This is a genomic window from bacterium, assembly GCA_035549195.1.
Classification (GTDB): domain Bacteria; phylum Oederibacteriota; class Muellerivitia; order Muellerivitales; family Muellerivitaceae; genus DASZRK01.
This window is the reverse complement of sequence record DASZRK010000080.1, coordinates 115,343-172,380: the sequence shown is the minus strand read 5'-3', so window position 1 is coordinate 172,380 and position 57,038 is coordinate 115,343. Positions and strand designations below refer to the sequence as shown.

Here is a 57,038-nt window from a genome sequence, read left to right as displayed (position 1 = left end):
GGGGCCGACCTTTCCCGGCCCGCCCATCACGCCGAGATCGGCAATAACCTGATCCCCTACAACGTGGTCGGCCACCGTCACACATTCGAGGCCGAGCAGGAGTTGGGGGCTTTGACCAAGAAAAAGGTCAGCATCCACTTCACGCCGGTCTATGCGCCGATCGTCCGGGGAATCCTGGACCTTTGCCATGTCTTCCCGACCCGCAAGGTCACCCGCGCCAAGCTCATGGACCTTTACAAGACCTTTTATAAGGATGCCTACTTCGTGCGCCCCTACGACCTGCCCAAGGAGGAAGGCGCTTCCTGGCAATACAAGCCCTATCCTTGGGTGAACAGCACCTCGGGGACGAATTTCAGTTTCATCGGCCTGGACGTGGACGAGAGCCGTGGCCGAATCGTTGTTTTCAGCGTGCTGGATTCCATCGGGAAAGGCGGGGCCCACGTGGGTGTCCAGAACATGAACCTGATGTTCGGCCTGGACGAGACCACCGGCTTGACCCGTCGCGGCCTCCACCCGGTCTGAGCCTAGGCATCACCCCAGTCGATCTTCCCCACATCGGCGAAAAGGAAGCCATCCTTTTCGATGATGGGGACCGGATATAGGCTGGCCCCCCCGCAAGGCCCGCTCTCGCAGCGGCCGGTTTGGGGATGGTAAATCGCCCCATGGTTCTTACAAACCAGCCATTCCCCGTCCGGTGAAAAGAACTCGTTATCGTCGAAATCAAGTCCTACCGTCCAGTGCCGGCAAAGGTTCAGGTAGGCGAGGATTTTCCCGTTCTTGCGGAAAACAAACGCTTCCGTCTCACGATCGGGACGTTGGATGATGAACTTGACGGTCCTTCCCTCTTTTAAGCCCGAGGCCTCAACGATCTTCAGTGGTTTCGGGGTCCCCATCCTTACTCCTCACCGTCCCCGACGGCCCGGACCCTCCCCAGGACGAGAAGAAAGGCCGTCACGACCAGGCAAGTCCAAGGCAACCAGTCCCCATGCCTGGAATAAAAGGTCCCGGCGCCCTTCAGGACCAGGACATCCGAGATGAAGGTCCTGACCTCATCAAGCCGGGTCGATCCAAGGACCTTCCCGAATGGATCCGTGGCCAAACAGATACCCGCGTTCGAACAACGCAGGAGCGGTTTGTGCTGTTCGGCGGATCGGACCACCGCCATGGCCGCATGCTGGTAGGCGGACGCCGTCCTCCCGTACCAAGCATCATTGCTGATGTTGACCAGCGAATCCGCGCCGGTCCGTATGGCCGCCGAGACATCCTCGGGAAAGATCACCTCGTAGCAGATCAAAGGGGTGTAGGTGAACCCCTTCGCCCGGAACAGCTCATAGCGGGCCCCGCGGTCAAAGTTCCCAAGGTCACCGATCACCGGCCCTAAAAAACGGATATATTTCTGGAAAGGGACGAATTCCCCAAAAGGCACCAAATGCCGCTTATGGTAAGCGCCCGAGGGGCGTCCGTCGGGGTCGAAGGCCATGGCGGCGTTATAGCTAAGGGTCTTCGGGTCCCGGGCACCCCGGGCCGCATCCAAGCATCCCACCAAATGGTATGTCCTCGATCCTTTAATGATCCGCTCCACACGCCGTAAAGCATCCGGACTCCAGCTCAGGAAATCGGGGGCGGCCGTTTCCGGCCACAGGACCAGGTCCGGGACTGGATCGCCAAGGCCTTTCACCAACTTCCCGAACCTCTGAAGGGTCGCCGTTTCGTTGGCTTTGCTCCATTTTTCCGCCTGGGGAATACTGGCCTGGAGCATGGCGACCGTACCCTTTTTCTCGAACGCGGAACGGTCGATCTCCAGGCTCCCGTAAACCCAGACCATGCCCAGGACGAAAAAAGGCATCAAGGATCGGGACCATCGGCCCTCCCGTCCTTGAAGGACCGCCGACAAACCTTCTGCGGCCATTGCGTTGAACCACACCATGAGGAAGGTCAAGCCATGAACCCCGAACCAGGCGGTGAAGGTGAGGATGGAAGGATAAGGGGCCTGGCTATAGCCCAATTCACCCCATGAAAACCCACCCCAGGGGTGTGTCCCTCTGAGGTATTCCAAACCCACCCAAAGGACCGGCGGCACCCAGGGTCCCAACGATACCCGCTTCAAGAGCGAGAAAAGGAACCCAAAAACGAGGGGGTAGAGGCTCAAATAGAGCACCAGGGCGAACCAACCCAACCAGCTCAGCCCTTTGGCCGCTTCGATCTGTCCGACCCAGTAAAGAATGCCGCCGAATTGAGCGAACCCGAAAACCCAGCCCAGGAAAGCACCCTGACGGACGGGAACGCCTTCCAACGCCCAAAAGAACGGAACGAGGGCGATCCATCCGAGGAAAGCCGTTTTGGGCAGGAGGGTCAGTTCAAGGTAGTTGGGGAAGGAGAGAATGACGAGCGCCGCACTGGCCAGGCACAGGAAGATGCGCTTGGTAGTTCCCGGAGGAAAGGACATGACGCATTATAACCGCCGCACGGGGAAAGAGCCGGTTTTACTTGGAGGACTTGCGGGGTTTCCCGGTCGATTCGCGGATGATCAGTTCCACATCGAAGCCGCGGTGCAGGTATTCGATCGGCTTCTTGTTGAGATAAGCGTGGGCCAAGGCCACCGAAGCCTTCCCCATTTCAAGCAGGGGTTGGTGGAGGGTCGTCAAGGAAGGATCGGCCAAACGGGCCACATAGGTATCATCGAACCCAATGATCGAAACATCCTCCGGGACCGATTTCCCGCGGTGACGGACAGCCTTGATGACACCGATCGCCATGGTATCGGAGACACAACAGATCGCGGTGACGTCCGGGTTGTTCTCCATCAATTCCTTCGCCACCTGGTAACCGGCATCCATCGTAAAAGCGTCCGGTTTTACATGGGAATAGCCGACGTAATGCTCCTGGAAAGGAATGTTATTATCACGCAACGCGTCCCGGTATCCGGCCAGGCGGTCCTGGCAGATCTTCAAGTGCTCGGGGCCGTTCACGAACCCGATCTTCTTGTGACCCAGGGAGATCAAGTAGTTCACCGCCTTGTAGATCCCTTTCCGGTCCTCCGCGTGAAGGGTCGGTATCTTTTCCAAAAGATGGTTGGGGCCCTCGATGGAAACCGGCTGCAGGATGATGAGTGGCAATTCCTCTTTTTGGAACCTCTCCAGCACCGCATCCTCCATGGGCACCGAAAGGGCGATAACGGCGTCGATCCGTCGTTCCCCCAGGATCCGGTCATAGAAGTCGTTGAAATCCTCCAGGCTGCCGTTGCAGTTGTAGATCTTGAGGTCCACATTGGCGTGGCGGCATTCCATCTCGATCCCCCGGATGATCTCGTTGTAATAGGGAGAATCGAACATGGTCCCGAAGATGCCGATGGTGTTCGTCCGGGACATCACCAGGCTGCGGGCGGCGACATTGGGGTAGTAATTGAACTTCTTGATGGCCGCCATGACCTTTTCCCGCGTGTCGGCGGAGATCCTGGGGTTCTGGTTGATCACCATGGAAACCGTGGTGTGGGAGACCCCGCAATATTTCGCGATCTGTTTAAGGGTCGCCCTCGTCTTGCTTCCATTGATCATAACGATTTCCTGTTCTAACAAAAAATGAGCGGTTGTACCGCTCTAGTTCTTCTTCCCCGTGGTACCGGGGACCTTTTGCGCTGCCGGAGCCGAACTGGAAACCGGTTGGGCCGCCGCCGGGGCCTTTTCCCCGTTCGGCGCAGCCGCCGGAGCGGCCTGTTGTTGGTTCTGTTTCTCGATGATATCCGCGACCGAGCTTTGGCCCTTTTGGGCGGCGGGGAACCTGACCATGAGGATGCAAAGGACCATGAAGATCGAAGCGACAATGATCGTGGTCTTGGTCCAAAAGGTCTTCCCACTGGTCCCCAAAAGGCTTTGACCGGTCCCCGAAAAGAGACCACCCGAGGTCTTGGGTTGCTGGATCAGGACGACCCCGATCAGCACGATGGCATTCAGGACGAAAAGAATATTGATGGCGAGGCTCATGATTCTCCTTCAGGCTTTGAAACCGTTTTTATTTTAATTGAAAGCAACCGGCCTTATCCAACGAAAACTTTGAAACCTGCCGACCGACCATCAAAACCGGACGATCGCTTCGAAGGAATCCACCTTCAGGCTCGCGCCGCCCACCAAAGCGCCATCGATATCTGGCTTTCCCATCAATTGTTTGATGTTCTCCGGCTTCACGCTTCCACCGTATTGGATGCGCATCCCCTCCGCACCCTCGGGGCCGAATTTCCCGGTCAGCCATTTCCGGATAAAAGCATGGACCTCTTGGGCCTGCTCCGGGGTCGCGGTCTTCCCGGTCCCGATGGCCCAAACGGGCTCATAAGCGATGACAATGGAGGGGAGGTCTCCCAATCCGATCCCGGTGAAGCACCCGGTCAGTTGGGTCTCGATCACCTTCTCCGTACGGCCCCCTTCCCGCTCGGCCAGGGTCTCGCCGACACAAACGATGGCCCGCAACCCGGTCTTGAGGACGTTCTTCAACTTAGCGTTGATCCTGGAATCGGTATCGTTGTCATATTGGCGCCTCTCCGAATGGCCCAGGATGACGTATTTCACGCCTTCCGCCTTTAACATGGCGGGGCTCACGTTGCCGGTAAAGGCCCCCTCGTGCTCCCAATGGGCATCCTGGCACCCCACCTGGATATTGGAGAATCGCAAGGCGTCCAAGACCGGGCACAGCGCCAAGAAGGTCGGGCAGACCAGGACCTCCCGGTCCTTCACATCCTTCAATTTTTCCTTGAGTGCCGCGACGAAATCGACGGATTCCTTGACGTTCTTGTACATCTTCCAATTACCGGCAATGATCGGCGTACGTGGCATGGTTCGATCCTTTTCTGGTCGGTCACTTCTTGTCGGTCAAGGCGACGATCCCCGGCAACTCCTTCCCTTCCATGAACTCCAGGGAAGCCCCGCCCCCCGTGGAGATGTGGGACATCTTGGCGGCCAAGCCTGCTTGGGTCACCGCCGCCACCGAATCGCCCCCTCCCACGATGGTCGTTGCGCCCCTCTCGGAAGCCTCCGCCATCAGCTTGGCGATCGCGTAGGTCCCCTTGGCGAAGGGCTCCATCTCAAAGACCCCGACGGGACCGTTCCAAAAGATGGTCTTGGCGCCACGGATGAAGTGGGCATATTTCTCCACGGTCGCGGGTCCGATGTCCATTCCCTCCCATTCGGGCAGGATCCCACCTCGGGGAACGACCTTGACGTTCGCTTTCGCGTCGAACTTGTCGGCGATGACATGGTCGATCGGAAGAAGGATAGGCACGTCCGTATCAATGGACTGGATCATCAGCTGCTTGGTGAGGTCCATCTTGTCGTTTTCGCAAAGGGACTTCCCGATCTCGAACTTCCGGGCCTTCAGGAAGGTATAGGACATCCCGCCGCCGATGATCAGGACATCCACGATCTTCATCAGGCTCTGGATGACATCGATCTTGGTGGAGACCTTCGAACCGCCCACAATGGCAACAAAGGGTGTTGCCGGGTTCGACAGGGCCCCGCCCAGGTACTGGATCTCCTTCATCATGAGGAACCCTGCGGCCGCTTGGGGGACCCGATGGGCCACCCCTTCGGTGGAGGCGTGGGCACGGTGGGCCGTGCCGAAAGCGTCGTTGACATAAATGTCGGCCAGGGCCGCCAGTTTTTTGGCGAAGTCCGGATCGTTCTTCTCTTCTTCCTTGTAGAAGCGGACGTTCTCCAAGAGGGCCACTTCCCCGTTCTTGAGGGCCCCCAGTTCCTTTTCGACATCGGGCCCCACGCAATCCTTCAGGGCCCGCACGGGCTTCTTCAACAATTCGCTTAGCCGGTCCGCCACGGGTTTCAACCGGAGCTTTTCATCGACCCCCTTGGGCCTCCCCAAATGGGAACAAAGGATCACCTTGGCGCCCTTATCCGAAAGGAACTGGATCGTCTTCAGGGATTCCCGGATCCGGGTATCGTCCGTGATCTTGAGGTGCTCATCCAGGGGAACGTTGAAGTCCACGCGGACCAAGACCCGTTTTCCGGAAGGGTTCAGATCCTCGACGGTCAGTTTGTTGTAGGCCATTCCCTTCTCCTTTGACGGGGCTAAAAAAGACAAGGGCGGCCTTAAGCCGCCCTTGTTCGAACCGCGATCTTCGTCCGGCTTCCGGTCAGCCCTTGGAAGCCATGTACTCGATGAGGTCCACCACACGGTTGGAATATCCCCATTCGTTGTCGTACCAGGACAGGACCTTCACCATGTTCCCGATGGCATAGGTCGAAAGGGAGTCCACGATGGAGGAGTGGGGGTTCCCCTTGAAGTCCGCGGACACCAGGGGTTCGTCGGTGACATCCAGGTACTTGTCCAGCTTGGCGCTCTTGGCCGCCTCCCGGAGGGCACCGTTCACCTCGTCCTTGGTCGCGGGCTTGGCCAATTCGGCCACCAGATCCACCACCGAGACAACGGGGGTGGGGACACGGATGGACAGGCCGTCCAACTTGCCCTTGAGTTCCGGCAATACCAACCCGATGGCCTTGGCGGCACCGGTCGTGGTCGGGATCATATTGAGGCTGGCGGCCCGGGCACGGCGCAGGTCCTTGTGGGGGAAATCCAGGGTGACCTGGTCGTTGGTGAAGCTATGGATGGTGGTCATCATGCCCTTCACGATGCCGAACTTGTCGTGCAACACCTTGGCGAAGGGGGCCAGGCAGTTGGTCGTGCAAGAGGCGTTGGAGACCACATGGTGGTTCTTGGGATCGTATTTGTCCTCATTGACGCCCAGGACGATGGTCAGGTCCTCTCCGGTCGCAGGGGCCGAAATGATGACCTTCTTCACGGTTTCCTTCAAATGAGCGACGGCCTTGGCCTTGTCGGTGAAATGGCCCGTGGATTCCACGACGAACTCGGCTCCAACGCTCCCCCAAGGGATCTGGGCCGGATCGCGCTGGGCGAAGACCTTGATCTCCTTGCCGTTGACGATCACGGAATTCTCGCCCGCCTTGACATCGGCATGAAGGTTGCCCAGCACCGAATCGTATTTCAAAAGGTGGGCCAGGGTCTTGGCGTCCGTCAGGTCGTTCACGGCAACGATATCGATGTTCTTGTTCCCCATTGCGGCGCGGTAAACATTGCGCCCGATGCGGCCAAATCCGTTGATGCCGACCTTGATTGCCATGCTTTTTCCTCCAAAAAGGGGGTTTTAAAGAGCGGTTAAACTAGCACAGGGGTCTAGGGGGGTCAAGGGCGCTTTGGCCCGGAGGGGATCACGGTAAAAGATCCTTCGGTGTCCTTCCCCAAACGACCGCGCCGGTCCAGGAAGTTCCTGAACGTTTGAGGACTTTGGCGCATTCTTCCAAGGTCGCGCCGGTGGTCAACACGTCGTCCACCAACATCACCCTTTCCAAAAGCGGTGATCCCGTCGTGAGGGAGAAGGCCCCCTTGGGATTGGCCAGTCGCTCCGTTTGCCCCAGGGACATTTGAGGAGGAGTCGAGCGGACCTTGCCCAAGGTCCTCTGGACCGGCAAACCCCAAAGGGATCCAAGGGCAAGGGCCAATGCCAGGACCGGGTTGTAGCCCTTTTCCCGTTCCTTGACCTGGCTCATGGGAACGGGCACCAAGGCATCGACTCCAGGCCGGGGGATCGTTTCAACCATCTTCAGGGCCATGGTCTTCGCCAGGTTCTCCAACCCCTCGAATTTGAAGACATGATGAGCGACCCTGAGGGCCCCCCGATAGGGCCCCAAGGACCTCACCCCATCCAAGGAGCAAAGGCCGTCGGTACAATCCGTGCAAAAGATGTCCACAGCCCCTTCAAATGCGCCGGAAGGCAAGGAAGCACCGCACTTGGAACAAAAGGGGCCCACATAGGGGCGGATCGAGTCCCAGCAGTTTTGGCACAGGACATTCGAAAGACCTTGCCGGAAGGGATCCCCGCAATTTTGACAACACTTGGGGAAAAGCAGATCGACCCCGGACCTCCAAAGGGTTTCGAGGTACCGGACGGGGACGGTCGGCCCCACTATTTGATGACCGCCACTTTACTGAATTCCTGGTGACCGGGCGATTCGGTCGTGATCAGGTAAACGCCCGAAGCCACCAAGGCCCCGAACCGGTTGTGGGCATCCCAACTGGCCCAATAGATCCCCGGTGAATAGTCGGCGTCGACCAGCTGCGTGATATAGGTCCCGCCCAAGTTATAGACCTTGATGGTCACATGGCCTTGGTTCGACACCACGAAACGGATGTTCACGACCTGTTCGTTGGAGGCCCCGAAGGGACGGATGGCGTTCCGGTCCAGCGCGGTATTCGGCGTGATCGAATGGGCGACCACAGGATCGTAGGACGTCGTATGGACCCATCCCTCGGTCACCGCCTGGGCCAGTGGGACCGGCAGGTCAGGGGGCGCATCGAAGGCCTGGACCAGGTAGGTATTGGTGCTGCCGTTCACCAGGGGTACCTCGTCAAAATAGGTGACCGTGGACGCCGGGACCCCGTTCACCAGGGTCACGGGAAGGGTCGCCAACACTTGATAGACCCCTCCCCCATCGGTCGAGCGGGAAAGGGTATAGCCACCCAAGGGATACATGGATGCAGGGTCGTAGTTGGGCGCTTGATCGGCTCCTTTCCAGCTCAGGCTGTTCCCGATCAGCGTTTGGAGGTTCGTGGTGTTCTGGGAAAGGCTCACCGACCGGTCGTTCACGACTGGCGGTTTGGCCGGCAAAGCCAGGGCCGTGGCGCAAGAGGTCGAAGTGTTGCCCCCCGCATCCACGGAATAAAGGCGATAGACGTAAAATTCCTTGTCCGCCACATCACTGTCCACGTAATTGGTCCCGGTCAGTCCCGAGCGGACCGTTTGGAAATCGCCGTCCGGCGCCGTCCCCAGCTTCTTTTGGAGGGTATAGGTGATGGTGTTGACCCCCTGATAGTTCCAGCGCAGTTGGACCAACCGGTCCCCGGAGACGGCCGTGAGGATGGAGACCGGTTGAAGGGCTGCGAATTGGGTCACCACATTGGAGAATCCGCCGAGGATGCCGTTGGTCGAACTGCCTGCCACCTTATAAAGGTAGGTCGAACCGTTCGTCACCGTATCGACATAACCGGTATTGGTCAGGGGTTCCACCAGCGGCGCCAATACATTGAATTGCGGGGTCGGGCTTGGCAAGGCACGATAGATGCTGTAACCGCTCACAGGGCTTCCCGGCGGTGGCGTCAAAACGGTCCAGACCAAAAAATTCTTATCGGCCAAAGGTGTCACGGCCAACACCGGCGGATCGACGGCCAAGGCGGTCCCTGGGGCGCTGGGAACACCGGCCCCTGAAGCATTCTGGCCGTTCATTTGATAAACATAAGCCGCCCCCGGCGTGACGTCCGGATCGACGAAGGTCTGTCCGCCCCCCACCACGGTAGCAATGAAGGTCGGGGTGGTGGTCGGATAGACCGACCGGTAGATATCCCAGGATGTGACAGGCGCATCCCCCGCCGGAGCATCCCAATCCAGGGTCATCCCGGCGGAACCGCCATTGGCCGAAAAGACAGGTTTTGCCGGCCAAAGGGTCACGGCCAAGGCGGCCGAAATGGAAGGTTCCGAACCAAATCCCGATCCATTATTGGCCACGACCTGGTATCGGTTGATGAAACCCGGTATTGGATCGGGATCCTCGAAGTAGGAATTCGGCGACGGAACATTACCGATCAGGGACGGGGTCCCGGTCACCGTAACTTGACGGTAAATATCGTAACCATGGACACCACCTCCATAAGTGAGGCCCGAGATCCAAACAGCCGGAGTGGGGTCCGGGGTCACGGTCGGGGGTGGGGTCCATTCGATGGTCGGGGTCATCGCAGGAGGAACCAGGACCGAAATGGGTTGGGAAAGGTTCCCGGACCCCGATGGGTTCAAGGCGGCCACTTGATAGACCGAAAGATCACCGGCCGATTCGGAAAAGACCAGGGAAAGGGGGGGGCTCGGGGTAACGGTCATCGTCGGGGTGCCATTGCGATAGACCACATAGGACAGGACATTCTCTCCGGCCGGGTTCGGGGACCATCCGAGACCGGTTTGGGCGACCATGGATTGGACCGTGACCCCGGAAGGAGGATTAGGCCAGACCTGAACATTCGCATATGGGTCAGGCGTGAGGTCTGGAAGGAGAGGACTTTCCGCCCCATTTGGTCCCGATGCCACGACCCGGTAATAATAGGTCACACCGGCCGTCGCCACCGGGGGCACATCCTCATATCCCGGAACGGGATAGGGCACCGTTGCGACCGATGTAAAACCTGAAGTCGAAGCCAAGGATCGATAGATCCGGTAACCCGTGATGCCAGGAGTCACGCTGGGCGGAGGCAAGGAATTCCAGGTCAGGGAAACGGCCTGGGTGCCCACCGGCACGACGGCCGAGACCGTATAGTTCCCCACCGGTAGGCCCGCCAGGGTCGCCGGGGCCGATGTCGAGATGGCGTTCTGCGCCACAACGAAGAAAACGTTCGGCACCCAGGGACTAGGCGTGGGCGCGAAGGTCGGCGTGGAGGATGGGTTCGTCAGGATCGCCACCGGCGTGACCGAGGATCCCGGCGCCCAATCGTTCCCGTAGATCCGGTAAGCCGTCACTGCATCCGCCCCCGGGTTGAGGAGCCAGGAATATCGAATGGACTGGTCCGACCCCGCGAAAGGCAGGACGGACGGGGCCACGGGAGGGTTCACCGACCCACCCAGGGTCACCGCGTTGGAAGCCGTCAAGAGATCGGAAAGGTTGCCTTGGGGATCCACCAGACCCAACTGATAGACCACCGTGCTCCCTTGGGAGAAATTGGAAACCACATCCGACGTTGAATTCTGGCCATAGGGCACCGTAGCGACCAGTACGGGCGTCGCCGTCGGGCTCACGGTCCCGGTCGGTGTCTGGGTCAAGACCACCGTTCGAACGCTCCGATAAAGGGCATAGTGGTCGGGAGTCCCATAAAAACCAGGGTTCCCGCTGTTCCAGGTCAGGTCGAAGGCATTGTTCCCGGAAGAGGCCTGGGCCACTTGAAGATTGGTCGGTGGCGTCGGGGCCAGTTGGAAATAGGGCGGAGAGGGGATCCCGATGGATCCCCCTTGGCCTCCCCCATCCACGGGCTGGACCCAGTACCCGGTGTGGTCCTGCAACGAACTATCCACGACCGGGGTCAGGGTCCAGGAGGCCGAGGGACTGAAGGCCACTGTCGCGAATGCCGTGGGGGTGGGTGTTTGGGTCGCCCCCGGCGTCGGATTGACCGTCGGCGGCCCCCAAGGTCCTTTATAGATCCGGTACCCCGCCACGCCCAGGTTGCCCGCCAAGGCCGGTGCCCATGAAACGGTCACTGCCGTACCTGATAGGCTCGGGGTCACCGTGACGCTTCCCCCTGTGGCCGGGATCAAGTATTGGGTCACCGGATCGGAACTGGTGGTTCCATTGGGATTGACCGCTTGGACGCCATAGACCACCCCGAACTTGGATTCTTGGACCGTATTGTCCAAATAGGTCACCGTCGGGGTCCCAGGGGCATAAACGACCGTGGCGATGGGCGTCCCATCGCGCACCACCTGATAAGCGCTCACCTGCTCCGAGGCAAGGGAGCCGTTCCAAAGGATGTTCATCCCGAAAGGTGACAATGAAATGGACGCGTTGACGGTCACCGGGCCCGGTAATCCCATCGATACCGGGACGCCCGGATCCGTGGAGAAGGGCGGGAAGGCGCTGCGGTTCCCGGCCACGTCGAAGGCCATCACGTAATAGTAATAGGCGATCGCCGCCGAAGGGTCGGCCCCCGCATCCCCGAAGGAATTGGCACTGGTGGTCCCGATCGGGGTCGCGATGACGGTCATGGTGGCCATTGGGATGGCCGTAACCGTCCTTGTTCCTGTCGGGGTCGGCGTCTGGGTCGTCAAACCAAAGCGGAAGACTTGGTAATAAGAGACCGGGAAACTGGCATCCGGGACCTTCCAGGCCAGATCCAGGGCACGGTTATGGATGTTCTTGACCGTGACCGGATAGATCGCGCTGGGCACGGAATAAGGATAGGCCAGGACCGTGGCCGGCGACCCTTCCCCATTTCCGTCCACTCCTGCCACTTGATAGAGGTAGACCCTCCCATTGGTGACTTGGGAATCGGTCAAGACAGGGGTTCCCGGACTTGGAATGGCGCTCATCAGGACCGTTCCCACCGCCACCGGGGTTGCGGTCGGGAACGGAGTGCCCGTTGGCGTTTGGGTATCCTGGAGTTGGCGGTAGACCACATACCCGGTGACAGCGGGGGTGGCGGCCGAGTCCGGGGCCCAGTCGAGGTCCACCCGTCCAGCGACGGGCGTACCGCTGGTCAAGGCCGAAGGGGTCGGTGGCGCGGCATGGAGCCACCCGGCCCCGTAGGAGACCAAAAAGAAAGCGAAAACGCCGAGAGTACGGAAGCCGTGATCATTCATGGGTCAGAAACGTGCCTCCGCGGAGATGGTCCCCTGCCATAAGGAATAGTCCTTCGTGTGGTCAGGGGTGCTGTTCGACAGTTGATAGGTCGTATCGTAGAAATACTCGTTCACCAAGCCAATGCCCACCCTCAGATTCTTGAGGGCATTGTAGTTGAGGTCGATCGTCCCCCGGTAACGCTGGGTCTGCCTTTGGTTGTAGACATAGGCCGATTGGTTGTTCACGAAATCCATGAGCAAGGTGGCCCTGAATTCGATGGCGTCCTGCAATTTGAGCTTCCAGTGGGTGAAGGGCACGTGGATCTCCAGGTTCGGGGCGAATTTCTGGGTATATTCGATGGAGCCCTGGTCCTCCAATTGGGTCGTCAGGGTGTTCGTGGTGGAGAGCCCGAATTGGGTCCCCGTCGTCCTTTGGAACCGGATGTTCCCTTGGGCCTTTTGGTCGATGTCGTAGGGCAGCGTCAAACCATAGGTTTCGCTTTGGGTCTGGTTCGAGATGTTCGCCGAGGTGACCTTGTCCGGCGGCAGCGAACTGTCGTATTGGGTGCTGTCCGAATGGGTGTATTGCAGCTGGGCCGAATCCAGGCTGAACTCGATGTAAGGGATGGTGGCGATCTTCCGGTTATAGACCGTGGTCAGTCCATAGGTATCCCCCACTTGCTTGACCGGATTGGTGCCTTGGGCCAGGAGGCTCAATTGATCGGTCCAAGTGCCCGTGGGCCGGAAATCCCAGACATCGAAAAGCCGGAAGCTCCCATTCAATTGATGGGCGACGGAGCGGGTCCCGTTCAAGGCGATGTCGAATGCGGGCGTGGTCAGCCACTGCTCCTCGAAGGTCAGCGTTCTTTGCCGGTTGAAGGCCGGGATCGAGGCCGTTCCGCTCTCGGTCCGTCCCGCGAAAATGGTCAGGTTCATTTTCTGGAAGGGATCCCACCAAGTCCCCGGGGTCAGGTTCAATGAGTAATTCAGGTTGTTGGCGTTGTTGAACCGCCGGCCGTCGGAGAAGGACACGTAATCGTATTGGTTGCTGCCCGAATAGTCCACGGACGGGATGGCGCCGGGAATGCCCCGATAGACCAGCCCGGCCTTGGGCTGGTAGCGTTCCTGGAAGTTCGTGAATTGAGGGACGGCCGACGCCAAGGACACGGGCACACCCGGGGCATTGGTGTTGCCCACCGCATCGGTCAAGGAATAGGTGAACCCCGGCGTGAAGACCAGGTTCTTCACCAGCTCCGTGGTATTGGTCCAGCCATAGGTCTGGGTCCGCGTGTGCCGTTCATAGGGGGCGTAAATGGGGTTGTCGAAGGTTTGGGTATCCTTGGTGATCGAATAGGATCCCGTGAACTGGTTGGCGCCCCAGGGGATGAAAAAGAGGTCGGGCGGGGCATCGTAGGTCGCATTGGCCGTCCCGATCAATTGCCCCTTGTGGACATTGCCTAGCACCCCCGGTTGGGACAGGTAATAGGGCTGGTAGATGTCGTCCTCCAGATTGGAACTTCCCGACAACCGGAAGGTCGTGATCCTTCCCCAGCCAGGCCCCAGGTCCTTACTGTAGGACAGGCTTCCCGTCGCCGTATCGATCCTCGAATTGGGCAGGGTCAGGAAATATGGGTTGTTCGCCAAGGCCTCCTCGGTGAAAAGGTCCTGCCGGGTGACGGAGAACTGCTGGACGATGGGTTGGGAAAAGACCGAGACCCCGCTGGAGGCGTAGTCCATCCCGACCTGACGCGAATGCTGGAAGTGGGTCGTGGTCTGGTCGATCTGGGTGAACCCCGAATCCACTTCACGATAGCGGGCGTTCACCGTGGCGAAATTATCCCCCAGGGTCAGGGCGGCATTGGCCCTTCGGGCGACGCCGGCACGGACATTGGCGCGGACCCCGCGCAGGTTGTTGATCCACAGGGTCCCGATGTTCGAATTGGGCCCGTTGGGGGAGATGACCCCGAAACTGATCTGGGTAATGCGGTTCAAGAAGGGATTCCCCACCTGTTTCCGGTTCCCTTGGGAGCCGTCCAAGGGAAATCCGACCGACCCCCAGGAGTAAAGGCTCGACTTGCTCGCCTCGTTCAATTGAACGTTGTATTGGAAGTAGTTCTGTTGATCGTTCCCCAAACGGACGAAAAGCACCTCTCCCGGCTGATAGGACCGGATCTGAAGATCGAAATGGAGTTCCTCGAAATCGGTCAGGTCCAGGCCTTGGCTATAGGTCCGGCTGGCGTAATAAATGGGCAGTCCCGAAAGGTCCCCTGGGGGCTCCATATCGGTGGAAGAAAGGTTATAGGTCAGTTTCAAGGCCTTCTCCTTGAATTCGATCGCGCTCGAATCCTGTCCCGCTTGGATGTTCACGAACCGCAAAGTTGGGACGTAGCTCTTGTCCTGGTCCTGGCTGATGGAAGTGACGTCGAATTTCGAGGTGTTCACCGTGACCCCTTGGTTCACATTGGCCGTCGGATCGACCTGGAGCTGCCAGAGATTGTGGGCGAATCCCAGGTTTTCCACGTAAACATCCCCGCTGGCCGGCGAAGCCGTGGCGCCCGCCATCCAAAAACGGATGGCCCGGATGATGCTCGGGTTCGGTAAGCCGACCGTATTGAAGAAATAATTGAAATCCGCCGTGGATTGCATTCCCGGTGCCGCGGAGTAGTTGATCGGGATCTTGATCTGTTTCCAGCCCGACCAATTGGCCTGGATACCATACTCATAATAATTGTCGCTCGATTCGAGGACGTTGTCCGCGTTCATGTCTTGCGTAACGTAATTGGTCCCCGTCCCAATGCTGACCCCTTCTTGGGTCGTGGTTTCTCCCGGCTGTGTGATGACCGTCACGGCTGGATTCGAGTAATAAAAGGATGGGATGCCAAATGTGACTGAGGCCGTCTTGGAAGTCCCCAGATTTGGATCGGCATTCGGCACGCTGGTCAAATTCCCGTTTGTATTCTCGCTGACGATCCCGAAATCGATCATGATCCACTTGGGGTTCCCATCGTTATAGACCCAGGCCTGGAGGAAAGCGGCGTTTGAAAGATCCGTTCCGTTCACCGAAAGGACCTGGCGAAGCCCACCCCAACGTTGGTTGGTCAAGCCTGAATAGGGGAATTGGAGGACCGAAACGAAGTCATTTGGGTTGTTGGTGGTGGCATAGACGTGGCCCCCATAACCCGGCACATCACCGAAACTTTGGCCCGAATTGTCCTTTTGGCCGATCGTCTGGAAGATCACCGAATGGGAATTCGGGGCCCCGTTGTTGTAAAAGCGGATCCGGTTGTTCGAGGCATTCGATCCGGCACCGTATTGGACGCTCCCCAAAAAACCGACCGCTTGGGGCGGTGACGAAACAAGCCACGAGGTCGAGTTGGTGGAGGCGTTGGTGGCATTGTCAATCCCTTCCATGTTGTCGATCAACGCCACCCCTTGTTCCCCTTCAGCGTTGTAGGTATCCGGATTGAAATAGCTCTGAGCCACCTCGGCCGAGAGCTTCAAGGAAAAGGGCGGCTTCCAATTTTCGAGCCCGGGGATGATCCCGAAGATGCTTTGTAGTTCGTCCGGGGTCATGTCGTAGCGGGCATCCGCATCGAACAGTGAAAGTGAATTCGGAGTCGAACCGATCTGCGGAACGTCCTGCGGTTGTTGGGCATCGCTTTCCAAAAAGGTGGACCCCAAGAAGAAGTGGTCCGTCAGGTCATATTCGGCCCGGGCCCCGATGATGTTGTTCTGGTTGAAGGCCCCGAAGGGCGAATATTCATAACTGACCACCACTTGGCTGTCAGGCCGCAGGATGCTCTTATCCGGGAAGTCCAGGAACCCGGAGGTGTAGTCGAAGAAATAATCCACGTCCCGGCGGAGACGTCGGCCGTCGAGGTAAACGGATTCGCTCCCCCGGATGATGTTAAAGCGCCCTAATTGGAAGAAATTCAATTGGGTCTTGTAGCGAATATGCAGCGAATAGAGGCTCGTCGGGGGGACGGTTTGGCTGTAGACATCGGACGGGTTCGCCGCCGAATTGGCCCCTCCGAAAAGGTCCAGGTTGGCGAAGGGCCGTTCCGGCCACAGGAACGAGGAAGGGGCGCTTGGAGCGAGGGCGGTGATGAAATTGGCGTTCAGGACGGTCAAGACGTTCAGGTCCAGGTCCACGTTGTAGACCCAGGGATTGGCCGCGCCGACCTGGGAAACCCCCTGGCCCGTTTGCAGGATGTTATTACTTCCCTGGGAGATGACCTGGAAAAGGAAATCCGGATCCTGGTCCGGCGGAACGATCTTATCCCGGCCCAGGTCGTAATAATTCGGGAGATAAAGTGGGCTCATGGCGATGGCATTGGGCGATGAGATCCCGGTCCCGTTATTGTTGTCCTTGATCATGTGGGCCGCATTGGAGATATTCCCATCGTCCGGCACCTTCAATCCCGATGTGAAATCCAATGTCTGTGATGCTCCCGAACCCGTCAAAGCGATCACCTGACCTGTCCGGGACGTATAACCCACCGCGATCTGGGCGGAAAAAGAAAGGGCGCGGGTGAAGGTGATGACCCCCGTGTTGTAATCGATGGTGTAGTCACGGCCCGGGAGCCAGTGCTCATAGGCATTGTTTGGACCCCCAAAGTTGGGCCCGATCGGATTGATCGTACCGATCCCGCTATTCACCCAGATCTGCTCACTGTTGGGGGCCGGCAAGGCACCGTTGACCGTTTGACCGGTGGTCGGATCGACGTAAGCGGTGTAGGCGCGCGTGATGAGGAAGTAGCGGAGCGGGATATAGGTGATGTCCGGGATGACCTTGTCCACCTGAAGGGAGTTCCCTTTGAACACCTTCGTCTCGGCGATGCCCTTCGTCTGGGCGAAAAAACCCGTAAAACGGAATTGGTCGAACTTCAGTTTGGTCTGGAGCCCGAACAGCTGTTTGCTGAAACCGGCGAATTCGGTATTGGGAAGCAGCAACTGCAAGTCGCCGAAGGCCACTTCCTGGACCGGGCTGTCTTCGTCCCCATGGTATTTGATCGAGATATCCTGTTTGCTTGTATCCACGCCCCCGGCCCGGTTGACGTCGCTGTAGTCCACGTTCACGTCGACGTTCTTTCCAACCTTACCTTGGAGCTGAACCACCAATTCCTGGTTGATCAGGGTGGTATCCACCTCATTGGGGATGCCGTTGACGACGTCCCGGTTGAAATGTTGGAAAGAGAACTGGGCGTCGATCTTCTTGTAACCCTGGATGGACAATTGGGTATCGGCCGGAAGTTGAAGATTGACGAGGTTCCGTTCCGGGATGGTCAGGGTCTTCTCCTCCTCCCCCTCCTCGGCCCCCAAGGTCACCGGAGCGGAGGTTCCCGCGGCGAAGGCCAGTCCCGCGGCCGATGCGTTCACTTCGTCCGACATGGGGCCCTGGCGTCCCAGGGCATCCGTGGCGGCCACCACATAGAAATAATCGTTGCCGTTCTTGGGGGGCGTGGGACTTTCCGTTTCCCCGTCCAGGAAAGAATTCAAAAGGACCGGCGATGGGTTCAGGGCCTTGTAACCGAAACCCGGGAGGAGGGATCGATAGACGGTATAGAAGGAAACGGGGGAAGAAGCGGACGCCTTGTCCCATGTCAGATGGACGCCATCCGGTAGCACTTCGACCTTAAGTCCCGTAGGCGCCAGGGGTGGCCGGGCGGGAAGAACGGCCGGGCGGCCGTTGCCTTGGGCCTCCGAGGTCGTGGACGCGTTGGGAACGGCCGTAGGCGTCTTGGAGGTCCCTACGACCGCATCGAGGATCCGGATCTCTTCATCGGGACTCACGGTCAGGTCGGGCGTCGGGGTCGGCTCGGCCCCAAGCCGTGAAAAGAAGGAGAGGACAAGCATCCAGGAAAGGAACGCCAAAAAGGGTTTAAGGGTGGATAGGTGTCGTTTCATGGTTCTCTCGAATGGCCATCGGAAGGCCCCGGTTCATTCCAATCCCAGGATCTTCCGAAGCTCCTCCAATCGTTCCCGACTGACCGGGAGCTTCGTCTTCAATGGATCCGAAAGGACCGCCAGGTACTTACGGTCCCCTTCATGTTCCAGTTCCTTCAAAAAATCCAGGTTAACAATGGCGCTCCGGTGAATGCGGAGGAACTTCTTGTCATCTAGGCGTTTTTCCAGCATATCCAGGCTGTCATCGGCCAGGAGTTCCTGGCCTTCGACCAACAGGATGGCGTAATGGTCCCGCGCCACGACCGCCGAGATGCTGGATGGGTCGAAGACCCGGTACTTGGAGCCCGTCTTGACCGCCATGCGTTGGGGGTTCTGTCCCTTCTCCCATTTTTCCAGCAACCCTTGCAACTGATCCAAGGATCGCGGCGATTTGCGTTTGCGGACCTTTTCCACCGCTTCCTTGAGGCGCTCGGGTGAGACAGGTTTGACCAGGTAATCGGTGGCCGAAAGCTCGAAAGCCTTCAGGGCATGTTCACTGTAAGCCGTCACGAAGACCACCGCCGGACCGTCACCGCCCCAGGTCTTGGCGACCTCCAACCCGTTCAGCTCGGGCATCTCGATGTCCAGGAAGACGACCTCGGGCTGTAGTTTCTCCGCCATCTGCAGGGCCTCCACCCCATTGGAAGCCTCCCCTACGACCTTCAGGTCCTTCAATTCGCCCAACATCCTTGACAAGCGTCCCCGGGCCGGGGCTTCATCATCAACGATCAGGACCCGCATGTCGGCCTCCCTCATGGGTGTTTTCATCGTAGACCAAAGGCAAGCGCAGCTCGACCTCTGTCCCGGCCGGATCCCGGGATCCGATCCTCAGGCTTCCTGCTTCCCCATACTCGAGCGCCAATCGTTTGCGCCCGTTCTCCAAGGCGGTCCCGGACCCTGCGTAAGGCGACTTACCGAGACCCACCCCGTCATCCTCCACCCGGATGACCAAACCACCCGCCTCTTTCCCACAGGAGAGCCAGATCTGCCCCCCTTTGGCCTTGGAGGACAGACCGTGCTTCACGGCATTCTCGACCAAGGGTTGGAGGATCAACACCGGGACCAAGGGAGCGGCCAGCTCCAATTCCTTTTCGACCCGGAAGGTCACCTTCAGCCGCTTGCCGAACCGGGCTTGTTCGATCTCCAGGTAGTCGCGGCAGAAATCCAGCTCCTGGCGGAGCGGATGCCGGGTTTTCCGTCCGGCGGCCAGGACCCCTTGAAGGAGCCCCGAGAGCTTGACCACCATCTTCTCGGCCTTCTTCGGGTCCTGGGAGATCAATGCCGCCACCGTGTTGAGGGTATTGAAAAGGAAATGGGGGTTCATTTGGTCCTGCAGCCGTGTCAGGAGGGCACGCAAGCGCTCTTTCTCCAGGGCTTCCGCCCTTAACAAATGGTGTTGGGCCGTATCCCGCAGGTCCAGCCAGGACTTGAAGACGAAGCAGACCAAAAGAAGGGTCCAGACCCAAAAGATCTCTTGGCCGTAATATTCCCATTTGAACTGGGGGACGATCGGGTCCCCTTCATAGAAAAAATTGATACCCGCGACCATGATCCGAAGCGCCAGATAAAGTCCGGGAGGCGCCAGGAACGCCAAAAGAAGGAGGAACCAACCCGTCCCGTGGCGCGGAGGGGTCCGGGCCACCCTTTTCGCCCATGCCCTTTCCAGGACCAGATAGAACCAGGCGACCACCAATCCAAGGGAACAAACAAAGGTGGCCTCCAGAAAGTTCCAGCCCCACCTAAAAAGGATCGAGGCCCAAGAATGTCCCCCAAAGAATGCGGAGACCGCGAAGGTCCAAAGGGGGTTCAACGCCAAAAGCAGCTTGAGGCTTGACAAAAGAAAGGAACGATCGAAATCGATGACGAACAGATCTTTCCAGGTCCGGTTCGACGGGACCCGGCCGACCGGCTTTTCGGTCAGGACACCGGGGACCGGTGCCATCGGAATGGTCTTTTTCGAGGTTTGGATCATGCCACTTCCGTTCGTTCCGGGCCCCACAGTGGGTTCCGGCTGGTTCACCACCTAAAGAATAGACCAACCGCTTGAACGGGGTCGGCACCATGCCCCGAACCGCCGAAAAGCGCGCCCAAAGGGGCGTTTGGCCTATGTTATACTGCGTTTTCGAGGGGCCAAACCCTTCTTCGTCCGGGAAAACGCACAAGCCCGAACCCAAACCGATCCAAAGGCCCGGGATTGAAAACGATCCACGCTTACGTCCTCAAGGAGATGTTCCCATCCTTCCTCCTGAGCGTCTCCCTCCTGACCCTTCTGTTCATGGTCAACAAGGTCTTCCTGTATTTGGACCTGGTCCTCAGCAATAAGGTCTCCCTGGGCCAGACCCTATTCCTCTATTTGAGCCTCCTTCCCTTCATCCTTTCCCTGACCATTCCCATGGCCATGATGGTCGGGACCCTGCTTTCCTTCGGACGTTTAAGTTCCGACATGGAGGTCACGGCCTTCAAAAGCGGCGGCGGCCACCTCTTTCACCTTATCGCTCCCATCCTGTTCCTGGGGGTCGGGATGACGGCCCTGATGCTTTTTTTCAACGACCGGATCATGCCGGAGGCGAAGTTCTTCTTCAAGAAGACCGAATTCGACATCGTCCGGAACAAGGCCGATGTGGCCATCCGCGAGAATGTTTTCATCGACCAGTTCGAGGGACATCAATTCATCATCGGACGCAAAGACCCTTCCGGTACCCTTTCGGACATCAAGGTCTTCGATCATTGGGCACCCGGGGCCACGGTCCAGACCACCTTGGCCAGGACCGGTTCGGTCTCCACCGACCAGAAGAATTACCAGGTTTTCTTCGACCTGCGGGACGGCGTCATGTCCTGGGCCAACAGCAATTTCCACACCTACAACCGCCTTTTCTTCGACCGCTACACCATCCGTCTCAAACTAGAAGGGCGGATCCCGGGCAGCAACGACCTGAAGAAGGATTATGAGGAAATGGACCTCCCGGAGATCCGCCGTTCCATCGGAACGGAGACCGATCCCGAACGGATCGACCATCTACGGGCCGAATTCCAGAAAAGGCTCGCCCTGCCCTTCGCCTGCCTGATCCTCCCCTGGTTTTGCGCCCCCTTGGGGTTGTGGCTCCGGTCCAAGGGTTTCATGGGTTTCGTCCTGGGCCTGATCCTCATCTTCCTCTATTACCTGATGTTCATCTTCGGCCAGACCATGAGCAACGAAGGGCGGCTTTCCCCGTTCCTGGGGCTTTGGGGGGCCAACCTGGTCCTGGGAGCGGGCGGCTTCCTGGTCTATTTCCTGGCCGTGACCGAACGCCCCCTCTTCAGGCGGCGGGCCACCGGAAAACAATGAGACTCTTGCCCCGTTACATCCTTTCCGAATTCCTCAAGCCTTTTTTCCTGGCCCTCGGGGGATTTGGGGTCATCTTCCTGCTGGCCCAGGTCTTCCAGGAACTGCAGTTGCTGCGGGACTTCAAACCGCCCTTCGGGACCGCCCTTCTCTATTTTTCCTATTTCCTCCCCGCCTTCCTGGTCCAGGTCATGCCGCTGGCCTGTCTCTTCGGGGTCCTTTTCACCCTCAGCCTCTTCTCCCGCGGCAACGAGCTGATGGCCATGCGATCCGGGGGCGCGAACATCCTTTCGGTGGCCCTTCCCCTCCTTTTCGCGGGAGCCCTCATCGGGACCTTTTCCCTTCTTTTCAATGAAACCATCGTCCCTAAGGCGGAAGAATTGAAGACCCAGGTCCGCGACGTCCGGATCAAGCACCAACCGGAGACATCCTTCAACAAGATCCGCCAGAACCTTTCCTTGGTGGGGGCCGATGGGCGGCTCTACCACATCGGCACCTTCGACGGGGCGCAGAACACCCTGGCCGACTTTTTGATGCTGGAATTCGGGCCGGACGGGCATATCCGGACCCGAGTGGATGCCAAGAGCGGAAGTTACGAGAACGGGGAATGGATCTTCCGGACCGGGACCCAACGCGTTTTCGACGGGAACGACGACGAGATCGGTTCGACCAATTTCGACACGCTCTCCCTGGCCCTACCGGAGGATCCCAGGGACTTCCTGAAGGAACAACGCGAAGCGCAGCAAATGAACTACAAGGAACTTTCCGCTTACATCGGCCGGTTGCGAAAGAACGGCATGGACGTCCATAAGGAGGAGGTCTATCTCTTCTACAAATTCGCCTCGCCCTTCGGTTGCGTCATCCTCGCGCTTTTGGGAGTACCCTGGGGCTGGACCATGCGGAAATACACCGGAGGCGTCCTTTCATTCGCCATTTGTCTGATCGTGGGGCTTGTTTACATCGGGGGGATGGAGATCGGACAACACCTGGGGGAATCGGGGGTCGTCAGCCCCTTCCTTTCGGTCTGGGTGGTCAACCTGATCTTCGCGGCCGCCACGCCCTTGATGCTCCTTTGGAAGAACAAGTAGCGGTTCATCAGACGATCCGGATGAACAGGCCCCTCTGGCGGGCCAGGGCCAATGTCCTCTCCTTCTCCAACAGGAAACACTTCCCGGCCTCGATCACCATCCCGGCCGCCTTGGACCGGGACAAGGCCTGGAGGGTCGCCGGCCCGACCGCGGGAACATCGAAACGCCAATCCTGATGGGGGCTGGCGACCTTGAAGAGAACGGCCCCTTTTCCGCCCCACCGGCCCGCCCGGCGAATGGCCTCATCGGTCCCTTCAGCGCCTTCCACCGCCACCACCGCCCCCTTCTTGACCAGGAGGGTCTGTCCGATCCCCTCCCGCGCCAAGATGCGGGCCTTGCGAAGGCCCCACTCCAGCGCCTCCGATGCCCCCGGGCGCCCCACCGACTCATTCTCCTTGGCCAAAAGATGCGTCAAGGCCTTACGGGAGTCCATCAGGTCGATCCCGTCTTTCTTTAGCTCTTCCCCGATCCCCTTGAGGATCGTTTCCCCGGACCGGTCCTTTAAACGGGCCAGGAGGTGAATGGCGCGCCAATCCAACCTGGGATCCTTCAAAGCGGAAGAATGTTGGACCTTCCCTAACATGACGGCCCTTCGAACACCCTGCTTTTTAAAAAAGGAGATCAAAGAGCCCAATTGACCGACCGAGATCCAAAGGCACCCGGGGAGCCGTTTTTCCAGAACGGTCGGGGCCGCTCCTTTTATAAGGGCCGCCACGATGCGGTCTTGGGAATGCCGGGGCGAACGGACGAACTCCAGCGGGAGACGGCCCGCTCCTGCGATCAGACCGATGGATGAAGAAATGGACATTTAACGGACGATCCCGCGGGTGGCCAGGGCCAGGAATTCCAGGATCTGGCCGACCTCGGCGGAACCGGGAAGTTCGGTCTTGAGGGCCGCCATGGCTTCCTTGAGGGTCAGGTTCTTTCGAAAAATGATCTTATGCGCCTGTTTCAAGGCCTCGATCGAATCCTTGGAAAAACCGTTCCGTTCCAGCCCGACCTGGTTCACCCCGTAGATCTTCAAGGGCTCATCCCCGGCGATCATATAAGGAACGATATCCTGCACCACCCGGAAACCGCCCCCGATCATGGCGAAACGGCCGATCCGGACGAACTGATGGACCGGGGTCCCGCCACCCACGGTCGCATGGTCCTCGATGACCGCATGGCCGCCCAACATGACCCCGTTGGCCAGTTTCACGTCGTCCTGTATCACGCAGTTGTGGCCTACATGGGCCTGGATCATGATCCAGTTGCGGTTCCCGATGACCGTCTTGGAGCCTTCCCCGGTGCCCGGATTGAGGGTGGCGTATTCGCGGATGATGTTCTCATCCCCGATCTCGAGGAATGTGGTCTCCCCTTGGAACTTCACGTCCTGGGGTTCACTACCGACGACCGCGCCCGTAAAGACGCGGTTCTTTTTTCCCAACCGGGTGTGGCCCACGACGACACAATGGGCCCCGATCTCGGTCCCTTCGCCGATCTCGACATAGGGGCCGATGATGGAATAGGGACCGACCGAGACACCTGGCCCCAGCTTGGCGGCCGGGTCCACGAGTGAGGTCGGATGAATGCCCAAGGGTGCGGGAGCCACCTAGAACACCTTTTCCCGTTCCACGATGGCACAGGTCAATTCGGCCTCAACGGCCACTTTGCCGTCCACCAGGGCCTTCCCATGGATCTTGCCGACCTTGGAGCGGAGAGAAAGCACCTCGATCTCGAAACGGACCTGGTCCCCCGGCAGGACGGGTTTTCGGAACCGGGCGTTATCCACACCCGCTAAATAGAGGATCTTCCCGGCGTTGGAAGGGTCGATCAGGAAACAAACCCCGCCGGCCTGGGCCATGGCCTCGATGACCAGGACACCCGGCATGATGGGATGACCGGGGAAATGCCCCTGGAAGAAAGGTTCGTTCGCGGTGACGTTCTTGATGGCCACGACCCGCTTGTTGAGCTCCAATTCCAGGATCCGGTCCACCAACAGGAATGGATAGCGGTGCGGAAGGATCTTTTGGATCGCTTGGATATCGTACATTTTTTCCTCGCTTGTTTCATTTTGGGGCGTTTTCCCGAATCGCTCCAGGATCGCCTTGGCCAGCTCGACATGGTACCGGTGGCCTCCCTTGCGGACGGTCACCTTGGCCCAAAGGGGCCTGTTGAGGAGGGTCAGGTCCCCCAGCAGGTCCAACGTTTTATGCCGCACGACCTCGTCCTCGAAGCGGGCCGGGCCGTTCAAAAGGCCTTTTTTCCCGAAGACCATGGCGCATTCCAGGCTCCCTCCCTTGATCAGCCCTTGGCGGCGCAGGTGCTCGACCTCTTCCTCGAAGCAAAAGGTACGGGCCGATGCCAGTTCTTCCTGGAAATGGGAGGCTGTTAATTGAAAGGTCCGGTTCTGATCCTCCAAGCCCGGGTAAGGGAAGGAAGTGGTCACATCCAAGTGAAGGCCCTCCGCCGGTTCGGCCTTGGCCAGCACATCTCCCCACTTCAGCTCGATCGTTTCGGTGACCCGGATCGGGGAACAAGCTTGTCCCTGGTCCTGGGTCCCGGCCTTCTCCAGAAGATCGCAAAAGGAGCGTGAACTCCCGTCCATGATGGGCATTTCCTCGCCGTCCATCTCCACTTTCAAGTTGGTGATCCCCAGTCCTTGGACCGCGGCCAGGAAGTGCTCGACGGTGTGGACGATCGCATTCTTCTCGCCCGAAAGGGCGGTCCCGCGGGCCGTACTGGAAACGGCAAAGGGGGTCACGGGTATCTCCACCCCCAGGTCACTGCGGAAGAGCTTGAGCCCTGAGCCGGCGGGCAGGGGGGAAACCTTCACGAGGCATTTTTTCCCCGTGTGGAGGCCCGTTCCCTCGAAGGTAAAAGGACGGCCGATGGTCTTTTGATTGGGAAGGTCAACCGCCATGGGTCTGGTTCCCTTTCAGTCCCTCCAATTCCCTCTCTAGGGAACGGATACGCCGGAGCATCTCGGGCAACTGGCGATAGGCCGCCACATTTTTCATTTCGGCGGTCATGGTATTGTGAGGGGCGCCGAAATAGACGCCCTTTTCCGGGATGTCCTCCATAACCCCCGTGCGCGTCGCCAGGACCACCTGGTCCCCGATCTTGATATGGCCCGCCAAACCGACTTGGCCGCCCATCACCACCTGGTCCCCGACCTGGGTGGAGCCGGAGATACCGGTGAGGGCCGCCATGACCGTATGCTTCCCGATGACCACGTTGTGTCCGATCTGGATCAAGTTATCCAATTTGGTCCCCTGCCCGATCCGGGTGGTTCCCAGGACCGCCCGGTCCACGCAGGTATTGGCGCCCAGTTCGACATCGTCCTCCAGGACCACGTTCCCCACCTGGGGGATCTTGCGGTAGCCGGCCCCCTCCTTGGCGAAACCAAAACCGTCCGATCCCACCACCGCGCCCGGCTGGAGGATGACCCGATGGCCCAGGACGCACCCCTCCCGGACCACCGAGTTGGGATAAAGGCGGCATCCATCCCCGACCACGGACCCTTCGCCGATGAACACACCTGGGAAAAGGACCGAACCGGCCCCGACCCTGGCCTTTTCACCGATGAAAGCACCTGGCATGACCGTCGCCGATGGATGGACCTGGGCCGAAGCACAGATCCAGGAACCGGCTTGGACCCCAGTCGGAAGGGGCGTTTCCGGATGAAAAAAGGCAATGGTGCGGGCCAGGTCCGAATAAGGATTCTTGCTCAACAACAGGGGCTTGGACCATCCAGGAACGGGCTCACCGCAAAGGATGGCCGAAGCCCGGGTCGAAAGGGCGGCCTTGAGGTATTTCGGGTTGGTCACGAAGGTCAAATGGCCTTCGGTCGCCGATTCCAACGGAGCGACCCCCTTCAGGAGGGTTTCCCCATCCCCCTCAAAGGAGGCCCCCAATTCGGCGGCCAAACTCTTCAACGTGAAGGAAACGCCCATCCTGTCGGCTCCGGGAAATTATTTCTTATCGTCCGAATCGTCCTTCATTTTCTTGAAGCGCTCCAGGATATCTTTTGTCAGATCGACCTGGGAGGCGTTGTAAACGACCTTCGAGGAATCCAGGACCAAGTCCACATCCTTTTGTTTCGCCACTTCCGCCACGATGGGCTTGATCTCATCCACCAAGGCCAGGGTCATCGCGCTTTCTTTGTCCGAGATCTCGTTACGGATCTGGGCGTCCCTTTTCTTATATTCGGCGAATTTTTCGTCGAACTCCCTTTGCTTTTTCGCCTTCATCTTGGCCGAGATCGCCGACTTTCCGGTCAGTTCCTTGTTCAGGTCGTTCAGCTCCTGATAGGCATCGCTAAGGTCGTCGGTTTTTTGCTTCTCCCACTTGGCCAACTTCTCCTTGGCCCGCTGGGTCCCGGGGTATTCGTTGAAGACCTGGGACATATCGACAACGGCGGTCTTGAAATCATGGGCGAAAACCGCGGACGTTAGAAGGAAAAGCACGGCAAAGGTGATCGAACGCATGGCAACTCCTGGACTGGAATGGATTCGTGGAACGAAAATATTACACAATTAGGACGACAGGGACAACCAAAGGGGTCAACCCACCCTAAATTCGATGAATTTTTCCATGATCTCACGGAAATGGGGGTGCATATCCCTGAACCGCAAGCCGTATTCATATTTCCCGTGGTTTGGAAAATTGGCGTGATTGGCCCGGACCACCTCGGCTTCCGCCCGAACGACCTGCTTGAATTCCTCCAGCGGGAACTCGACCTCGAGCAGGGAACCGATCTCGATGTAGTTCTTGGTCGCAAGGAAGAACCCCGTCCGGCTGACGTTGGACATCAGGTTGTTCCCATTGTGGAGCTCGGATTCCGGTGGTTCCCCTGACGGGGAATTCATCAGCCGGAAGCGGATGTGGATGCGGACCGGGAACCGCGCGGCGATCCGCTGGTCCGAATGGGGGGAAGAAGGGATCATCCTGGCTCCTTTTTCAGGAAGTCGTGCAATTTATCAAGGTCCTCGGGATAGACCGGGATCAATTGAATGCCACAGTGGAACCCGTTCCCAGCCCCATCCTTACGGCACCAGACCACCTTGGCGACGGAGCGGATCCTTCCCGTTTCCGGCAGGTCCAGCTCCAATTCTAGGACGTCCCCTCGTTGAAAGGGTTGGGTGCTCGCGATCTGGAGCCCGCTGGAGGAAAGGTTATTGAGCTCGGCCTCGGAACCCAAAGAGGGGTCCTGGACGTCCTTTTCCAAGCGTTGGAGATCGAAGACCTTGAACCGGACCGGAAGGCTCAGCAGGACGCGGTCTTCCCTTCTTTTTTCCAGATCCATGACACCGTCCAAAAGCAGATTGCCCTTGGACGCCATTATGGCACGGAAGGAGAGGGGACCTATTTAAAAAGAGGCGGGACTCAGAGGAAGAGAAGGACGGCGGTCACCACGGCCGTAGCGCCGACGGCTAGGACCTTGACGGTATTCGAGGGTTTTTGTTTTTGATTGTCGACGTTGGATATCTTCATGGCATCAAAGGGGCGTCCATAGCTCCAGAACTCCTCCTCATTGACCTCCGGTTTTTCCTGGGTCACGGCTCCCTGTCCGGCGCTGGCGACCGCCGGTTGGGCCGTGGAAGCCCCCGCCGCCATGCCGGAGAAAGGCATGAAGTTCACGCGTCCCAAGCTCGGGTTATAGGCCCCGTCATAAATAGTCCGCATGATCTGTTGGGCGTCCGCGATACGGAAGTCGTTGTTCGGGGCCAAAAGGGTCTTCGCCGAATAGTTCACCATGTTGTACTTGAGGTTGTTGTAAATGCGGTTCCCGGTGACGGTGGGAGTGCCGAAATCTTTCAGGTAGAAACCATAGTTGTTGTTGTAGATGTCGTTGTTGGAGATGACCGGGTTCGCCGTGGCGTCCAGGAGGGCGATCCCCACGCTGTTGGCGGTGATCTTGTTGGCCATGATCTTGGGCTGGGAGTTGCCCATGATCTCCACGCCGCTCTTGGCCCCGAAGAGAATGCACTGGCTGATGGTGGGGGAGGAACCGTTGCAGACCACCCGCCCTCCCTTGATCGTACTGACTTGGAGGACGGAGTTCATCGGGTCGGAGTTATAGAAATAGATGGCGCCCCAGAGGGAGCCCGCGGTTTGGGGGGTGAAGGAGACCCATCCCGTGGAATTGCCGATGGCACGCAAGCCGCCACGGACCACCAAATTCGGGGTGGAGCCGACCTTGGCGCCGGCTGGAACGGCGAACTGGACCTCGACCCCGGCATCGATGGTCAGGGTGGCACCCGGAGCGATGGTGACATCGCTCTGGATGACATAGGGACTGTTGTCCTTGGTCCATTCCGTGGAGGTGGAGATCGTTCCGCTGACCGAGGTCGGGCCCGCCGCGAAGCTCTGCGGGGCGAATCCCAGGATCAGGGCAAAGGTTAAAATCGATATCCACAGTTTCATGGAACGGCCTCTTTTCAAGGTTTTGTTGAAAAAGCAGCTAAAGTCTAACAAATGGGTTTTTCTTTGCAAAGTCATTTCCCCCAACCGCCGAAAAGGGGGACCGACGGGACCTTCGACCTTGGGATGCCGAGGGCGGTTTAACCGGAAACCTAAAAGCGTTAAAAGGAACGATTTGAAACCGGAACGGGTCCGTCACCGAGGTCGCTCACGGTCCCTCAGGGCAAAGACCGGATCAAGTCCAACCGCTCTTCGGATCGTTCGTGGCTGAAAGGATTGTCCGCCGATCGAACGCGAGGTTCGATCGGGGATCGGAATGGTGGAGGTGGTGGGAATCGAACCCACGTCCTGAAAAACATCCGTAATGGGCCCTACGTGCGTAGCTCAAGAAAGAGTCTCGCCCCCCGCTCGCTCTCGAGCGGCCGGCGGAGAGCCAGCCCCATTGGTTCTCGTCCGCCCATCGGTGGAACAACCCTGTGGCGGACCAGCCTACTGCTTACGTTCCCTCCCCCTAATAGGCATCAAAGGCGGAACGCTAACCGCTTAAGCGGCCAGAGCTAACTGATTGTCGGCAGTTAAACCGTTGCCATGTTTGACGAGCGATGGCGCCTCGACACGCACCCAAAAGTTCAGTCTCCCAGTCGAAACCGGTCACCCCCATAAAATGAACCACAAAATTCAAAAAGACATTTTATGGTGCCCTGGCCTTCCGGCGAGCAACAGGAGCCGGATGCTTTGCACAGGGTACGGATCTTGTGACCCTCAGGACATCCACCCAGCAAAGCCGGGTGGAATGTTTGGACCGAGGGCATGAAATATTAGATCTTTATGCCCAACTTCTCAAGGATGGACGGGATATCCGCCAATTCCACGTGTTTCAACCAGAGATCGTCCGGATAGATGAGGACATTGGCCCCTTCCTCGCAGACATCCAGGCACTTGCTCTTGGAAACCCGGATCCGTTTGGCCTGTCCGGCGGCCTTCACCGCTTCCTTCAATTTTTCCGACAGTTCCTTCCCGCAGAAGGTGGCACCGCAGGAGACCCGTTCCCCCGGTCCCCTTTCGTTAACGCACACGAAAACATATTTCTCAAAAGCCGGTTTGCTGGACTCCATGTCACTCCCCCATCACTTTGATAATGAGACGCTTCTTTCGTTGGCCGTCGAACTCCGCGTAATAGACCTGCTGCCAGGGTCCAAGGTCCAATCGGCCCTTGGTCACCGGGACAACGACCTGATGATGGACCAACATGCTCTTCAAATGCGAATCGCCATTGGTTTCCCCGGTCCGGTGATGGCGGTAGCCGTCCTTGTAGGGAGCCAGTTTTTCCAGCCATTCGTCGATGTCCTGGATGAGGCCATCCTCCGCATCATTGACATAGACCCCCGCGGTGATGTGCATGGCCGAGACAAGGACCATTCCCTCCTGGACCCCGCTCTTTTGGACCGTTTTTTCGACATCATGGGTGATGTTGATATATTCCCGGTGTTTGGACGTAGCGAAGGTCATGTACTCGGTCAGAAATTTCACGGTTCCCTTATCCCTTCAGGACCAACAGCAACCCTAGGAGAAGCAATATAGCGCCCACGCCCCTCCCCTTCCAATCCCGCCGTTCCTTCAAGTGAAAGACACTCAGGAAGAAGGCCACTACCATGCTCACGCGAAAGAGCGGGCTCACCCGGCTCACAGGAATATGGAAGAGTGCCAGGTAAAAGGTCACCGTCCCCAGGAAGGAGAAGAAAGCCAAGTCGCGGTTGGTCCAAATGTTCTTGCCCAACCTGGAAAAAGACCCGGATGGCCCCTGTTGAACGGAAAGCGCCGTGGTCAGGCAGGCACCGGACGCGAAACAGAACGCCGCGTGACTAAAGGGGCTCCCAAGGCCGATCACCGACTTACTGAAGAGGTTCCCCACCGTCCCCGCCAGCGCCGCCGCCAGTCCCCACCAAGACCAGTGGTCACGATAATAAAGCCAGACGGCCCCCGCCACCACCAGCAGGATACCGGCCACCAACCAGGGTGTTACCCTTTCCCCCAGGAACGGGACCGCCAGCAGGACCGTGAAGAAGGGTGCGGTGTTGGCCAAAGCATAGGTCGAATAGTAATCTCGACGGGACCCCCGGGCCAAGGTCCAAACGTTCAACGATTCCAACAGCCCAGCCAGGGCAGTGAAAGCCCACCAACGGGCCGGGAGTGGCCCGGCGCTTACGAACGCCAGGGGCAACAGTAAGATCACCACGCCCCAGCGGACCGAGGCCGCGAAGGGCAAGGCTCCCTCGGTTTGAACTCGCCCCTTGATGCGGGAGGTCCATAGGGCATTGAAGGTCCCCGAGGCCAGGGCGCAAAGGGACCAGATCATGCTAACGCCACCAGGACCAGACCCACCAGGATCAATCCCCCGCCCAAGGCCTTATGCTTCCAATCCTTCCGCTCCTTCAACAAGAAGTAACTAAAAAGGAAGCCGAAGAGAAGATTGGCGCGGACCAAAGGATTGATCTTGGAGGCGGGCGCATGGGCTAGGGCCACATAAAAAAGGACCGACGCCAGGAAAGACCAAAAAGCGGGAGCCAGGACCCCCCGCCATTCCTTACGCATCACCTTGGGCCGGAGGGCCGAATGGGCCAAACTTTCCAATGGGATAAGACAAAGGGCCCCGATCCCGAAGGACCAGAAGGCGAAGAAGAGGGGCGGTGAATCCGCCAAGGCCATCTTGTTCACGATGACCCCAGCCGTTGAAAAGACGGCGCCCCAAAGTCCACCCCAGGACCAGGCTCCCAAACGGTGGAAAACGAAGGCTCCCAACCCGATCAAGACACCCCCCAAGACCAAGGAACCCGACTGGGATTCCGGCAGGAACAATGGCGCGGCCAGGACCGTAAAAAAAGGGGTCAGGTTATAGAAAGCATAAGTCGTGTAGTAATCGGTCTTGACCCCTCGCACCAGCATCCAGGTGCGGAGTCCCTCGAAAAGGCCGGCCAAGAGGGTCAGTCCCCACCACTTGAGGGAAAGCGGCCAAGTCCATTGATAGATGGCGAGCGGCAGGAGAAAAAGGGCGGTCAAGAGCCGGAAGACAAGGGTGAATTCACGGGGGGAGAGGCGGACCAGGACTTTCTTGGAGATGGCCGTCCAAAGGGCATTGAAGAATCCGGCGATCACCGCCATCCAAAGCCAGATCATGGAATTTCAGCCAATGGGTTCTTCGTCGAATTGTTCCTTGTCGTTCAAGACCCACGACTTCATCGAGGCGAATTTTCCTTTTTGGATGGACATGATGACATAGGAAAATCCGGGCCAGGCCGCCTGCCGATCGGTCTCGGAAGCCTTATCAGGATGGTCCGGATGCGAGTGGAAGATGCCGACCACATCAAGACCCTTTTGGCGAGCCAGGGCCTCACCCTTCATATAATCCTTGGGGTCCATGTCGTAGCGGGTCTCAGGCTTGTGTTTGTTGAGATTCCCGCATTCAAAAATCTCGGTCACAAGCCGTGTCTCCCCGGCCTTTCCGAACATGAGCCCGCAGATCTCATGGGGGTAGCCCTTTTCCCCGATCGCAAGCATTTGGTTCCGCGCGCCCTCATCGAATCGGATCATTATTCCCACACCCTTGTGGAAAGATATTTGTCCCCCGAATCCGGGAAGATCGTGACGATGCAGCCTTTTTGGATGCGCTTGGCCAATTGAACACATCCCGCCATGGCGCCGCCGCTCGAGAGACCACCCAAAATACCCTCCTGGCGGGCAAGTTTTTTGACCCATTCATAGGCTTCATCGGTATCGATCGGGATGTTCTCGTCGTAGGCCTTTGGGTCATAGATCCCAGGAACGATGGAAGAAGCCATGTGTTTCAACCCCTCCAAACCATGGAAAGGCTGAGCGGGTTCCAGCGCGATGATCTTGGCGGAAGGCTTCAATTCCTTGATCCGGTGCCCCGTTCCCATCAAGGTCCCGCTGGTGCCGATGGTGGCCGCGAAATGGGTGATGCGGTCGCCCAACAATTCCATGATCTCTTCGGCCGTGGTCAACCGGTGGGCCTGGGGGTTCTCCGGGTTGTTGTATTGATCGGGCACAAAATAGCGTCCCGGGTCTTGCTGATAGAGCTCGCGGGCCAATCGGATGGCGCCGTCGGACCCTTCCATCTCGCTGGAATAATGGACCTCGACATTGAAGGACTTGAGGATCCGCTTGCGCTCGTCGCTGACGTTGGCCGGGACGGCCAAGGAAACCTTGTAACCAAGGGCCGCGCCGATCCAGCCATAGGCAATGCCCGTATTACCCGAGGTGGCGTCCAAGATGGTCTTGTCTTTCGTCAGCTTCCCGCTCTTGATGCCTTCCTGGATCATTCGAAGAGCCGGACGGTCCTTGACCGACCTCCCCGGATTGAAGTTCTCCAGTTTCGCCCAGAGTTCGACACCCGGAACCCCATGGCTGTGGATCCGGACCATGGGCGTCCGCCCGACCAACTCGGTGACGTTCTCGTAGACGCGGGGCGGGTTCATGGCGGTCGGGGTCATCCAGGCTCCAAAATGAAACAGCCGCGGATAGGACAGATCCCACCCGCGGCTTGGTTCGCGGCTTACAGGTTGTAGAAAACTTCTTTGCCCATATACCGGGCGGCGTCGCCCAGTTCCTCCTCGATCCGAAGCAACTGGTTGTACTTGGCGATACGGTCCGTGCGGGAGGCCGAACCCGTCTTGATCTGACCCGCGTTGGTCGCCACCGCGATATCGGCGATGGTGGTGTCCTCGGTCTCGCCCGAGCGGTGCGAAACGATGGCCGTGTAGCCGGCCTTCTTGGCCATCTCGATGGCTTCCAGGGTCTCGGTCAAGGTCCCGATCTGGTTGACCTTGATGAGGATGGAGTTGGCGATGCCCTTCTCGATGCCGGATTTGAGCTTTTGGGTGTTGGTCACGAAAAGATCGTCCCCGACGATCTGGACCTTCTTCCCCAGCTTGTCGGTCATCATTTTGAAGCCGTCCCAGTCATTCTCGTCCAAACCATCCTCGATGGAAATGATGGGGTACTTGTCGCAAAGGTGGCTGTAGAAATCCACCATCTGCTGGCTGTTCTTGTTCTTCTGGGCCTCGGCCTCGAGCACGTATTTCTTGCCCGCCTTGTCGTAAAAGCTGGAAGAGGCGGCATCCAGCGCGATCATGACATCCTTCCCCGCGTGGTACCCCGCCTTCTTGATGGCTTCCATGATGACCTGCAAGGCCTCCTCGTTGGACTTCAGGTCAGGCGCGAACCCGCCCTCGTCCCCGACGGCCGTGTTGAGCTTCTGGTCATGGAGGACCTTCTTCAGGGAATGGAACACTTCGGCGCCCATTTGAAGGGAATGACGGAAGGTCTTCCCGCCCACGGGCATGATCATGAATTCCTGCAGGTCCACGTTGTTGTCCGCGTGGACGCCACCATTGATGATGTTCATCATGGGAACGGGCAGGAGGTTGGCGTTGGAACCGCCGATATAGCGGTAGAGGGGCAGTTTGGCGGAAGCGGCCGCGGCCTTGGCGGCGGCCATGGAGACACCCAGAAGGGCGTTCGCCCCGAGCTTCCCTTTATTGGACGTTCCGTCCAGTTCGATCATGAAGGCGTCCAGGGCCCTTTGGTCCATGACGTCCATCCCCTTGATCTTGGGAGCGATCTTCGAGTTCACGTTGGCAACGGCCTTGAGGACACCCTTCCCGCCGTAACGGGTCTTGTCGCCGTCCCGAAGCTCGACCGCCTCGTATTCACCGGTGGAAGCGCCCGACGGCACCGCCGCGCGACCCAGGGTCCCATCTTCCAGGTAGAGATCGACCTCAACGGTCGGATTCCCGCGGGAATCCAGGATCTCACGTCCTTTGACCTCGGCGATTCGGCGGCTCATGCGTCCTCCTAAAAAGTTGGTGGCGGCTCGAAGAAGGGACGATTCTAACGGGGACCCGAAAGGCCCGCAAGGACCGTCGGCTTGGGATTTGTCAGAAAGAATCCAGTTCGTTGAAGGTCAGGCCCGTGACCAGTTTCGGGTAGAAATAGGTGGATTTCTGGGGCATCCGTTCCTGTTTCAGCGCCACTTCCCGTAACTGTTCGATGCGGGTCGGGTTCAGGAAGAAGGTCGCCGCGAACTCGCCTTTCCGAAGGCGGGAAACCGCTTCCTCCGCCTTGCTGGTGAAGGAGATCTCGTGCTCCACCTTTTCCTTGGTGATCCCAAAGAAGGGCTCCAGGATCAAACGGTGGAGCAGTGTCACATCCAGTTTCTTTTGGGCATCCGAAACATCCTTCAAGAGGGGCGACTTCGCGACGGCCTTCGAGAACTGGAGGGCGTAGAGCTTTTTCCCATCAAAAGAGAGACCGAGGGTCGGTCGTTTCTTCCCCAAGGACGCCAACCAATACCAAGGCGCGGAACCCGCCAGCGGCTTCTTGTATTCATGGATCTCGCCCAGGCTCGAAAGACGGCTGAGCAGCAAGGACGGGGACGAAATATGGCGCTGGGGCAGCATCCGGTGGGTCGGCAGGATGACCAGCCCCGGATCCTCCATGGCCACGAACATCATTTGAACATAATCGAAGGGACGGGAGCCCAAGGGTCCCTTGGACCATTGGGCACAATGGGATTGGAAAGCCAAGGCCGTCTCATAACGATGATGCCCGTCGGCGATGAAAAGCGTCGCGGAGCCGATCTTCTTCTGGAGCGTGCCGATCCACTTGGGATCGGAGACCTTCCAAACCTGGTTGTGGATCCCCTTGGGGAATTCGACCGAATAGGTCGCCTGGGCCTTGGCGGCGGCCGCCAGCATCTTTCCCACTCCTTTTTGGTCCGGGTAGAGGGAAAAGATGCAGCTGAAATTGGCGTGGGTCGCCTTCATCAACTTCAGGCGATCCGCCTTGGGGCCGCTCAAGGTATGTTCATGGGCCAGGATGCCGCCTTTTTTGTTGCCGAAGGGCGTCAACCGGGAAAGGGCGATGAAACCGGTGCGGTGGTAGACCTTGCCGTCGATCTTGAAGGTCTGGCGGTAGATGTAAACGGACGGTTCCTGGTCCCGGACCAGTGTCCCCTTCTTTTTCCAGGCGCCGAAGGATTTCTTGGCCCCCTGATAATCCTTCGGGCCATGGACCGCATGGCTGGGATTCCCGATGATCAGGCGGATCACGTTCGCCGGGTCAGCGGCCCGCAAAACCTTTTTCTGTTGATTGGTGATGACGTCATAGGGCGGGGCGACCACCCTCGCCATTTGGGAAGGGGTCCGTTTAGAATAACGCCATGCCCGGAACGGAATGATCTTTGCCATGATAGGCCTCGCTTGTTTTTAATGGGATCTTGGGGACAACGGGATGCGGCGCTTCAGCTTTTGCGGTTGAGGAGTTTCTTGACCTCGTCCATGAAGGCATTGATATCCTTGAATTGCCGGTAAACACTGGCAAAGCGGACATAGGCCACGTCGTCCAATTCCTTGAGGCGGTTCATCACCATTTCCCCGACCTCGGTCGAGTTGATCTCCTTGGCCGACCGTTCCATCAACGCATTTTCGATATCGTCCACGAGGGACTCGATCTTTTCCGAGGAAACCGGCCTTTTCTCCACGGCCTTCCGCACACCGGCCACGATCTTCAACCGATCGAAGGGTTCCCGCCGTCCATCCCTCTTGACCACCATGGGCAGGATCTCCTCGATCTGCTCATAGGTCGTAAAACGCTTCTCGCATTTAAGGCATTCCCGCCGGCGGCGGATCGCCGATCCCCCTTTGCTTGGACGGGAGTCCATGACCTTATCCTCTTGATGACCACAAAAGGGACACTTCATTCAAGCACCTCTAGGGGTTGTGGGTGGCGACGTTGGGCCGGATTATACCATAGGTAGAGGGCCCGACAAGAAAGGCTTCAATCCGGAGGGGGAAAGGAACGAAAAGAAGGGGAATCCTAAGGAACGATCTCGGTCCCAACACCCTGGGGCGTGAATATCTCCAATAAAAGGGCGTGGGGAAGGGTCCCATCGATGATGTGGGTCTTATGGACCCCCGCTTTGACGGCCTGAAGACAAGCGTCGATCTTGGGGATCATCCCACCGGAGATCACACCCTTCTTCACCAGGTTCGGCACTTCCCGCGTCCGCAGGGTCGAGATCAAACTTTTGGGGTCGTCCTTCTTCTTGCATATCCCTGGAACATCGGTCAGGAAGATCAGCTTTTCCGCCTTCAGGGCCGCTGCGATGGCCCCAGCGGCCTCATCGGCATTGACGTTGAAGCTCTTCCCTTCTTCACCGTATCCCAAGGGAGCGATCACGGGGATATATCTCTCCCGGTCCAATCCTTCCAGGACGGCCGTGTTCACTTTTTTCACCTTGCCGACGAATCCGATATCCTTCCCCGTCCTCGACCGGACCCGGTCGACCTGGAGCATGCCGGCGTCCTTACCTGAAAGGCCGATCGCACGGCCGCCCAGTTCATGGACCAGGTGGACCAGTTCTTTATTGATGGTCCCGGCCAGGACCTTCTCCACCACCTTCATGGTGGCCTGGTCGGTCACCCGCAACCCGTCCACGAAACGCGGCTTGATCCCCATGGCCTCCACGGCCTTGGTGATGTCCTTGCCGCCTCCGTGGACGACGATGGGCCGCATTCCGACGAATTTCATGAGGACGATATCCTGGAGGGTACTCCGCAGGGCGGCGTCGCCGGAGCGGGTGCTTCCGCCATATTTGACCACCACCGTCCGGCCGGACCACTTCTTGATATAGGGAAAAGCCTCCACCAGGATCTGGGCCTTCTCGATCGAACCTTGCATGGCGGGCCTCAGTTGGTGGCGGGTTCGGCGGCAGCCTCAGCCTTGGGGAATTCCTTGTAGTCGCATTCCTTGTTGGGACAGGCGACGTGAGGACCCAAGGTCTTGAGGTACTTGTCCACCAGGTAGGGACTGGCGCATTGGGGACAGGCCCGGTTGATGGGCTTGTACCAGGAGATGAACTTGCAGTCGGGATACTTGTTGCAACCGTAGAAGACCCCGCGCCTGGACCCACGGGAAACCACTTCCCCGCCACAACCCAAAGGACACTTGATGCCCAAGGGGATGGGTTTGGCCGTCTTACATTCGGGATACTTGGAGCAAGCCAGGAACTTCCCGAAGCGTCCCCGCTTCACCACCATGTCGGCGCCGCACTTGGGGCACTTCTCGTCGGTTTTGGCGTCCTCCTCGACCTGGATGGAGCCGTCCGTGGTCTCCTTGAGGCTCTTGGTATTCTGGCACTCGGGATATTTGGAACAGGCCAGGAACTTCCCATGACGTCCCCATTTGACGATCATCATCTGACCGCATTTTTCGCACGGGATGTCGGTCACGACCTCGATCTTGCTTTTTTCCTCGCCCATCATCTTCTCGGCTTCCGCCAAGACGTCCTTGAAGGGGGTATAAAAATCGCCGATGACCTTACGCCATTCCTGTTCACCCGCTTCCACCTGGTCCAATTCCGATTCCATCTTGGCCGTGAATTCGTAATCCAGGACCGTTGGGAAATTCTTCATCAACAATTCCAGGACCAGCTGTCCCAATTCGGCCAGGAAGAACCTGCCACCCTCCTTCTTCACATAATGGCGGGCTTGGATGGTCTCCAGGGTCGGGGCATAGGTGGAGGGGCGTCCGATGCCCATCTCCTCCAAGGTCTTGACCATGGAGGCGTCGGTATAACGCGGGGGAGGTTGGGTGAAATGCTGTTCAGGCTGCGGACCTTTCCATTCGGCCTTCTGGCCCTCGCTGATGCCGGCAAGCTTGTTCGGGTTGACCTCTTCCGTATCCTCGCCCTCGGCCCCCGGTCCTTCCTTTTTGTCCTCGTCCGCGGACTCCTCATAAACCTTGGTAAAGCCCTCAAAAACGGTCTCCGTACCGGTCGCCCGAAAGACCACTTCATTGCCGGAAATCTCCACGCTGGTCTCACGGTATTGGGCATTGCTCATCTGGCTGGCGACGAAGTCCTCCCAAATGAGCTTGTAAAGCTTGAACTGTTCCGGGGTCAGGTGACTTTTGACCTGTTCGGGGGTGCGGTAGACGGAAGTGGGTCGGATGGCTTCATGGGCATCCTGGATCTTGCCTTTGGCTGACGTATCCCGCTCCCCTTGGGCCTGGAACTTATCGCCATAGGTCTCCAGGATGAACTTCGCCGCTTCGGTCTTGGCTTCCGGGGAAACGCGTTTGGAATCCGTCCTCATATAAGTGATGAGACCCACGGGACCGGATGAGCCCATTTCGATACCTTCGTAAAGTCCTTGGGCGATCGACATGGTCTTCCGGGCTCCGAAGCGCAGTTGCTTATAGGCTTCCTGCTGCAGTTTGGAGGTCGTGAAAGGCATGGGCGGTTTCTTGGATTTGTCCCGGTGCAGGACGGCGGAGACCTTGAAATCCGCGCCTTGGATCCGGGCGATCAGGGCCTGGGTATCGGCTTCGGTCTTCAGGACCGGCTTCTCCCCGCTCACCTTGGCCAATTTGGTACGGATGACCCGGCCGTCCTCCATGGTGAAGTCGGCCTCTAGGGTCCAATATTCCTCGGGCTTGAACCCCTCGATCTCCTTTTCCCGTTCGTAAATAAGGCGCAAAGCCACGGATTGGACCCGGCCAGCGGAAAGACCGCGGCGGATGTTCTTCCATAACAAGGGGCTGATCCCATAACCCACCAAACGGTCCAAGACCCGGCGGGCCTGCTGGGCATTGACCATGTTCAAGTCGACCTCGCTCGGCGTCTGAATGGCCTCTTCAATGGCCGATTTGGTGATCTCGTTGAGCCGCAACCGGTAGATGGTCGGTACGGTGGCCAGGGTGCTCAGGAAGTTTCGGATGTGCCAGCCGATGGCCTCCCCTTCCCGGTCCGGGTCCGCGGCCAGGTAGACGGCGGAGGATTTCTGGGCCGCCTTCTTCAGTTCCTTGATGATGGAGGCCTTACCACGGATGGGGATGTATTGGGGCTCGAAATTCTTTTCCAGGTCCACACCCAATTTGCTTTTGGGAAGGTCGATCAAATGACCTTTGGAAGCCAACACCAAATATTCCGAACCAAGGTATTTATTGATGGTCTTGGCCTTGGAAGGCGATTCCACGATCACAAGTTTCTTGTTCGGTTCCTTCTCTTTTTTGGCCTTGGCCACGGGATTCTCCGATCGGTAGTGGGAAATTAAGGCGGGACACGATATTCCGGCCAATGGGGCAAAGAATAGGAAGGCTCTTGCGTTCTTGTCAAGTTTCGCGCCGGTCGGGACAAAGGCCTCTGGCGGCTCGCGGGTTGGATTTCGTCATATAAACAAAGGTTTTGGGAAGAAAAACACCCGGACGAAAATTATCGTCAAGGACCGCTCACAGTTTGAAATAACAATGTCCCGGAGCCTGTTGGACCGCGCCTTTCATTTCAAGAACCAAGAGCAGTTCATTGATCCGGCGCAATGGCAATTGGGTGTCCCGGACCAACAGATCGACGTGTTGGGGAGCGAACGTGAGCTTCTCCAAGAGGGTCCGTTCCTCCGGGGACCAGTCCACCGCAAGACCTGGAGCCGCCGGTCGCCCACGACGTGCCTTGAAGACCGTCTCCGCCCTAAGGTCGTTGAGTTCGTGGAAAATGTCCTCGGCCCCCATGACCAGTTTGGCCCCTTGTTGGATCAGGGCATGGGCGCCTTCCGATTCGCTATGGGTGATGGGACCGGGCACGGCAAAGACGGGACGCCCCTGGTCCAACGCGTGATCCACCGTGATGAAGGACCCACTATCCTTCTTGGCCTCCACCACTAGGACGCCACGGGAGGCCCCACTGATTAGCCGGTTCCTTTGCGGGAAATGGAGGGCAAGTGGTTTTGCCCGGAGGGGATATTCGCTGAGGATCGCCCCACGGTCCGCGATCTCATTCGCCAGTTCCCTGTTCTCAGGCGGGTAAAGGTTCAGAAGCCCGCTTCCCAGGAAGGCCAATGTCCTTCCTTCCGGAAAGCGGAGGGCCCCCCGATGGGCCTGGGAATCGATGCCGCGGGCCAGGCCGGAGACCACTGTGTATCCCGCCCGGGCGATGTCCTCCGCAAGACGAAGGGCGGCCTGCTTTCCGTAAGCGCTGGGTTTCCGGCAGCCAATGACCGCGATGGACCTCTGGTCCCCTTCCCCAAGGCTCCCCTTTCGCCAAAGGACGAAAGGAGGATCGTAAAGATCGGCAAAAACACTTGGAAAATCATCATCCCCCTCGACCAATGCCTCGATCCCATGGGTTTCCGCTTCTTCCAATTCCCGTCCGACCCGCTCCACAGGGTCTTTCATGGCCAGCACCTTCTTCGCGGAGGAAAGGTTCCAATCTTCCAAGGAGGCCAATTCCGCCTCCGAAGCCCCAAAAAGGTCCCCCAGGTCCTCGAACCTTGCCTTGGCACCCTGGAGCCTGCGGGGTCCGATGACCCCCGAAAGATGGAGCGCTAGTAGGGCGTTTCGTCGGTCCATGTTCACCGGTCTATTCGGGAAGAACGGCTTTGTTAGGACCGACATCCTTGGCCTGCGCCAGTAGTTTTTCGGCGTTGTCCAATAGGCCGATATGGTCGGCCGCATGCTTGGGAAAGGTGCAGGCGCTGATGTTCAGGAAAATGGGGGGAGCATCCCCCATGACCTGCTTGAAATGCTTGAAGACCCGTTTGGCGATGATGCCGTAGGTATTGTTGGCCGTATCGGGAAGGATCAGCCCGTATTTGTCCTTTTCGATCCGGCAGATGATATCGACCCGCCTCAGGCTCTTGGACAGGATCTCGGTGATCTGGGTGGCCGTTTTCCTTTCTGCGGCTTCTGGCCCTTTTCCGGGAACGGGAGAAACACTCAAGAACATGAGGCTCAGGTTGCGGGAATAGCGCTTGGCCCTCTCCACCTCGATACCAAGGCACTCCGAAAAATATTCACGGTTGAACAAACGGGTCTCTTCATCCACTAAGACCAGGGGTCTCCGGCCGTCGTTCGTGTGGGGCGCGGCCGGTTCCGCCTCGGGGGTCCCCTGGGTCGGCTCCAGGACCGGCGGGGGAGCCGGCGGAGGCAGTGGCGTTGCCTTGGGATGGTCGAACCGTTCCAAGGCTTCCAAGAGGAATACGTTCCAACTAGCCCAGATCTCACCCAACTGGGTCAAGACCTCGTTCTCGTATTTTTGGGAATTCTGATGCGCACAACCGAAAAGCAGATAGATCTTTCCCGGGTGGTAAAGGACCTGAAAAATGCCGCTGTTGGGTTTTTGGATCCGCAGGGATCCGGCTTTATTGAAGACCGGCTTTCCGGTCATGTCCTGGTAGGTCTTGATGGGGGTCTTGGCGAGCGCGATCCTCTCTTCAACGCCAAGCCGGTAAAGACAGGTCTCCATGACCTCTTCCTTTCCCTCCAGGACCAAGGGGGAAAGGGTCTCTTCCGGCGCTCCAGCCCGGGCCAGGAAGACGCTGTCGAAACCGAAATGGCCGTTGATCTCGGTGCAACAGGCCTTGAGGGCGTCGGGGGTGACCGGATCCTGCCCACAGTGTTTGTGGAGTGTCCCCAGCAGATCGGTCAGGCTGTTCATAGTTCCCTCAAGTAAATAAACGACAGCGCCATTCGTCGTTCTTCCTGCAAGAAGAACGGTATTTTATCAGAACCATTTTGGAAAAACGTGGAAAACGGGGCTATTTGACCTTGATCGCCTGGAAGATGGCCCGCAAGGAAACGTTATCGGGGGCCAATACGAAATAGCCCGCGATCTCCTGCTGATCATCCAAGAAGCGCGTTTCGATGAGGATCACCTTCGAATCCTTATCCAGGCCCTGGGTCACCGTGGAAAGAAGGGCACCCGCCATGTCGAAAACAAGTGTCGGCACGGAGATCAACAGGAGCATTCCCAGGAATTCGTTCAAGGCGCTCAAGTAAGCGCCGGTCAAGATGTTCCCTGCCTCCTTGATGGCGGAATGGCCCATCTCCGACAGGATCTTGCTGGTTCCCAGGGGCTGTTTCAAGAGCATGTCGGCCAAATGAAGGGCCGAATCCCGCGGGAACAAGAGGATGATCTTCCCCGTGGCATCGCCCAGGATGGAAAGGATCAAACCCGCCACCAGCGTGTTCGGATCCCCCATCACCTGGGAGATCTCCGAAAGGGGGATGATGTTCGCCTTCGGGACCGTGATGGAGATCCGTTTTCCCAGCAGTTGGGACAGGGCCGTCGCGCCATGACCGGCGCCGATATTGCCCACCTCTTTGATGGCATCGACCTGGGTCGGTGTCATCTCATCAAGATTGGGGAGCATGGGTAAGGTCCTTTTCCACGTCACTATGGTCGACCTGAAAGCGCTTATCTTTGAAATCCTCGACCAAGCCGTTCACATCCAGGATCAGGGCTATCTTACCATTCCCCAGGATCGTGGCCCCCGAAAAACCCCGGATCCCCTTCAAAAGCGGGTCCATGGGCTTAATGGCGATCTCCTGCTGGCCGATCACCTCGTCCACTTTCAACCCCACTCGGGAATCCCCGACCTCGGCGATGAGGACCGTTTCCAGCCCCGAAGGGTCGTCCCCGGGGTCTCCCTCCATTTCCAGGAGTTCCGCCAAGGGATAGTAGGGCACCACGTCCTCCCGCAGGATCAGGGCCTGTCGCTGCTGGATATCCTTCTTATCCGACAATGGGACATCCAGGGTTTCGATGATGTTGGTGACAGGAACGGCGAACACCTCCCCGGCACAGCGGACCATCAGGGCCTTGATGATGGCCAAGGTCAGCGGAAACCGGAGGATAAAGCTGGTCCCCACACTTTTCTTGCTTTGGATCCGCAGGGTCCCTCCCAGGGCCTCCACTTTGGTCTTGGCCACATCCACTCCGACCCCACGCCCCGAAATGCGCGTCGCGTTGTCCAGGGTCGAAAAACCCGGCAAGGCGATCAACCGGATGGATTCTTCATCGGTCAGGCGGGCCGCATCCTCTGGGGTCAGCAGGCCCTTGGCTACCGATTTTTGGCGTACTTGGTCCGGATCGATGCCCCTTCCATCGTCCGAAATGGTGATGACCACATAAGCCCTTTCCCGACGTGCCTGGAGCCGGATGGTCCCCATGGGTTCTTTGCCTTCCTGGACACGGAAGTCGGGGACCTCGATGCCATGATCGACGGCGTTACGGAGAAGATGGACCAAAGGTTCGCTCATTTCCTCGAGCACCGTCCTGTCCAGTTCGACCTCCCCACCGTCCATCTCAAGATCGACTTGTTTTCCAAGTCCTTTGGCCAGGTCCCGGACCATCCGCGGGAATCGGTCGAATATCTGTTTCACCGGCATGAGACGAACCTTCATGATCTCGTCCTGGAGCTCATCGGTCACGTGATGGAGTTGGGAGAGAGGTCCGTCCAATTCCTTCAAGGATTGGGTCGATGCGATCTGTTCGAAACGGATCTTCGAAATGACCAGTTCCTGGACCAGTGCCATCAATTTATCCAGTTTGGTGGTGTGGACGCGGACCGTCGGGAGCAAGGAGGACCGTTCCTCGACATCGCCTTTTCCGTTCTCCGCCGCCAAGGGGGACGCGTGTCCCGGTTCCGTCGCTGGCTCTTTTTTTCCCGTCGGCCCCATCTTGAATTCATCGATACGGACCGAAGCGACTTCCCCGATGCCCGTCAGGCCATCGCGGATCCTTTCGGCGGAGCAATCGGTCACGACCACCAGGAGGAACCGGTCCTTGAAAAGCCCTTTCTCGATCTCCTCGGGGGAAGGTTCGCTATGGACGATCTCCCCAAGGCCGTTGATGGCTTTGAGGACCATGAAGGCCCGGACTTCCTTGAATTGACACTCCGGAACCAGCTGGACGGCCACCTGCAAGATGGAAAAGCCGTTCCTCTTGGCTTGCGAAAGGATCTCCGTTTCTTCCGCCGAGAACTGGAAGGCGGGCAACGGTGCGGCCGACTCGGCGCGTCCCGGCTCCCCTTCAGAAGCGCCCCGGCGAAGCACTTTCATGGCCTCTTCCAGGGACTCCTCCTCGATGAAATCCTGCCTGGAAAGTGCATCCACCCATTTTTCCAGTTGATCCAGGCAGAGGAAAAGGGCATCCATGAGCCGGGTGCTCAACTCTTCCTTCCCGGAACGGATCGGATCCAGGACCGATTCCATCTCATGGGTCAATCGGACCATGGGTTCGTATCCCATGGTCGCCGCCATGCCCTTGAGTGTGTGGGCGGACCGAAAGACCTCCTTGATCGGTTCACCCTGGGCCGGATCCTTCTCCAGTTGGACCAGGGAATTGTTGAGGTTCGACAGGTATTCCCTGGCCTCCGAAAGGAACAGTTCCTTGTAATCCGACGTGTTCATGCCGACCCCTTTGAGGACTTCGGCCATTTTAACAAAAGCCCCGGAAAGTCCTTAGGACAGACTTCGGGACCACGCTTTTTGTGGAAAAGGGATGGATCCGGATCGGAAGAGCTTCGAAGGGTCCGCGCCTTTGGCCCGGCAGCCGCCTGTCTCAAAACCCCTTGGTTTTCACAAGGACCATATTGATCTCATCGGCCATGGCCGCCAGGGGGACCTGTCGGGTGACGACCCCCGCTTCGACCGCCGATTTCGGCATCCCGTAAACCACGCAGCTTTCTGCGTCCTGGGCGAAGGTTGTGCCACCCGCCTTTTGAATGGCCCCCAAACCCAGGGTTCCGTCCTTTCCCATGCCCGTCAAGACGATGCCCAAACACTGGCCCCGAGTCGCCTTGGCCATCGAGGTCAACATGAGATCGGCACAAGGCTTCACACCCAGTCGCGGGGGTTGGTCGTCGAAGTTGAACCGGAACCGCCCCGGCGATCCTTCAATGATCAAATGCGTCCCGGTCGGGGCCACATAAGCCCTTCCCCCCAAGAGAACGCCCCCATGAATCGCTTCTTCCACCTGAACGTCGGTGACTTCGGACAAACGACGGGCCAAGGCTTGGGTAAAGCCCGATGAAATATGCTGGACCACGACGAAAGAGGCCGTCGGGTGGGTTTTCACCCCTTCAAAAAGTTCGTGGAGGGCCTTGGGCCCTCCCGTCGAAGATGCGACTCCCACCAGGAAGGTCGCGGGACGTTCGAGCGGGCTGGGCGGGATCTTAGGGATTCTCGTTCGTTCGGTCCCAGGGGCCTCCGGGGACCGGGCGACCGGCTTACTGATGGAAGCGACCTTTATCTTCTCGACCAATTCCGGCTCCAGGAGCCGGATGTTTTCCAAGGCCCTTCCCGATGGTTTCGCCACGCAATCCACCGCACCCAGTTCGAGGGCCTTCAGGGCGGTCTCGGTCCCTTTTGCCGTATGGCTGGAGACCATGATGACCGGGGTCGGGCATTCGGCCATGATGGCACGCAGGGCGTCCAATCCGTTCAACTTCGGCATCTCAAAATCCAAGGTCACGACGTCCGGCTTGAGGCGCCTTGTCTTTTCCAAGCCCTCTTGACCGTCGGAAGCGGTGCCGATCACCTCGATCTGGGGGGCCGATTCGGACAAAAGGTCCTTCAGGACCTTCCTCATGAAAAAGGAGTCGTCGACGATGAGGACACGGATGGTTGGAGGAAGCGAAGAAGGCATGACCTTCCTTCAATGAAGGACGTTAACCGCCCATGACCCGCCGAAGGGCCTCATGGACCCTTGGGGGTTGGAATGGCTTGATGATGAAGTCACGGGCACCGGCTTGGATCGAATCGATCACCATGCTTTGCTGGCCCATGGCGCTTACCATGATGATCCGAGCCTCGGGATCGAAGGACCGGATGGTTTTGACCGCCTCGATCCCGTCCATGTCCGGCATGACGATGTCCATCGTCACCAGGTCCGGTCGGATCTTCTTGTAAAGCTCGACCGCGTCCCGGCCGTTCTCGGCTTCACCGGCAAGCTCGAAACCGTCCTTCAGGATGATCCCCTTTAAAAGGGACCGCATGAAGGACGAATCGTCCACGAACATGATCTTATGCCCCACGAGCGCTCCCGATCATCGGGTTACCCCGTTCTTTCCCCCAAAAACGTTCCCAACCGGCTTGCCCAAAGACCTGGTCCAGGTCCAGGAACACGATGGTCCTTTTGCCCAATTTTAATGTTTTCAGGATGAATTCCATACCGATTTCAAGGATCGAACCTGGGGGCGATTCCAAGGCGTCCTCGGGGGCCCTGAGGACCTCCAGGACGCGGTCCACCAGGAATCCCACCGATTGGGTCCCCAATTCGACGACGAGGATCCGGGAATCATCCGTCGGGTCCAGGACCGGCATTTTGAAGGCACGCCGGAGATCGACCACCGGAAGCACCCGCCCCCGAAGATTGATGACGCCCACGACCGCAGGTGGAGCCTTGGGGACCAAAGTCATCTCCCCCGGGCGTATGATCTCCCGCAAGCGTTGGATGGGGAGCGCCAGCTCGCAAGCCGAAAGCTGGAAGATGACCCACTGGGCACCCGCGGATGATGGGACCGTTGAAATACTTTCCGGCACAGGTCTCCCCTTTAGATCCATTCACTGGAACGGTTCAATCTTCGTATCTCCAGGCGCCCGTCCTTCAGGTCGAAAAGGATCGTCCGCCCCTGATCGCCTCCGGTCCGCTCGGCTAAGATGGGGATCCCCATCTCGGTGAGTTTCTCACGGACCGCAGCGGCATTCCGGACCCCAATGGAGACTGTGGCCTGGGGGAGGAAAGAGAACATGTTGGCGCCACCGACCAATTTGGCCACCAAACGCTCCCGGACCGCGCCTTGCCGGAGCAATCCTTCCACAAGGGCCGGAACGGCGGTGTCCGCGAATTTCCCGGGCAAGTGGACCTTCGAACTGAGCCGACTGGATGGGAGCATCACATGCGCCAACCCCCCGGAGCGGACGGCGGGATCATAAAGGGCCACGCCCACACAGGATCCGAGCCCGTAGATCATCAGGTTCTGTGGTTCCGATCCAACCCTGAAATCAGCGATACCGACCGCGATCGGCCCCTCAGTCATTTTCGGGAAGTCCGAGGGACCGGGCCAAAGAAGAGAACAGTCTCTTCAAGGACCCCGCCTCTGGGAGCAGGAAAAAGCTTCCGGTCAATTGATCGTTGCTCTCCATGAATTCGGTCTCGATCAAGATGGCCACATCATCCTTTTGATCGAGCTCAACAAGGACCGTGTCCAGGACGGCCTGGGCCATGTCCAGCACCAGGTGCGGGACCCCATGGATCATCTGGACATGGACCATCCGGAACAAGGCGCTCAGATAGGCCCCGGTGAGGATGCTGCCCAGTTCCTTCAGGGCGGATTGACCGATCTCGGAAAGATGGAAAGGGTCGGCATCCCGTTGACCCACCAACATCGCGGATAGGTCCATGACCTTTTCCAGGGGAAATAGGATCAGGGCCACCCCACAAAGGTCACCATAGACGGGCATATGGACGGCCGCCACGTTCTGCTGCACCCCGCCGAGGAATTCCCCGATATCCTCCGTTTTGAGGACCAGGACCTTGGTGACCGACATATCGACCCGTCGGCCGACCATTTGGGAAAGGGCGGTCGCCGCGTTCCCGGCCCCGACATTGCCGATCTCGCGGAGGGCATCCAGTTGAAAATCGTTGAAAAGGGGTTTCTCCGCGCCCAAGGCTCCTCCTTAAGGAACGGCGTGGATCAGCCGATGACCTTCTTGACCGCTTCCAGGACATTCGAGGGTTGGAAGGGTTTGACGATGAAATCCTTGGCCCCGGCTTGGATCGCCTCCACCACCAGGGACTGTTGGCCCATGGAGCTGCACATCAGGACCTTGGCCGACGGGTTCAATTTGACGATCTCCTTGACCGCGTCGATCCCGCCCATTTCCGGCATGATGATGTCCATGATCACCAGGTCGGGTTTCAGGGCCTTGAACTGTTCGATGGCCTTCGCGCCGTTCTCGGCCTCTCCGGCGACCTCGTAACCCGCGCCCACCAGGATGTTCTTGAGCATCATCCGCATAAAGGACGCATCGTCCACCAGCATGACCCGTTGAGCCACGGTCCAACCTCCAAAGGATTTTCAAGCCGTTCGACCCCGAAAAGCGATCCTCGATGTTAATGGTTTTCATCCTGGTTGAAAACCCTTTTCAACCCGCCCTAAAGGGCCATTTCTCCCCGTTCCCCGGTCCGGACCCGGATCACCTCGTCCAAGGGGAGGATAAAGAACTTGCCGTCCCCGATCCGCCCGGTCCGCACGGTCTCGAGGAGCAGGTCCACCACCGCCTCGATCTCCTCATCCGGAAGGGCGATCTCCAGCCGGACACGGGGTTGATATTGGACCTTGTAATCCCCTCCCCGAAGTGAATCCACCTGGACCTTTTGATAGCCATAACCGGAGGCCTCGGAAAGGGTCACACCCCTTATCCCGGATTCCCAAAGGACCTTTCGGACCTGTTCGATCTTCTTCGTCGGGATCATGCAGACCAATAATTTCATGAAGATCCTCGCCTATTTGATGAGTTTCGAGACGCTGGCGCTCGGCGAGACTTGAAGTTCCTTTTTCCAAGCCTGGACCTGTTGGATCGCGTCGATGCATTGAAGGACTTTTTCCTCATCAGGCTGGGACGAGTCCAGGTATTTCTGGAACTCTTGGATCGCTTCATCCCACCAGCTCTTCGAGCGATAGACCTGCCCAAGATGAAAATGGATCTCGGAGAGCTCCGGACGCAGTTCCTGGGTCTTTTTCAATTCAACCAGGGCCTCATCCCACCACTGGCGCCGGATGTAGACCTTGCTCAGTTGAAGATGGGCTTCGGGGAATTTCGGGTCACAGGATACCGCCCGCGCCAGGATCTTGACCGCCTCGTCCAAGGATTCCATTTGGAGATAAGCCTCTCCCAAGCTGGTCAATGCTTCTTGGTTCTTGGGGGTGAGATGGATGGTTTCCTGGAACTCGCGGACCGCTTCCGCGTATTGCCCCGTGGTCTTGTAAAGGGACCCCAAGTTGAAATGGAGCGCCGGATTCTCGGGATCGGCCATGATCTGCTTGATCAATTGCTCCGAAGCCTCGGACAAGGCGCTTTTCTTCTTCATGGCCACTTGAAGGTTGTTCTGGGCGGTTTTGTAATCGGGCTCGATGGCCACCGCCCGTTTGAAGGCCTCAATGGCCTTCTCGTAATGACCTTGTTTGAAATGGACCACCCCCAGGTTGTTGAAGGCCTTGGCATAATTGGGGTTCAGATCGATGGCCTGTTGGTAATGTTTGAGCGCTTCCGGGATCATCCCGGCGTTCTTGTAGGCCACACCTAGGCTGTTATGGATGATGGGATTCTTGGGATCGAACTCCATGGCCTTTTTGTACTCGGCAATGGCCTCTTCGAAACGTCCCTTATCCGCCAAGGCGAGTCCCAGGTAGGTCAGGGCTTCGGCGCTCGACGCAATGGAGACGTTCAACTCCACGGCCTGGGATATCTCCCGGATGGCCTCGTCAAAAAGGCTGACCTTGTAGTAATAGACACCGAGATAGTAGTGGGCCTCGGCATTCTGGGGATCGATCTCGAGTGCTTGGCGCACCTGTTGGGTCGCTTTTTCGCTTTCTCCCATCTTGAAATAGGTCACCCCGAGCTCGAAATGGGCCATGCTCGAACCTGGCACCAGATCAATGGCTTTTTGAAGGTGGTCCGCCGCCTGGTCGGTGCGATTCAGTTCCCGCAACGCGATCCCCGCCTGGATGTAGTTCTCGACTACCTGGGGCGCCAATTGGATGGCCCTCTGGGAGGCAATGAGGGAGTCCTCCAGCTGGCCTTTCAGTAGATAGACCTCACCCAGGGCCCGATAAAGCCTTTCCTCCCCCGGCATGGCCTCGATCGCCCTTTTGTATTCACGAACGGCCTCGTCCATGAGGCCTTTCCCCCGATAAGCGGAGGCCAGGCTCAGGTAGGTCTCCACGCCGCTTGGGCCTTGCGGTTGGGCGGCCAATTTTTCCGCCATTTTCTCCTCGAGCGACTTCGGACGGTCGATGGTCAAGAGGGCTTGGGCGCCTTGCCCGAAATTCGGGTTGAGTTCGGCCGCCTTTTTGAACTCCCGTTCCGCCTCTTCGATCATGTTCTTGTCGCCATAGACAAAGCTCAAATTGTAATGAGCGGTGGCGTATTCGGGGTTCAAGGAGATCGCCTTCTTGAACTCGATCATGCTCTCGTTGATCATCGCCTTCTTGTAGTAGATCTCGCCCAGGTTATTGTGGAGGTCGGCGAAAAAGGGGTTCTTGTCGATGGCCGTCCTGAACTCGACCATGGCATCATCGAAACGCCCCAGGCATTTGTAAGCGATCCCCAGATAGTTCCGGGCGTAAGGATGGTCCGGGTTCAGGTCCAAAGCCCTTCGGTATTCCTCGGCCGCCCTCTCGAACTCGCCAAGATAACGCAGCGCACCCGCGAGGTTGTAATGGGCTTCGGCATCCTGGGGGAACATCTGGATGGATTTGCGGTAGGCTTCCACCGAGCGGTCCAGGAGCCCGGTTTGGCGGTTAACGGCCTTCAAATTCTCCTGGGCTTGCGGGTTCTCGGGGTCCACCTCAAGGGCCGTTTTGAACTCCTTGACAGCTTCCGCATACATCCCCTTGGAATAGTAAAAAACACCCAGGTTATTGTGGGTGGAGGCGTCACCCTGATCGCTTCCATTGGCCATCTCACGCAGTGTCTTGGTTTCAGGACGGGAAGGCATGACCAACCTCGGAGGGCGGCAAGGATAGACCGTGTTCTTCGAACAATTTATCCGGATTCATGATGGAATAAAGGTCTTCCTTTATTTTACCCAAACAGTAATACAAATCGTTCTTTTTCCCCAGTAAATAGGGCGGCAAGGGCTCGATCTGGTCGATCTTGAACCGGGCCACTTCCCGCACTTGATCCACCCAGAGGATGAAGGGTTGCCCCTTATGCTCAAGCACCACGAACCAAGTTCCGGAGGCGGTTCCCGGCGGCTCCATGCCGAGAAAGGCACGGAAAGAAACGACCGCCAGGGATTTCCCGCGCAACAGGAAGGTCCCGATCCACGGCAAGGCGGACCTGTCCCAAGGCAGGACTTCGCCGTATTTAAGGACCTCCCTGACCCGGAAGGTCTCGATGCCGAACCACTCGCTCGCCACCCGGAAGGTGAGCGCGGTCATTCCTTGCATGACCTGCAGGATATCCCTTTCCTCAACGAAACCGAGGCGGACAAGGACCTTTCCAATGGGTTCGTGGGTCCTTTTTTGCTCGGCCAAGGCGACCTGGATCTGCCGAAAGGTGATCTTGCCGGCCTGCCGGAGCAACTCGCCCAGGGATTTCTCTTGTGGCTTCATTGGATCGGATTTTCCTTGGCGATTCGGATGTTGTTCTTGAGTATCTCGTTGGTAGGGTCGATGGAAAGGGCCTTCTCCCAAAGGGTCAGGGCGGAGGATTTGTCGCCCTTCTTCAAGTGCAGGTTCCCCAGTTTGACCAGGGAATCCAAATGGTTCGGGTTCAGTTCCAGCAAACGGGAATATTCCTGCTGCGCTTCGGCCAAACGCCCCATTTTGTAGTTCAAATTGGCCAGGTTGTCTAGGACAAGCACATCGTTCGGATTGATGGCCTTCGCCATCTGGTATTCCTCAAGGGCTTTTTGCAATTCACCCTGTTTATCGTAGATATAACCGAGAACGTTATGGATGCTGGCATCCCGGGGATTGATCTCCATGACCTTCCGGTACATTTGGATGGCCTCGTCGTGTTGGCCCCTGCCCGCGTAAATCATCCCAAGTTTCAGGTAGACTTCCGCATTGCGGGGATTTTTTTCCAAGGCGACCTTCAAAACCTCCAGCGCCCTGTCGTATTGACCCATCGACATCAGGCATTGTCCCAATTTCAAGTGGACCTCAGGCTCCATGGGATTGATCCGTGCGGCTTCCTGGTACCGTTCAATGGCTTCGGTGTAGCGACCTTTTTGAAAGTAAACATTCCCGAGAATGGAGTGGACCGCCGCGTGCCGGGGGTTGATGGAAATGGCCCGCTCATAGGCCTCGATAGCCCCATCCCCATCACCGGCCTGCTCCAGGGCAAAGCCCATTTTGAAATAGATCTCGGCATTGCTCGGGTTGATCTCGATGTAGCGCCGGAATTGCCCCACCGACTCCTTGTATTTTCCCATCTTGGACAGCACATTCCCCAGGTTGTTGTAGAGTCCCGCATCTCCCGGATTGATCTCCAAGGATTTCTCGAATTCGACCACTGACTCCGGATATTTGCCCTGGGCTTCCAACAATAACCCAAGCTTGCAATGAGCATTAAGATTCAAGGGGTTCCCTTCCAGACATTCCCGATAATACTTCTCCGCCTCGGCATAATTCCCGACATTGGTGAAAAGACCCGCCAACTGGAAAAAGATCTCCCCATCCTTGGGGCTCAATTCCAAGGCCTTGCGGAATTCGATGATCGCGTCCTCAAAACGCCTGGAAAGGGCGAAAGCCTTCCCGAGATTGATGTGATCCAGCGCTTTATCCATTTTTTCCCTCGGATCCGGTGACCGTCCCCTCGTTCTCGACGGCCCTGTAGATGCGATGCCGGATATCCACACATTTGAAGAAGCGGCGCGAAGGCCCCAAGAGAGTCTCGGTGAGCCCAAGGACCAAATATCCCCCCGGCGCCAAGGCCTTGTGAAACCCTTCATAGATGCCCTGTTGCTGCACGGCCGTCAAATAGATGAGCATGTTCCTGCAAAAGATCATCTGGAACTCGTTCATGGAAGGGCCCCAAGGGCCCAAGAGGTCATGGGTCCGGAATTGCACTTTTTGACGGAGTTCACGGGCGATCCTCAAATGCCCGCCCTCCTTCACGAACCAACGGGCCACCTGGTCACGAGGCAATTTCGCAACGGACTCGACCGGATATTCCGCCCTTTCGGCGGTCCGGACGCTTACCGGATCGATGTCGGTGCCCAGGATGCCGAACCCCATCCCCAGGGGCGGGGCCCACTCTTGCAAAAGGATCGCCAACGAATAGGGTTCTTCGCCCGTACTACAGCCCGCGCACCAGACGCGGATGTTCTTGTTTACATTCCCCGCGAACAGCGGAAGGACCGTCTGCCGGAGCGATCGAAAGACCTCTGGATCCCGGAAGAATTCGGTCACATGGATCGTAAGCCGCTCAAGGAGCCTGCCCATCTCCTTGGGATCCCTTTGAAGGAGATGGTAATACTCAGAGAAGGACCCTTTCTCCATGGCGCGCATCCTCACCGCGATGCGCCTCTTGATATAGTTCGGTTTGTAATGGTTCCCGTCGAAACCTTTCGATCTTAGGAGCAATTCCAGGATCCGTCGGAAAAAGGGATCCTCTTGGACGTCGGTCTTCATTCCAACAGGATCCGGGGCAAGCGCGCCTCAAGGCCGATAAACGGCTTGGAAACCGGCTTCGATGGGCTCATGACTGGTCAAGATGGTGGCGATGGAGCATTCCGGACCGCAATAAAGCACCTGGGCGACCCCAGTGGGGATCCCCAGGTCTTCCTTGTCGAACTCCCCCTGGTGTACCTCGAACAAGGAAAATTTCTGGCCTTCGACCACCCCTTTTTTGCTTCCGGCCGTGATAAGGATGTGATCCGAAGCGCTGAAATGGCCCCTAGCACCGTCCAGCCCTGCCACATAAGCCCTGATGGGCTGGTCCGGCAACGGTTTTTTGATCTGGGCTCGTTTCCATCTTTTGACCTCATTTTCATAGGGAACTACCTGATCACCCGCCATGAATGGTTTGAAACTTTTCTTCACCACCACTAAATGGCGGAGTTTCTGGACTTCGATGACCTCGACCAAGCCAAGATTTTCCACCTGGAATCCCAAGTGTCCCAAATGAAGTTCCTGGATCGATCGGTCGCAACGGTAAACAAAAAAGAGGTCCCCTTTTTTGACCGGATAGCGGGCGGCATCGATATCGACCGCCGATTTTTGCCCCACCGTAAAATTTTCCACATTCCCGATCCCCACGACCGTCCCAATCCCCTGGACTTCGGTGGGATCCCCCACCAAGTACCCCGCCTGCACAAAGGAAAAGAAATTGACCTTATCGCTGACCCGGACCCGTGGCCTGGGCTTCTGGGTCCCCATCTTTTCCTCCGGTCCCACCGTTCCTTCGCCGGTCACCGACGTTGGAGCGACCGTCGGAGGTGCCGTAGGCGCCAAGGTCGGTTCCGGTAAAGGCGTCGGCGTGGAAGTCGGGATCACTTTTTCAACGGGGGCTTTTTCGGCCGGAGAGATCACCACCGTCGGGGTCCCGGTCGGTTCGTCCTCGTCGCTTTCCACTTCGATCGTCGCGGCCCAAACCGGACGCGCCAAAAGCATCACCAATACCAAGACCCAAAAGGACCCAAAGACCTTTTTCTCAGTGGGCATAATTCACCTCGTCGTAAAGTTGTTTGGCCTTTGTTCGCCATTCTTCCTGATCCGAATATTTATCGATGATGGTCTGCAGGTATGGCAATGCCTGCTTACGAACACCGGTGGCATAAGAAGAATTACTGATGTCCAGGGCGACATAATAAAGGGCAGGCGCGCACAACTCGGCCTTTTCAGGATATTGCTGATAAAGTTGCAGATAAATGGACTCCGCCCTTTGGTCGCTTCCCATGATGTCGCACCAACGCGCGGTCCTGTAGAGGACCAAGGGTGCATCCGGATCCTTAGGGTTTTCCTTCACCCAATCCAAGGCCTGTCCGGCCACTATGCCCGTGTTCAGAACAACGACAAAAACCGCGATCAAGATCAAAGCGCCAATGATCAATTTCTTCATGAAGAACGGAACCCCTTTCCTGCGTCTTTAACTGATCTTCGAGAAGATGCCGCTCAAGGTGCTCTTTTTGATCTTGGCCTCTTCGATCTTCTTTTGCAGCCGCTCATTGGACGGATCCAGCTCAAGGGCCTGGCCCCAGATCCGCATGGCCTGGTCCAGGTTGTTGGAATCAAAGGCTTGTCTGCCGTCGTTGTAGAATTTTTCGACCGCCTGTTGGATGGCGCCCTTCACCACCCCGAGCTGTTGGATGGCTTCGGGATGCCCCGGGGACAGCCTCAAGGTCTTGGTATATTCTTTTTGGGCCGTGACCAGATCGCCCATTTGGAAGGAACGGCCCGCCTCCTGGACGATCTCGACGATCTGCTGCTCCAGCATTTGGGTCGATTTTTGAAGGTACGCGTTCAAATAGGCATTCCCTTCCGCCTTCGTCAGGGCCTTCTTGAAGAAATCAATGGCGGTCTGGAAGTCGCTGCGCACATAGGACCGCACCCCCTGCTCGAAAAGGGCCAGGACCTGGTCCTTTTCGGGATTTCCGTCCAAACCATCCACGCCGAAGGATAGCAATTTGGCGATGCCTTGCTGGAGGTATCGGGCCACATCCTCCAAATCCGAATTGATGTCATAAGCTTTGTTCCAAGAAACCAGGGCCCCCAAGAGATCCCCCGCCTTGTAAAGTTCAATGGCCGACTGGTTGTAACCATCCGCCTTGACCTTGGCTTGTTCCTTTTGGAGGGCGGTCTTCATGTTCCTTTGAAGGACCCGGGCCTGTTCGTTCTCCGGATCCACCATCAAGGCCTGCTCAACGAACGCCAAAGCTCCCGCAAAATCATTTTGGCTCTGGGCATTGAGGGCGGCTTGATAGAACTCCCGAGCCTTGGATCGATTCTCCATCTCCTCTTGGATGGCCTTCAGATATCCCTGCGCCTGCTTGTTCTCCGAGTCGACCTCCAAGGCTTTTTGGAATTCAATGATCGCGGCTTGGTGTTTCCCTTCCCGGTACATTTGGAGACCGGCTTTGATGTTGGAAGTCGCGTCCTTCTTTTTTTCGGTCTTGTCATCCATTTCCCGGATTTTCGCCATCAGGACATTGGCTTCCTTATGATCGGGAACCTCTTGAAGGACCCGCTTCAATTCGCCCCTCGCCTCGTCATAGCGCCGCTTATCGAAGTAATCCTGTGCCTTCCGCAACCAACCCGAAAGCCGTTCCTTTTGTTGGGAATTTTCCATTTGGGAGATCAGGGAT

At 58.0% G+C, this 57,038-nt stretch carries 52 protein-coding genes and 1 other RNA gene (1 of these 53 cut by a window edge); 3 read left to right on the top strand and 50 right to left on the bottom strand.

What is annotated here, in order from left to right:
- Nucleotides 1-522: Asd/ArgC dimerization domain-containing protein (locus VHE12_14655; protein HVZ82025.1), on the top strand; the 522-nt coding region annotated here is incomplete at its 5' end.
- 2 nt (nt 523-524) lie between these two features.
- Here VHE12_14655 and VHE12_14650 read toward each other — a convergent pair.
- The 12 genes from VHE12_14650 to VHE12_14595 all read right to left on the bottom strand — a co-directional run bounded on the left by VHE12_14650 (nt 525) and on the right by VHE12_14595 (nt 20,300).
- A complete protein-coding gene (locus VHE12_14650; protein ID HVZ82024.1) occupies nt 525-893 on the bottom strand; it encodes a Rieske 2Fe-2S domain-containing protein in 369 nt (122 codons plus the stop codon).
- Between the two features lie 2 nt (nt 894-895).
- Nucleotides 896-2,446: an apolipoprotein N-acyltransferase gene (lnt, locus tag VHE12_14645; protein ID HVZ82023.1), complete on the bottom strand. Its 1,551-nt coding sequence runs from the start codon at nt 2,444-2,446 to the stop codon at nt 896-898.
- Nucleotides 2,447-2,483: 37 nt separating this feature from the next.
- A complete protein-coding gene (locus VHE12_14640; protein HVZ82022.1) occupies nt 2,484-3,554 on the bottom strand; it encodes a LacI family DNA-binding transcriptional regulator in 1,071 nt (356 codons plus the stop codon).
- A 42-nt stretch (nt 3,555-3,596) separates the two neighbouring features.
- Nucleotides 3,597-3,980: a preprotein translocase subunit SecG gene (gene secG, locus VHE12_14635; protein HVZ82021.1), complete on the bottom strand. Its 384-nt coding sequence runs from the start codon at nt 3,978-3,980 to the stop codon at nt 3,597-3,599.
- Between the two features lie 90 nt (nt 3,981-4,070).
- Complete coding sequence (gene tpiA / locus VHE12_14630) at nt 4,071-4,823, bottom strand: triose-phosphate isomerase (GenBank protein ID HVZ82020.1); 753 nt, start codon at nt 4,821-4,823, stop codon at nt 4,071-4,073.
- Between the two features lie 22 nt (nt 4,824-4,845).
- Nucleotides 4,846-6,048, bottom strand: a complete 1,203-nt coding sequence (locus VHE12_14625; protein HVZ82019.1) for a phosphoglycerate kinase — start codon at nt 6,046-6,048, stop codon at nt 4,846-4,848.
- Nucleotides 6,049-6,133: 85 nt separating this feature from the next.
- Nucleotides 6,134-7,138, bottom strand: coding sequence for a type I glyceraldehyde-3-phosphate dehydrogenase (gene gap / locus VHE12_14620; GenBank protein HVZ82018.1), 1,005 nt, complete (start codon nt 7,136-7,138; stop codon nt 6,134-6,136).
- Between the two features lie 88 nt (nt 7,139-7,226).
- Entirely contained in the window at nt 7,227-7,982 is a 756-nt protein-coding gene (locus tag VHE12_14615; GenBank protein ID HVZ82017.1) for a ComF family protein, read from the bottom strand.
- On the bottom strand, nt 7,982-12,403 hold the full coding sequence (locus VHE12_14610) for a hypothetical protein (GenBank protein HVZ82016.1): 4,422 nt from the start codon (nt 12,401-12,403) through the stop codon (nt 7,982-7,984). The genes VHE12_14615 and VHE12_14610 overlap by 1 nt, the downstream gene beginning before the upstream one ends.
- Before the next feature lie 3 nt (nt 12,404-12,406).
- Complete coding sequence (locus VHE12_14605) at nt 12,407-18,289, bottom strand: hypothetical protein (GenBank protein HVZ82015.1); 5,883 nt, start codon at nt 18,287-18,289, stop codon at nt 12,407-12,409.
- Between the two features lie 33 nt (nt 18,290-18,322).
- On the bottom strand, nt 18,323-19,069 hold the full coding sequence (locus tag VHE12_14600) for a LytTR family DNA-binding domain-containing protein (GenBank protein ID HVZ82014.1): 747 nt from the start codon (nt 19,067-19,069) through the stop codon (nt 18,323-18,325).
- Nucleotides 19,050-20,300: a histidine kinase gene (locus VHE12_14595; protein ID HVZ82013.1), complete on the bottom strand. Its 1,251-nt coding sequence runs from the start codon at nt 20,298-20,300 to the stop codon at nt 19,050-19,052. The genes VHE12_14600 and VHE12_14595 overlap by 20 nt, the downstream gene beginning before the upstream one ends.
- A gap of 222 nt (nt 20,301-20,522) precedes the next feature.
- Here VHE12_14595 and VHE12_14590 point away from each other — a divergent pair, with 222 nt between their 5' ends.
- Nucleotides 20,523-21,653, top strand: a complete 1,131-nt coding sequence (locus VHE12_14590; protein ID HVZ82012.1) for an LptF/LptG family permease — start codon at nt 20,523-20,525, stop codon at nt 21,651-21,653.
- 5 nt (nt 21,654-21,658) lie between these two features.
- Nucleotides 21,659-22,738, top strand: a complete 1,080-nt coding sequence (locus VHE12_14585) for an LptF/LptG family permease (GenBank protein HVZ82011.1) — start codon at nt 21,659-21,661, stop codon at nt 22,736-22,738.
- A 7-nt stretch (nt 22,739-22,745) separates the two neighbouring features.
- Here the strand turns inward: VHE12_14585 and lpxI are convergent, their stop codons facing one another.
- The 38 genes from lpxI to VHE12_14395 form a co-directional block, all read right to left on the bottom strand.
- Nucleotides 22,746-23,546, bottom strand: a complete 801-nt coding sequence (gene lpxI, locus VHE12_14580; GenBank protein ID HVZ82010.1) for a UDP-2,3-diacylglucosamine diphosphatase LpxI — start codon at nt 23,544-23,546, stop codon at nt 22,746-22,748.
- On the bottom strand, nt 23,547-24,332 hold the full coding sequence (gene lpxA, locus VHE12_14575) for an acyl-ACP--UDP-N-acetylglucosamine O-acyltransferase (GenBank protein ID HVZ82009.1): 786 nt from the start codon (nt 24,330-24,332) through the stop codon (nt 23,547-23,549).
- Nucleotides 24,333-25,643: a UDP-3-O-acyl-N-acetylglucosamine deacetylase gene (lpxC, locus tag VHE12_14570; protein HVZ82008.1), complete on the bottom strand. Its 1,311-nt coding sequence runs from the start codon at nt 25,641-25,643 to the stop codon at nt 24,333-24,335.
- Nucleotides 25,633-26,676: a UDP-3-O-(3-hydroxymyristoyl)glucosamine N-acyltransferase gene (lpxD, locus tag VHE12_14565; protein ID HVZ82007.1), complete on the bottom strand. Its 1,044-nt coding sequence runs from the start codon at nt 26,674-26,676 to the stop codon at nt 25,633-25,635. The genes lpxC and lpxD overlap by 11 nt, the downstream gene beginning before the upstream one ends.
- 18 nt (nt 26,677-26,694) lie before the next feature.
- Nucleotides 26,695-27,210 (bottom strand): OmpH family outer membrane protein, encoded by a 516-nt coding sequence (locus VHE12_14560; GenBank protein HVZ82006.1) that lies wholly within the window; start codon nt 27,208-27,210, stop codon nt 26,695-26,697.
- 75 nt (nt 27,211-27,285) lie between these two features.
- Entirely contained in the window at nt 27,286-27,669 is a 384-nt protein-coding gene (locus VHE12_14555; protein ID HVZ82005.1) for a PilZ domain-containing protein, read from the bottom strand.
- Nucleotides 27,666-28,064: a PilZ domain-containing protein gene (locus VHE12_14550; protein ID HVZ82004.1), complete on the bottom strand. Its 399-nt coding sequence runs from the start codon at nt 28,062-28,064 to the stop codon at nt 27,666-27,668. The genes VHE12_14555 and VHE12_14550 overlap by 4 nt, the downstream gene beginning before the upstream one ends.
- 44 nt (nt 28,065-28,108) lie before the next feature.
- The gene (locus tag VHE12_14545; GenBank protein ID HVZ82003.1) at nt 28,109-29,149 is read right to left on the bottom strand and encodes a right-handed parallel beta-helix repeat-containing protein; all 1,041 of its coding nucleotides are present in this window, start codon (nt 29,147-29,149) and stop codon (nt 28,109-28,111) included.
- A 314-nt stretch (nt 29,150-29,463) separates the two neighbouring features.
- Nucleotides 29,464-29,805, bottom strand: a transfer-messenger RNA (tmRNA) gene (ssrA, locus tag VHE12_14540).
- A 159-nt stretch (nt 29,806-29,964) separates the two neighbouring features.
- Complete coding sequence (locus VHE12_14535; protein ID HVZ82002.1) at nt 29,965-30,261, bottom strand: (2Fe-2S) ferredoxin domain-containing protein; 297 nt, start codon at nt 30,259-30,261, stop codon at nt 29,965-29,967.
- Between the two features lies 1 nt (nt 30,262).
- Nucleotides 30,263-30,676, bottom strand: a complete 414-nt coding sequence (locus VHE12_14530; GenBank protein HVZ82001.1) for a secondary thiamine-phosphate synthase enzyme YjbQ — start codon at nt 30,674-30,676, stop codon at nt 30,263-30,265.
- 7 nt (nt 30,677-30,683) lie between these two features.
- Nucleotides 30,684-31,502: a DMT family transporter gene (locus VHE12_14525; protein HVZ82000.1), complete on the bottom strand. Its 819-nt coding sequence runs from the start codon at nt 31,500-31,502 to the stop codon at nt 30,684-30,686.
- Nucleotides 31,499-32,320 (bottom strand): DMT family transporter, encoded by an 822-nt coding sequence (locus tag VHE12_14520; GenBank protein ID HVZ81999.1) that lies wholly within the window; start codon nt 32,318-32,320, stop codon nt 31,499-31,501. The genes VHE12_14525 and VHE12_14520 overlap by 4 nt, the downstream gene beginning before the upstream one ends.
- A gap of 6 nt (nt 32,321-32,326) precedes the next feature.
- Entirely contained in the window at nt 32,327-32,734 is a 408-nt protein-coding gene (locus VHE12_14515; GenBank protein HVZ81998.1) for a M67 family metallopeptidase, read from the bottom strand.
- Nucleotides 32,734-33,654 carry a cysteine synthase family protein gene (locus tag VHE12_14510; GenBank protein HVZ81997.1) on the bottom strand — a complete coding sequence of 307 codons (921 nt, stop codon included), beginning with the start codon at nt 33,652-33,654 and terminating at the stop codon, nt 32,734-32,736. The genes VHE12_14515 and VHE12_14510 overlap by 1 nt, the downstream gene beginning before the upstream one ends.
- Before the next feature lie 62 nt (nt 33,655-33,716).
- Nucleotides 33,717-35,009, bottom strand: a complete 1,293-nt coding sequence (gene eno / locus VHE12_14505) for a phosphopyruvate hydratase (GenBank protein ID HVZ81996.1) — start codon at nt 35,007-35,009, stop codon at nt 33,717-33,719.
- Between the two features lie 91 nt (nt 35,010-35,100).
- The gene (locus VHE12_14500) at nt 35,101-36,411 is read right to left on the bottom strand and encodes a DUF1015 domain-containing protein (protein ID HVZ81995.1); all 1,311 of its coding nucleotides are present in this window, start codon (nt 36,409-36,411) and stop codon (nt 35,101-35,103) included.
- Between the two features lie 53 nt (nt 36,412-36,464).
- Nucleotides 36,465-36,923: a transcriptional regulator NrdR gene (gene nrdR, locus VHE12_14495; protein HVZ81994.1), complete on the bottom strand. Its 459-nt coding sequence runs from the start codon at nt 36,921-36,923 to the stop codon at nt 36,465-36,467.
- 116 nt (nt 36,924-37,039) lie between these two features.
- Nucleotides 37,040-37,903, bottom strand: coding sequence for an acetylglutamate kinase (argB, locus tag VHE12_14490; protein ID HVZ81993.1), 864 nt, complete (start codon nt 37,901-37,903; stop codon nt 37,040-37,042).
- Nucleotides 37,904-37,911: 8 nt separating this feature from the next.
- The gene (gene topA / locus VHE12_14485; GenBank protein HVZ81992.1) at nt 37,912-40,248 is read right to left on the bottom strand and encodes a type I DNA topoisomerase; all 2,337 of its coding nucleotides are present in this window, start codon (nt 40,246-40,248) and stop codon (nt 37,912-37,914) included.
- Nucleotides 40,249-40,453: 205 nt separating this feature from the next.
- Nucleotides 40,454-41,566, bottom strand: a complete 1,113-nt coding sequence (dprA, locus tag VHE12_14480; protein HVZ81991.1) for a DNA-processing protein DprA — start codon at nt 41,564-41,566, stop codon at nt 40,454-40,456.
- 10 nt (nt 41,567-41,576) lie between these two features.
- Nucleotides 41,577-42,653 carry a diguanylate cyclase gene (locus tag VHE12_14475; protein HVZ81990.1) on the bottom strand — a complete coding sequence of 359 codons (1,077 nt, stop codon included), beginning with the start codon at nt 42,651-42,653 and terminating at the stop codon, nt 41,577-41,579.
- Between the two features lie 100 nt (nt 42,654-42,753).
- Nucleotides 42,754-43,368 carry a chemotaxis protein CheC gene (locus tag VHE12_14470; GenBank protein ID HVZ81989.1) on the bottom strand — a complete coding sequence of 205 codons (615 nt, stop codon included), beginning with the start codon at nt 43,366-43,368 and terminating at the stop codon, nt 42,754-42,756.
- A complete protein-coding gene (locus VHE12_14465) occupies nt 43,352-45,409 on the bottom strand; it encodes a chemotaxis protein CheA (protein HVZ81988.1) in 2,058 nt (685 codons plus the stop codon). The genes VHE12_14470 and VHE12_14465 overlap by 17 nt, the downstream gene beginning before the upstream one ends.
- Nucleotides 45,410-45,560: 151 nt before the next feature.
- Nucleotides 45,561-46,646, bottom strand: coding sequence for a chemotaxis response regulator protein-glutamate methylesterase (locus VHE12_14460; GenBank protein ID HVZ81987.1), 1,086 nt, complete (start codon nt 46,644-46,646; stop codon nt 45,561-45,563).
- A 22-nt stretch (nt 46,647-46,668) separates the two neighbouring features.
- Nucleotides 46,669-47,019 (bottom strand): response regulator, encoded by a 351-nt coding sequence (locus tag VHE12_14455; GenBank protein ID HVZ81986.1) that lies wholly within the window; start codon nt 47,017-47,019, stop codon nt 46,669-46,671.
- Between the two features lie 4 nt (nt 47,020-47,023).
- Nucleotides 47,024-47,542: a chemotaxis protein CheW gene (locus tag VHE12_14450; GenBank protein HVZ81985.1), complete on the bottom strand. Its 519-nt coding sequence runs from the start codon at nt 47,540-47,542 to the stop codon at nt 47,024-47,026.
- A gap of 11 nt (nt 47,543-47,553) precedes the next feature.
- On the bottom strand, nt 47,554-47,973 hold the full coding sequence (locus VHE12_14445) for a chemotaxis protein CheD (GenBank protein HVZ81984.1): 420 nt from the start codon (nt 47,971-47,973) through the stop codon (nt 47,554-47,556).
- A 58-nt stretch (nt 47,974-48,031) separates the two neighbouring features.
- The gene (locus VHE12_14440; GenBank protein HVZ81983.1) at nt 48,032-48,670 is read right to left on the bottom strand and encodes a chemotaxis protein CheC; all 639 of its coding nucleotides are present in this window, start codon (nt 48,668-48,670) and stop codon (nt 48,032-48,034) included.
- A gap of 26 nt (nt 48,671-48,696) precedes the next feature.
- On the bottom strand, nt 48,697-49,059 hold the full coding sequence (locus tag VHE12_14435; GenBank protein HVZ81982.1) for a response regulator: 363 nt from the start codon (nt 49,057-49,059) through the stop codon (nt 48,697-48,699).
- 98 nt (nt 49,060-49,157) lie between these two features.
- Nucleotides 49,158-49,496 (bottom strand): P-II family nitrogen regulator, encoded by a 339-nt coding sequence (locus tag VHE12_14430; GenBank protein ID HVZ81981.1) that lies wholly within the window; start codon nt 49,494-49,496, stop codon nt 49,158-49,160.
- A gap of 12 nt (nt 49,497-49,508) precedes the next feature.
- Nucleotides 49,509-51,722, bottom strand: a complete 2,214-nt coding sequence (locus VHE12_14425; GenBank protein ID HVZ81980.1) for a tetratricopeptide repeat protein — start codon at nt 51,720-51,722, stop codon at nt 49,509-49,511.
- Nucleotides 51,706-52,341, bottom strand: a complete 636-nt coding sequence (locus VHE12_14420) for a chemotaxis protein CheW (GenBank protein HVZ81979.1) — start codon at nt 52,339-52,341, stop codon at nt 51,706-51,708. The genes VHE12_14425 and VHE12_14420 overlap by 17 nt, the downstream gene beginning before the upstream one ends.
- Entirely contained in the window at nt 52,338-53,519 is a 1,182-nt protein-coding gene (locus VHE12_14415; GenBank protein ID HVZ81978.1) for a tetratricopeptide repeat protein, read from the bottom strand. The genes VHE12_14420 and VHE12_14415 overlap by 4 nt, the downstream gene beginning before the upstream one ends.
- Complete coding sequence (locus VHE12_14410; protein ID HVZ81977.1) at nt 53,512-54,366, bottom strand: protein-glutamate O-methyltransferase CheR; 855 nt, start codon at nt 54,364-54,366, stop codon at nt 53,512-53,514. Before VHE12_14410 ends, VHE12_14415 begins: the two co-directional genes overlap by 8 nt.
- Nucleotides 54,367-54,393: 27 nt before the next feature.
- The gene (locus tag VHE12_14405; GenBank protein HVZ81976.1) at nt 54,394-55,398 is read right to left on the bottom strand and encodes a hypothetical protein; all 1,005 of its coding nucleotides are present in this window, start codon (nt 55,396-55,398) and stop codon (nt 54,394-54,396) included.
- Complete coding sequence (locus VHE12_14400; GenBank protein HVZ81975.1) at nt 55,388-55,795, bottom strand: hypothetical protein; 408 nt, start codon at nt 55,793-55,795, stop codon at nt 55,388-55,390. Before VHE12_14400 ends, VHE12_14405 begins: the two co-directional genes overlap by 11 nt.
- A gap of 27 nt (nt 55,796-55,822) precedes the next feature.
- A protein-coding gene (locus VHE12_14395) for a PilT/PilU family type 4a pilus ATPase (protein HVZ81974.1) crosses the window boundary here: on the bottom strand, nt 55,823-57,038 show its 3' portion. 1,088 nt of this gene lie beyond the right edge of the window; the window shows 1,216 of its 2,304 coding nt (coding positions 1,089-2,304); its start codon lies off the right edge, out of view; it ends in the stop codon at nt 55,823-55,825.

Coding starts and splice junctions, on each gene's coding strand:
- VHE12_14650 (HVZ82024.1), bottom strand. CDS start 893: ATGGGGACCCCGAAACCACTGAAGATCGTTGAGGCCTCGGGCTTAAAA.
- lnt (HVZ82023.1), bottom strand. CDS start 2,446: ATGTCCTTTCCTCCGGGAACTACCAAGCGCATCTTCCTGTGCCTGGCC.
- VHE12_14640 (HVZ82022.1), bottom strand. CDS start 3,554: ATGATCAATGGAAGCAAGACGAGGGCGACCCTTAAACAGATCGCGAAA.
- secG (HVZ82021.1), bottom strand. CDS start 3,980: ATGAGCCTCGCCATCAATATTCTTTTCGTCCTGAATGCCATCGTGCTG.
- tpiA (HVZ82020.1), bottom strand. CDS start 4,823: ATGCCACGTACGCCGATCATTGCCGGTAATTGGAAGATGTACAAGAAC.
- VHE12_14625 (HVZ82019.1), bottom strand. CDS start 6,048: ATGGCCTACAACAAACTGACCGTCGAGGATCTGAACCCTTCCGGAAAA.
- gap (HVZ82018.1), bottom strand. CDS start 7,138: ATGGCAATCAAGGTCGGCATCAACGGATTTGGCCGCATCGGGCGCAAT.
- VHE12_14610 (HVZ82016.1), bottom strand. CDS start 12,403: ATGAATGATCACGGCTTCCGTACTCTCGGCGTTTTCGCTTTCTTTTTG.
- VHE12_14605 (HVZ82015.1), bottom strand. CDS start 18,289: ATGAAACGACACCTATCCACCCTTAAACCCTTTTTGGCGTTCCTTTCC.
- VHE12_14600 (HVZ82014.1), bottom strand. CDS start 19,069: ATGCGGGTCCTGATCGTTGATGATGAAGCCCCGGCCCGGGGACGCTTG.
- VHE12_14595 (HVZ82013.1), bottom strand. CDS start 20,300: ATGATCCAAACCTCGAAAAAGACCATTCCGATGGCACCGGTCCCCGGT.
- lpxI (HVZ82010.1), bottom strand. CDS start 23,546: ATGTCCATTTCTTCATCCATCGGTCTGATCGCAGGAGCGGGCCGTCTC.
- lpxC (HVZ82008.1), bottom strand. CDS start 25,643: ATGGCGGTTGACCTTCCCAATCAAAAGACCATCGGCCGTCCTTTTACC.
- lpxD (HVZ82007.1), bottom strand. CDS start 26,676: ATGGGCGTTTCCTTCACGTTGAAGAGTTTGGCCGCCGAATTGGGGGCC.
- VHE12_14560 (HVZ82006.1), bottom strand. CDS start 27,210: ATGCGTTCGATCACCTTTGCCGTGCTTTTCCTTCTAACGTCCGCGGTT.
- VHE12_14555 (HVZ82005.1), bottom strand. CDS start 27,669: ATGATCCCTTCTTCCCCCCATTCGGACCAGCGGATCGCCGCGCGGTTC.
- VHE12_14550 (HVZ82004.1), bottom strand. CDS start 28,064: ATGGCGTCCAAGGGCAATCTGCTTTTGGACGGTGTCATGGATCTGGAA.
- VHE12_14545 (HVZ82003.1), bottom strand. CDS start 29,149: ATGAAACTGTGGATATCGATTTTAACCTTTGCCCTGATCCTGGGATTC.
- VHE12_14535 (HVZ82002.1), bottom strand. CDS start 30,261: ATGGAGTCCAGCAAACCGGCTTTTGAGAAATATGTTTTCGTGTGCGTT.
- VHE12_14525 (HVZ82000.1), bottom strand. CDS start 31,502: ATGATCTGGTCCCTTTGCGCCCTGGCCTCGGGGACCTTCAATGCCCTA.
- VHE12_14520 (HVZ81999.1), bottom strand. CDS start 32,320: ATGATCTGGCTTTGGATGGCGGTGATCGCCGGATTCTTCAATGCCCTT.
- VHE12_14515 (HVZ81998.1), bottom strand. CDS start 32,734: ATGATCCGATTCGATGAGGGCGCGCGGAACCAAATGCTTGCGATCGGG.
- VHE12_14510 (HVZ81997.1), bottom strand. CDS start 33,654: ATGACCCCGACCGCCATGAACCCGCCCCGCGTCTACGAGAACGTCACC.
- eno (HVZ81996.1), bottom strand. CDS start 35,009: ATGAGCCGCCGAATCGCCGAGGTCAAAGGACGTGAGATCCTGGATTCC.
- VHE12_14500 (HVZ81995.1), bottom strand. CDS start 36,411: ATGGCAAAGATCATTCCGTTCCGGGCATGGCGTTATTCTAAACGGACC.
- nrdR (HVZ81994.1), bottom strand. CDS start 36,923: ATGAAGTGTCCCTTTTGTGGTCATCAAGAGGATAAGGTCATGGACTCC.
- argB (HVZ81993.1), bottom strand. CDS start 37,903: ATGCAAGGTTCGATCGAGAAGGCCCAGATCCTGGTGGAGGCTTTTCCC.
- dprA (HVZ81991.1), bottom strand. CDS start 41,566: ATGGACCGACGAAACGCCCTACTAGCGCTCCATCTTTCGGGGGTCATC.
- VHE12_14475 (HVZ81990.1), bottom strand. CDS start 42,653: ATGAACAGCCTGACCGATCTGCTGGGGACACTCCACAAACACTGTGGG.
- VHE12_14470 (HVZ81989.1), bottom strand. CDS start 43,368: ATGCTCCCCAATCTTGATGAGATGACACCGACCCAGGTCGATGCCATC.
- VHE12_14465 (HVZ81988.1), bottom strand. CDS start 45,409: ATGAACACGTCGGATTACAAGGAACTGTTCCTTTCGGAGGCCAGGGAA.
- VHE12_14460 (HVZ81987.1), bottom strand. CDS start 46,646: ATGCCTTCTTCGCTTCCTCCAACCATCCGTGTCCTCATCGTCGACGAC.
- VHE12_14455 (HVZ81986.1), bottom strand. CDS start 47,019: ATGTTCGTGGACGATTCGTCCTTCATGCGGTCCCTTTTAAAGGGGATC.
- VHE12_14445 (HVZ81984.1), bottom strand. CDS start 47,973: ATGATCTACGGGCTCGGATCCTGTGTGGGCGTGGCCCTTTATGATCCC.
- VHE12_14430 (HVZ81981.1), bottom strand. CDS start 49,496: ATGAAATTATTGGTCTGCATGATCCCGACGAAGAAGATCGAACAGGTC.
- VHE12_14425 (HVZ81980.1), bottom strand. CDS start 51,722: ATGCCTTCCCGTCCTGAAACCAAGACACTGCGTGAGATGGCCAATGGA.
- VHE12_14420 (HVZ81979.1), bottom strand. CDS start 52,341: ATGAAGCCACAAGAGAAATCCCTGGGCGAGTTGCTCCGGCAGGCCGGC.
- VHE12_14415 (HVZ81978.1), bottom strand. CDS start 53,519: ATGGATAAAGCGCTGGATCACATCAATCTCGGGAAGGCTTTCGCCCTT.
- VHE12_14410 (HVZ81977.1), bottom strand. CDS start 54,366: ATGAAGACCGACGTCCAAGAGGATCCCTTTTTCCGACGGATCCTGGAA.
- VHE12_14405 (HVZ81976.1), bottom strand. CDS start 55,398: ATGCCCACTGAGAAAAAGGTCTTTGGGTCCTTTTGGGTCTTGGTATTG.
- VHE12_14400 (HVZ81975.1), bottom strand. CDS start 55,795: ATGAAGAAATTGATCATTGGCGCTTTGATCTTGATCGCGGTTTTTGTC.